The 52,382-nt window shown below is 74.3% G+C and carries 40 protein-coding genes and 1 tRNA gene; 12 read left to right on the top strand and 29 right to left on the bottom strand.

The features are described 5' to 3' along the window. Nucleotides 1-25: 25 nt before the first annotated feature. The 6 genes from ACYVM4_RS03710 to ACYVM4_RS03735 form a co-directional block, all read right to left on the bottom strand. Nucleotides 26-793 carry an ABC transporter ATP-binding protein gene (locus ACYVM4_RS03710; protein WP_368820245.1) on the bottom strand — a complete coding sequence of 256 codons (768 nt, stop codon included), beginning with the start codon at nucleotides 791-793 and terminating at the stop codon, nucleotides 26-28. A gap of 2 nt (nucleotides 794-795) precedes the next feature. Next, nucleotides 796-1,656 (bottom strand): ABC transporter permease, encoded by an 861-nt coding sequence (locus tag ACYVM4_RS03715; protein WP_368820246.1) that lies wholly within the window; start codon nucleotides 1,654-1,656, stop codon nucleotides 796-798. Continuing rightward, entirely contained in the window at nucleotides 1,656-3,659 is a 2,004-nt protein-coding gene (locus ACYVM4_RS03720) for a glycosyltransferase (protein ID WP_460667711.1), read from the bottom strand. The genes ACYVM4_RS03715 and ACYVM4_RS03720 overlap by 1 nt, the downstream gene beginning before the upstream one ends. After that, on the bottom strand, nucleotides 3,656-4,843 hold the full coding sequence (glf, locus tag ACYVM4_RS03725) for a UDP-galactopyranose mutase (protein WP_368831542.1): 1,188 nt from the start codon (nucleotides 4,841-4,843) through the stop codon (nucleotides 3,656-3,658). Before glf ends, ACYVM4_RS03720 begins: the two co-directional genes overlap by 4 nt. A 104-nt stretch (nucleotides 4,844-4,947) precedes the next feature. Next, complete coding sequence (locus ACYVM4_RS03730; protein ID WP_368820249.1) at nucleotides 4,948-6,126, bottom strand: glycosyltransferase family 4 protein; 1,179 nt, start codon at nucleotides 6,124-6,126, stop codon at nucleotides 4,948-4,950. Nucleotides 6,127-6,283: 157 nt separating this feature from the next. Then, entirely contained in the window at nucleotides 6,284-6,682 is a 399-nt protein-coding gene (locus ACYVM4_RS03735; RefSeq protein WP_460667712.1) for a hypothetical protein, read from the bottom strand. A 317-nt stretch (nucleotides 6,683-6,999) separates the two neighbouring features. Between ACYVM4_RS03735 and ACYVM4_RS03740 the strand changes: the two genes are divergently transcribed. Next, entirely contained in the window at nucleotides 7,000-7,248 is a 249-nt protein-coding gene (locus tag ACYVM4_RS03740) for a WhiB family transcriptional regulator (RefSeq protein WP_017833636.1), read from the top strand. Between the two features lie 73 nt (nucleotides 7,249-7,321). On the opposite strand, the gene ACYVM4_RS03745 is transcribed toward ACYVM4_RS03740, so the two are convergent. From ACYVM4_RS03745 to ACYVM4_RS03755, 3 genes are read right to left on the bottom strand one after another with little or no spacing between them, the layout of a single operon-like run. Continuing rightward, the gene (locus ACYVM4_RS03745) at nucleotides 7,322-8,875 is read right to left on the bottom strand and encodes a sensor histidine kinase (RefSeq protein WP_368820251.1); all 1,554 of its coding nucleotides are present in this window, start codon (nucleotides 8,873-8,875) and stop codon (nucleotides 7,322-7,324) included. Nucleotides 8,876-8,924: 49 nt separating this feature from the next. Further along, a complete protein-coding gene (locus ACYVM4_RS03750; protein ID WP_460667749.1) occupies nucleotides 8,925-10,304 on the bottom strand; it encodes an AAA family ATPase in 1,380 nt (459 codons plus the stop codon). Then, nucleotides 10,304-10,957 (bottom strand): SAF domain-containing protein, encoded by a 654-nt coding sequence (locus tag ACYVM4_RS03755; protein ID WP_460667713.1) that lies wholly within the window; start codon nucleotides 10,955-10,957, stop codon nucleotides 10,304-10,306. The genes ACYVM4_RS03750 and ACYVM4_RS03755 overlap by 1 nt, the downstream gene beginning before the upstream one ends. A 240-nt stretch (nucleotides 10,958-11,197) precedes the next feature. Between ACYVM4_RS03755 and ACYVM4_RS03760 the strand changes: the two genes are divergently transcribed. Then, a complete protein-coding gene (locus ACYVM4_RS03760) occupies nucleotides 11,198-11,413 on the top strand; it encodes a helix-turn-helix domain-containing protein (RefSeq protein ID WP_017833632.1) in 216 nt (71 codons plus the stop codon). A gap of 27 nt (nucleotides 11,414-11,440) precedes the next feature. Here the strand turns inward: ACYVM4_RS03760 and ACYVM4_RS03765 are convergent, their stop codons facing one another. Continuing rightward, on the bottom strand, nucleotides 11,441-12,004 hold the full coding sequence (locus tag ACYVM4_RS03765) for a hypothetical protein (RefSeq protein WP_460667714.1): 564 nt from the start codon (nucleotides 12,002-12,004) through the stop codon (nucleotides 11,441-11,443). A gap of 209 nt (nucleotides 12,005-12,213) precedes the next feature. Between ACYVM4_RS03765 and ACYVM4_RS03770 the strand changes: the two genes are divergently transcribed. Together ACYVM4_RS03770 and ACYVM4_RS03775 are read left to right on the top strand one after the other, a co-directional pair. Next, nucleotides 12,214-13,029 carry a LysM peptidoglycan-binding domain-containing protein gene (locus ACYVM4_RS03770; protein WP_460667715.1) on the top strand — a complete coding sequence of 272 codons (816 nt, stop codon included), beginning with the start codon at nucleotides 12,214-12,216 and terminating at the stop codon, nucleotides 13,027-13,029. Nucleotides 13,030-13,099: 70 nt separating this feature from the next. Next, nucleotides 13,100-13,621 carry an Rv3235 family protein gene (locus tag ACYVM4_RS03775; protein WP_460667716.1) on the top strand — a complete coding sequence of 174 codons (522 nt, stop codon included), beginning with the start codon at nucleotides 13,100-13,102 and terminating at the stop codon, nucleotides 13,619-13,621. An 85-nt stretch (nucleotides 13,622-13,706) separates the two neighbouring features. On the opposite strand, the gene secA is transcribed toward ACYVM4_RS03775, so the two are convergent. From secA to ACYVM4_RS03825, 10 genes are all read right to left on the bottom strand, one after another. Then, entirely contained in the window at nucleotides 13,707-16,421 is a 2,715-nt protein-coding gene (secA, locus tag ACYVM4_RS03780; RefSeq protein ID WP_368820253.1) for a preprotein translocase subunit SecA, read from the bottom strand. Nucleotides 16,422-16,613: 192 nt separating this feature from the next. Beyond that, entirely contained in the window at nucleotides 16,614-17,300 is a 687-nt protein-coding gene (gene hpf / locus ACYVM4_RS03785) for a ribosome hibernation-promoting factor, HPF/YfiA family (RefSeq protein ID WP_368820254.1), read from the bottom strand. Nucleotides 17,301-17,389: 89 nt separating this feature from the next. Next, the gene (locus tag ACYVM4_RS03790; protein WP_460667717.1) at nucleotides 17,390-18,196 is read right to left on the bottom strand and encodes a ComF family protein; all 807 of its coding nucleotides are present in this window, start codon (nucleotides 18,194-18,196) and stop codon (nucleotides 17,390-17,392) included. Nucleotides 18,197-18,277: 81 nt separating this feature from the next. Then, on the bottom strand, nucleotides 18,278-19,972 hold the full coding sequence (locus ACYVM4_RS03795; RefSeq protein ID WP_460667718.1) for an LpqB family beta-propeller domain-containing protein: 1,695 nt from the start codon (nucleotides 19,970-19,972) through the stop codon (nucleotides 18,278-18,280). Further along, nucleotides 19,969-21,726 carry an MtrAB system histidine kinase MtrB gene (gene mtrB / locus ACYVM4_RS03800; RefSeq protein WP_368820257.1) on the bottom strand — a complete coding sequence of 586 codons (1,758 nt, stop codon included), beginning with the start codon at nucleotides 21,724-21,726 and terminating at the stop codon, nucleotides 19,969-19,971. Before mtrB ends, ACYVM4_RS03795 begins: the two co-directional genes overlap by 4 nt. Then, complete coding sequence (gene mtrA / locus ACYVM4_RS03805) at nucleotides 21,723-22,406, bottom strand: MtrAB system response regulator MtrA (protein WP_368820258.1); 684 nt, start codon at nucleotides 22,404-22,406, stop codon at nucleotides 21,723-21,725. The genes mtrB and mtrA overlap by 4 nt, the downstream gene beginning before the upstream one ends. A 185-nt stretch (nucleotides 22,407-22,591) precedes the next feature. After that, complete coding sequence (locus tag ACYVM4_RS03810; RefSeq protein ID WP_368820259.1) at nucleotides 22,592-23,644, bottom strand: uroporphyrinogen decarboxylase/cobalamine-independent methonine synthase family protein; 1,053 nt, start codon at nucleotides 23,642-23,644, stop codon at nucleotides 22,592-22,594. Next, the gene (locus tag ACYVM4_RS03815) at nucleotides 23,641-24,042 is read right to left on the bottom strand and encodes a chorismate mutase (RefSeq protein WP_368820260.1); all 402 of its coding nucleotides are present in this window, start codon (nucleotides 24,040-24,042) and stop codon (nucleotides 23,641-23,643) included. The genes ACYVM4_RS03810 and ACYVM4_RS03815 overlap by 4 nt, the downstream gene beginning before the upstream one ends. Before the next feature lie 10 nt (nucleotides 24,043-24,052). Next, entirely contained in the window at nucleotides 24,053-25,249 is a 1,197-nt protein-coding gene (gene mnmA / locus ACYVM4_RS03820) for a tRNA 2-thiouridine(34) synthase MnmA (protein WP_460667719.1), read from the bottom strand. Between the two features lie 116 nt (nucleotides 25,250-25,365). Beyond that, on the bottom strand, nucleotides 25,366-26,571 hold the full coding sequence (locus ACYVM4_RS03825; RefSeq protein ID WP_368820262.1) for a cysteine desulfurase family protein: 1,206 nt from the start codon (nucleotides 26,569-26,571) through the stop codon (nucleotides 25,366-25,368). Nucleotides 26,572-26,629: 58 nt separating this feature from the next. Between ACYVM4_RS03825 and ACYVM4_RS03830 the strand changes: the two genes are divergently transcribed. Then, complete coding sequence (locus ACYVM4_RS03830) at nucleotides 26,630-27,097, top strand: tRNA (cytidine(34)-2'-O)-methyltransferase (RefSeq protein WP_017833618.1); 468 nt, start codon at nucleotides 26,630-26,632, stop codon at nucleotides 27,095-27,097. A gap of 70 nt (nucleotides 27,098-27,167) precedes the next feature. Here ACYVM4_RS03830 and ACYVM4_RS03835 read toward each other — a convergent pair whose 3' ends face one another. Continuing rightward, on the bottom strand, nucleotides 27,168-28,637 hold the full coding sequence (locus ACYVM4_RS03835) for a S1C family serine protease (protein WP_460667720.1): 1,470 nt from the start codon (nucleotides 28,635-28,637) through the stop codon (nucleotides 27,168-27,170). A 281-nt stretch (nucleotides 28,638-28,918) separates the two neighbouring features. Between ACYVM4_RS03835 and ACYVM4_RS03840 the strand changes: the two genes are divergently transcribed. Together ACYVM4_RS03840 and ACYVM4_RS03845 are read left to right on the top strand one after the other, a co-directional pair. Next, on the top strand, nucleotides 28,919-30,973 hold the full coding sequence (locus ACYVM4_RS03840; protein ID WP_460667721.1) for a TPM domain-containing protein: 2,055 nt from the start codon (nucleotides 28,919-28,921) through the stop codon (nucleotides 30,971-30,973). A 145-nt stretch (nucleotides 30,974-31,118) separates the two neighbouring features. Then, a complete protein-coding gene (locus ACYVM4_RS03845; protein WP_368820265.1) occupies nucleotides 31,119-31,862 on the top strand; it encodes a PspA/IM30 family protein in 744 nt (247 codons plus the stop codon). A gap of 119 nt (nucleotides 31,863-31,981) precedes the next feature. Here ACYVM4_RS03845 and ACYVM4_RS03850 read toward each other — a convergent pair. The 3 genes from ACYVM4_RS03850 to ACYVM4_RS03860 form a co-directional block, all read right to left on the bottom strand. Then, nucleotides 31,982-32,058, bottom strand: a tRNA-Met gene (locus ACYVM4_RS03850). 46 nt (nucleotides 32,059-32,104) lie between these two features. After that, nucleotides 32,105-35,092 (bottom strand): UPF0182 family membrane protein, encoded by a 2,988-nt coding sequence (locus ACYVM4_RS03855; protein ID WP_368820266.1) that lies wholly within the window; start codon nucleotides 35,090-35,092, stop codon nucleotides 32,105-32,107. A gap of 157 nt (nucleotides 35,093-35,249) precedes the next feature. Beyond that, the gene (locus ACYVM4_RS03860; protein ID WP_368820267.1) at nucleotides 35,250-36,329 is read right to left on the bottom strand and encodes a YlbL family protein; all 1,080 of its coding nucleotides are present in this window, start codon (nucleotides 36,327-36,329) and stop codon (nucleotides 35,250-35,252) included. 214 nt (nucleotides 36,330-36,543) lie between these two features. On the opposite strand from ACYVM4_RS03860, the gene ACYVM4_RS03865 reads away from it, so the two are divergent. Beyond that, nucleotides 36,544-38,004 carry a zinc-dependent metalloprotease gene (locus tag ACYVM4_RS03865; RefSeq protein WP_368820268.1) on the top strand — a complete coding sequence of 487 codons (1,461 nt, stop codon included), beginning with the start codon at nucleotides 36,544-36,546 and terminating at the stop codon, nucleotides 38,002-38,004. Here ACYVM4_RS03865 and ACYVM4_RS03870 read toward each other — a convergent pair. Further along, complete coding sequence (locus ACYVM4_RS03870; protein WP_368820269.1) at nucleotides 37,980-38,549, bottom strand: M48 metallopeptidase family protein; 570 nt, start codon at nucleotides 38,547-38,549, stop codon at nucleotides 37,980-37,982. The genes ACYVM4_RS03865 and ACYVM4_RS03870 overlap by 25 nt on opposite strands. Nucleotides 38,550-38,805: 256 nt before the next feature. Here ACYVM4_RS03870 and ACYVM4_RS03875 point away from each other — a divergent pair, with 256 nt between their 5' ends. Beyond that, nucleotides 38,806-39,540, top strand: a complete 735-nt coding sequence (locus tag ACYVM4_RS03875) for a hypothetical protein (RefSeq protein ID WP_368820270.1) — start codon at nucleotides 38,806-38,808, stop codon at nucleotides 39,538-39,540. Here ACYVM4_RS03875 and ACYVM4_RS03880 read toward each other — a convergent pair. Both ACYVM4_RS03880 and nudC read right to left on the bottom strand, forming a co-directional pair. Beyond that, nucleotides 39,531-41,363 carry an ATP-dependent helicase gene (locus ACYVM4_RS03880; protein ID WP_460667722.1) on the bottom strand — a complete coding sequence of 611 codons (1,833 nt, stop codon included), beginning with the start codon at nucleotides 41,361-41,363 and terminating at the stop codon, nucleotides 39,531-39,533. The two genes, ACYVM4_RS03875 and ACYVM4_RS03880, sit on opposite strands and share 10 nt — an antisense overlap. Beyond that, entirely contained in the window at nucleotides 41,357-42,442 is a 1,086-nt protein-coding gene (nudC, locus tag ACYVM4_RS03885) for an NAD(+) diphosphatase (RefSeq protein WP_368820272.1), read from the bottom strand. Before nudC ends, ACYVM4_RS03880 begins: the two co-directional genes overlap by 7 nt. 99 nt (nucleotides 42,443-42,541) lie before the next feature. Between nudC and ACYVM4_RS03890 the strand changes: the two genes are divergently transcribed. After that, on the top strand, nucleotides 42,542-43,684 hold the full coding sequence (locus tag ACYVM4_RS03890; protein ID WP_460667723.1) for a phosphotransferase: 1,143 nt from the start codon (nucleotides 42,542-42,544) through the stop codon (nucleotides 43,682-43,684). Nucleotides 43,685-43,906: 222 nt separating this feature from the next. After that, on the top strand, nucleotides 43,907-44,269 hold the full coding sequence (locus tag ACYVM4_RS03895; RefSeq protein WP_368820274.1) for a potassium channel family protein: 363 nt from the start codon (nucleotides 43,907-43,909) through the stop codon (nucleotides 44,267-44,269). A 116-nt stretch (nucleotides 44,270-44,385) separates the two neighbouring features. On the opposite strand, the gene ACYVM4_RS03900 is transcribed toward ACYVM4_RS03895, so the two are convergent. After that, entirely contained in the window at nucleotides 44,386-47,883 is a 3,498-nt protein-coding gene (locus ACYVM4_RS03900; RefSeq protein WP_460667724.1) for an ATP-dependent helicase, read from the bottom strand. 50 nt (nucleotides 47,884-47,933) lie between these two features. Next, complete coding sequence (locus ACYVM4_RS03905; protein ID WP_460667725.1) at nucleotides 47,934-51,404, bottom strand: ATP-dependent helicase; 3,471 nt, start codon at nucleotides 51,402-51,404, stop codon at nucleotides 47,934-47,936. A 91-nt stretch (nucleotides 51,405-51,495) separates the two neighbouring features. On the opposite strand from ACYVM4_RS03905, the gene ACYVM4_RS03910 reads away from it, so the two are divergent. Then, nucleotides 51,496-52,350 (top strand): 3'-5' exonuclease, encoded by an 855-nt coding sequence (locus tag ACYVM4_RS03910; protein ID WP_368820277.1) that lies wholly within the window; start codon nucleotides 51,496-51,498, stop codon nucleotides 52,348-52,350. The last annotated feature ends 32 nt before the right edge of the window (nucleotides 52,351-52,382 follow it).

The raw sequence follows: 52,382 nt of genomic DNA on the forward strand, positions 1-52,382 counted from the left end.
CCGTCGTCGTCCGGGTGGGGGACCGTCAGCCGGCGTTCTCCGCGGCGCGGAACTGCTCGATCACCTCGTCGATGGGCCCGTCGCTGCGGACCCGGCCGTGCTCGATCCACACCCCGCGGTCGCAGACCTTGCGGACCACGTCGAAGTCGTGGCTGACGACCAGCAGCGTCTTGCCCTCCGCCGAGAGCTCCTTGACCCGGCCCAGGCTCTTGCGCTGGAAGGGCTCGTCGCCCACCGAGAGGATCTCGTCGATGATGAAGATGTCCGGGTCGGTGAACACCGCCACGGCGAACGCCAGGCGCAGGTACATGCCGGACGAGTAGAACTTCACCTCGGTGTCGATGAACTGCTCGATCTCGGAGAACGCCACGATCTGGTCGAACTTCCGGTCGATGTCCTCCTTGGACATCCCGAGGATCGCGCCGTTGAGGTACACGTTGTCGCGGCCCGTGAGGTCGGGGTGGAAGCCCGCGCCCACCTCGATCAGCCCGGCCACCCGCCCGTTGACCGTCAGCGAGCCCCCGTCGGGGCTCATCACGCCGGAGACCAGCTTGAGGAACGTGGACTTCCCGGAGCCGTTGAGCCCCACGAGCGCCACGCTCTCGCCCGGCCGGATGCTGAGGCTGAGGTCCTCGAGGGCCCGGAAGCGATTGGAGATGTCCTGGCGACGTCCCCGCGCGAGCCACATCACCGTCTCCTTGAGGGAGCGGGCGTGGCGGAGCGAGAACTCCTTGGCCAGGTGCTCGGCCACCACGGCGGGCTCGGCCGGCGGGGTGGTGCGGTCGGTGCTCATCGTCACAGCTCCTGCGCGAATCGGCCCTCGAGGCGACGGAACAGCAGGTCGCCCAGGAACATGATGACCGTGACCACGAGCAGCGCCACCGGCGTCCAGAGGGAGAACAGGTGGGGCGGCACCTCGTGGGCGCCGGGGGTGGTGGTCGGCAGCCAGAACGCCGCGTGCGAGAGCTCCACGGCCACGGTCAGGGGGTTGAGCATGAACCCGGCGAACCATACCGGGCCCAGCACGTCGCGGACCATCGTCCACGCATAGAGCACCGGGGCGGACCACGTGCTGACCATGACGATCAGGTCCACGAAGTTCTCGGCGTCGCGGAAGAACACGTTCGCCGCGCCGAAGAGCATGCCCAGCCCGGCCCCCAGCAGACCCACGATCAGCAGCGCCGCGGGCACGGCCAGCAGGGAGATCCACGTGGGCGACCAGCCCACGATCAGGGCGGCCAGGAGCATGACGACCAGCTGCGGCATGAGGTGCACCCCGGCCACCCACACGGACGCCACCGGGAACATCTGCCGGGGCAGGTAGATCTTCTTGATCAGGCTCGCGTTGGCCACGATCGAGCGCGCCGCGTTGCCGAAGGACTCCGAGAAGAAGTTGATCAGGATGATCCCGGAGAACAGGTACACGGCGTAGTTCTCCATGCCCCGCTCCAGGCCCAGGAAGATGCCGAGGGCCACGTAGAAGACCACGAACTGGATCCCCGGCTTGACGTAGGACCACAGCAGCCCGAGGACGGTGCCCCGGTAGCGGATCTGCAGCTCCTTGTCGACGAGCAGCTTCAGCAGGTAGCGCTGGCGGAACACCGCCGGCAGCCCCGTCCCGGGGGACGGTCTCCGGACGACCGTGGCAGCCGGCATCAGGCGCCGATCTCCGAGTGCTCGCGGAAGGTCGCCTCCCAGGCCTCCATGGAGGTCACCTCCGGCAGCGCGGCGCGGTAGCGGCGCGACAGCTCCGGCCAGCGCAGGGCCAGCTGGGCGTGCAGCCGCAGGGACTCCGCCATCAGGGCGCGCGCCTCCCGGGGCGAGCGCTTGTACCAGGTGTAGCCGGTGCCGTCCGAGGCGGAGACCAGGGCGCTGTCGTAGCGGGCGAGCCGCCACCACCGGGCGTCCTGGTAGGGCAGGTGCACCTGCGGGTGCTGCTCGGCCTGCTCCTGCGGGCGCACGGCGAGGTGGCGCACCACGGCGGTGGTCGCGGAGGTGAGCACCTTCAGCCCGTGCGGGGCGGAGAGCCGGCGCGTCCGGACGGGCTTGGCCGACGCGACCGTGGGGTACGCGTCCAGGTCCGGCTGGTACACGGCGTCGGAGTGCTGGGTCATCATCCGGCGCACGTCCCGGATCCGCTGGGGCAGCAGCTCGTGCAGGGTCTCCGGGCCGGCCAGGACGTCCCGGAGTGCCAGGACCCGGGCCTCCTCCGCGAAGTACTGCATGGACAACAGGTGCCGCAGGTCCTTGATCCCGTTGCGCCCGAGCACCTCGCCGCCGCGGTCGAACGGGGAGTGCAGCAGGGCTGCCACGAGCTGGTTGCGCTTGTGGAAGTACGCCTGCCAGCTGATGGTGTCGTCCTTGTCGGCCCAGGCCAGGTGCCACACGGCCACGCCGGGCAGGGACACGGTGCGGTAGCCGGCCGCCTTGGCGCGGATGCCGTACTCGACGTCGTCCCACTTGATGAACACGGGCAGCGCCAGGCCGATCTCGCGGATCACCCGGGTGGGGATCAGGCACATCCACCACGCGTTGTAGTCCACCTCGATGCGGCGGTGCATCCACGCCGTGCTGCGCAGGTTGCTGCGCCGGAAGTCGTGGCCGATCTCCACGCCCTCGCCGGCGGGGCCGTACTGGAAGCTGTACGGGTCCATGGCCTCGCCGAAGTTGTGGATCTTCGTCGGGTTGAGCAGGTCGATCATGTGCCCGCCGACCAGCGTGGGCCGCTTGCAGAAGTCGGCGAAGACGCTGATCCGGCGCACGGCCTCCGGCTCGATCTCGACGTCGTCGTCCATGAGCAGCACGTAGGTGCTGTCGGCGCGGACGGCCTCGTACATGCCGCGGGCGAAGCCGCCGGCCCCGCCGAGGTTGCCCTGGTCGATGACGCGCAGGCGGTCGCCGAAGCGCGCCTGGACGTCCGCGAAACCCGGCTCGTCGACGACCTTCTGGTTGCCCTGGTCCACGATCACGACCTGCGCGACCTGCGGCAGCTGGTCGCGCTGCTCGTCCAGGAGGCGGGCGTTGGTGAGGCAGTAGGAGGGCTTGTTCATGGTCGTGATCTGGAGGGTGACGGACCCCTCCGTGGTGCCCGTGCCGTCGCCCAGCCACTGGGCGCCCAGCACCTCGAGCTCCTGGTCCCCCGCGGTGGCGTCGAACCAGTACCACCCGCCGTCGGCGAAGGCCGTCAGCGGTAGCAGGACCTCGGTCAGCCGGTCGGCGCCGGAGACCTCGTGCACCGAGACGGGCACGGACTCGCTGCGCGCGTTGGAGCTGTGCACGTTCACCGAGCCGCGGCCGGTGGTGCGCACCCGCAGCACGACCTCGCGCAGATGGGTGTTGTGCCGCCAGTAGCTGGCCGGGAACGCGTTGAAGTACGTGGCGAAGGACACGGTGCTCCGGGCCGGCACGCGCACGGACGTGCGGCCGAGGATCGCCGCGCCGCCGGCGGCGCCGGCGTCGGAGGCCACGTTGACCACGATCTGGGGCCGCTGCTCCTTCGTGTCCTCCTGCTGGGCGGCGGTGCCCGTGTCCGCCCGGGAGTCCAGGTAGAGGGGCTGGGTCGGGAAACGGTCCTTGGCCGGGAAGACGAGCTCCTGCAGCACTCGGTGGGCGGTGCCCTCGGTGCCGGTCCGTTCGGTGTCCTGGGTCGTCGCGGTCACGCGTCCACTCCCCCGCTCTCGATGGTGGCCCCGCCGGTGAAGTGGGGCGTGAGCTTGTTGTCGACCATGGACAGCGCGGCCCCGATGGCCATGTGCATGTCCAGGTACTTGTAGGTGCCGAGGCGTCCGCCGAACAGGACGTTGTCCTCGCCGCGGGCGAGGTCGCGGTACTTCAGCAGCTTCTCGCGGTCCACCGAGGTGTTGACCGGGTAGTACGGCTCGTCGCCCTTCTCCGCGAAGCGGGAGAACTCCCGCATGATCACCGTGGCGTCCGTGGTGTAGTCGCGCTGCGGGTAGAAGTGGCGGAACTCCAGGATCCGGGTGAAGGGGACGTCGGGGTCCGGGTAGTTGATCACCGGGGCGCCCTGGAAGTCCTCGATGGGCAGGACCTCCTGCTCCAGGTCGATGGTCCGCCACGAGAGGTCGCCCTCGGCGTAGTCGAAGTACCGGTCCACGGGGCCCGTGTAGACCACCGGGACCTGCCCGGCGACGGCGGAGCGGGAGTAGTCGTGGCCCTCGTCGAAGAAGTCGGTGTCCAGCCGGACGTCGATCTTGGGGTGGTCCGCCATGCGCTCGAGCCACGCCGTGTAGCCGTCCACCGGGAGTCCCTCGTACTTGTCGTTGAAGTACCGGTTGTCGTAGGTGTAGCGGACAGGGAGCCGGTTGATGATCGAGGCGGGCAGGTCCTTGGGGTCCGTCTGCCACTGCTTGCCCGTGTAGTGCTTGATGAACGCCTCGTAGAGCGGCCGGCCGATGAGCTGGATGCCCTTGTCGTTGAGGTTCTGGGGGTCCGTCCCCGCGAGCTCGCCGGCCTGCTCCTGGATCAGCGCCCGGGCCTCGGCCGGGGAGTATGCCGCGCGGAAGAACTGGTTGATGGTGCCGAGGTTGATCGGCATGGGGAAGACCTCGTCGTGGTGGCGCGTGTAGACGCGGTGCACGTAGTCCGTGAAGTCGGTGAACCGGTTCACGTAGTCCCAGACCCGCTCGTTGGAGGTGTGGAACAGGTGGGCGCCGTAGCGGTGCACCTCGATCCCGGTCTGGGGCTCGTTCTCCGTGTAGGCGTTGCCCCCGATGTGGGGCCGCCGGTCGATGATGGCCACGTCGAGGCCCAGCTCGTTGGCGGCCCTCTCGGCCACGGTCAGGCCGAACAGGCCGGACCCTACGACGACGAGATCTGCGTTCACGGGCTAACTCCTGGGGTTGGTGTCGTGGTGGGCCCGGCCGGCGTCCGGCCGGTGAGGGGGCGGCACGGGCGCACCGGGCGTGCGCTGCGTACCAAAGTACCTGATCAGTCGGGGAAGCCCTGGAGCAGCCAGTCGGCGGCGAGGCGACCGGAGGCCGCCAGAGAGGCGTTCTCGGCCGCCCACGCGGCCCGTCGGCGGCGCTCCCGGTCGTTGTCCTCGGCCAGCGCCGGGTCGAGCCGGCGGTCGAGGGCGGCGATCATGGCCTCGGCCACCGCGTCGGCGTCGTGGTCGACGGCCGCGCCCAGACCGTTGGCCTCCACGAGCTCGGCGGCGACCCCCGCCCCCGCGTAGACGACCGGCGTCCCGCACGCCGCGGCGGCGTAGATCTTGGTGGGCTTGGTGAAGTCGTAGCCGATGCCCGGGAGCACCGCCCCCAGGGCGGCGACGGCGCCCCGGGTCCACTCGGCGGTCTCGGCGGCGGGGCGCAGCCCCTCGAAGTGCACGCTCCCGGGGGCGAGCCGCTCGGCGATCTCCTGGACCCGGTCGATGTCGGAGCCGCGGCCGAAGAAGCGCAGCCGGGCGTCGGGGTGGGCCGCGAGGACGCGGGGCATGGCGCGGACGAAGACGTCGGCGCCCTGCCACTCGGACATCGACCCGGCGTAGACGAAGTAGGGGGCGCCGGGCTCGGCCACGGGTCCGTCGGGGCGGAAGACGTCGGTGTCGATGCCGTTCTCCGCCACGAGCACCTTCTCCCACGCCACGCCGGTGACGGACTGCAGCTCGCGGCCCATGGCCTCGGACACGGTGAGCACGCCCGCGGCCCGCCGGGCCGCGAGGGTCTCCATGAGGCGCATGGCCCGCTTCACCGGCGCGGACACCTGCATCTTCTCGGCGGCGGTGGTCCAGATGTCCGGGGCGTACCAGACGTAGGGCCGCCCCCGGAGGACCGAGGAGACGAGCACGGCCATCCCCGTGGTGGGGGGCGGTTCGCTGACCACGAGGTCGGCCCGGGTGGCCAGCAGCCGGAAGAGGACGGGGACGTCGAAGCTGAGGTACTGGACGATCCCGCGCACGTAGTCGAACCGGTCCCGCAGGACGGGCCACCGGCGCACCGGATAGGGCTCGGGCTCGATCACGGACCCGGCGGGCGGGCGCGTGGTGAGGACCGTGACCTGCGCCCCCGCCTCGGTCAGGCCACGGGCCAGGGCCCGCAGCCGGAACGACGCGGCGGCCGGCTCGGGGGCGAAGATGCGGCTGACGATGACGATGCGGCGGGGAGTCACGGGACCACCTGTTCGGAGCTGCTCGGCGGGAGGGAGGGGAGAGGACGGGGGCCGGGCACGACGTCGGCGGGCACGGGCGGTTCAACTGTACTGGTCCGGGCCGGCGGTCCGGGGCGGGCGCGCCCCGGGGCCGCGGCGGAGCCGGACGGGCGGTCCGCTACCGGACGGTGCGGCTCGTCCACGCGAGCACGCCCGGCCGGAAGAGCAGGACGAGCACGACGACGGCCGGCACGGCCGTCGCGAGCCCGGGCGCCCACTGCACCGACCGGAGCAGGGGGTAGGCGAGCACCAGGAGGAAGAGCTGGACCACGAGGGCGGCCGCGCGGGGCCACCGGAAGCCGCGCCAGAGTCCCTGGCCCACGCGCAGCAGCCACAGGGCGCCCCCGGCAGAGACCGCCGCGAGGAAGACGGTTCCGCCGACGGTCAGGGGCTCCTCGAACAGGAGGGACCAGACCAGCCGCAGCGCGGCCCCCGCGAGGACCAGGGCCTCGAGCAGCACCACGCCGGTCAGGACCACGACCTCGCGCGGCCGGGCGTCCCGGGACGGGGTGGGCATGGGCGTTCTCCTTCCGGCCGGGCTGCGGGCGCGGGCCCTGGCGCTCCCCGCCACCCTAGTCCGCCGGCCGCCGGTGCGGGCGCCCGCGCGGACCACGGAGCCGCCCGCCCGGGCATCCTGTGAGCAACGCCTCACCGACCCGGGTGTGACGCGCCCCCCAAAGCCCTTGTCCACACCCCCTGGGCGTGGGAAGGTGGACGTCAGTTCTTCACAAGGCCCGTGCGAATGGGCCTTTTCTCTTGTCCCGGACGCGGCCGCCGCAGGATCCTTCTGCCCTGCGCTCCGGGACCCGCCCTTGAAAGGAGCGATCGCTGACCATGGATTGGCGTAGCCGCGCAGCATGCCTGGAGAAGGATCCCGAGCTGTTCTTCCCCGTGGGCAACACCGGACCTGCTCTCCTCCAGATCGAGGAGGCCAAGGCCGTGTGCCGAAGCTGCCCGGTGATGGACACCTGCCTCCAGTGGGCCCTCGAGTCCGGCCAGGACGCGGGCGTCTGGGGCGGGATGAGCGAGGACGAGCGCCGCGCCCTCAAGCGCCGCGCCGCCCGCGCCCGCCGCGCCTCCTGAGCGCTGCGCTCGCACCGAGGACCGGGAACCCCGCGGGGTCCCGGTCCTCGCCGCTCCCCGGCCCGGCCCGGGCCTAGTCGTCGAGCCGGGCGCACACCGTCACCTCGGTGCCCCCGCCCTGCCGCGGCTCCCAGCGGATCCGGCCCCCGAGCTCGCCCGCCACGAGAGTGCGCACGATCTGCATCCCGAGCCCCTCGCCGCCGGCCGCCCGGCGGAAGGCCCCGACCCCGGACTCCTCGATGACGACGTCGCCCATCCCGGCGCCGTCGTCGCTCACCACGACCTCGAGCAGCTGACCGGGGCCGGCCTCGTCCTGCACGCGGGACGCCTCCAGCGTGACCGTGCCGGTCCGCCCGGCGAGGCCGTGCTCGACCGCGTTCGTGACGAGCTCGTTGATCACGAGCGCCAGGGGGGTGGCCAGGCGGGTGGGCAGCTCGCCGAACTCGCCGATCATCCGGGTGTGCACCGTCTGCCCGGGGGAGGCCACCTCCGCCGCGAGCCGGAACTGCCGGGCGATGAGCTCGTCGAAGTCCACGTTCTGCGTGAACCCCTGGGAGAGCGTTTCGTGCACCATCGCGATGGTCGCGACCCGGCGCATGGCCTGCTCGAGGCCGTGGCGCGCCTCGTCCGTCGTCATCCGCCGGGCCTGCAGGCGCAGCAGTGCGGAGACGGTCTGCAGGTTGTTCTTGACGCGGTGGTGGATCTCCCGCACGGTCGCGTCCTTCGAGACGAGCTCCAGGTCCCGGCGGCGCAGCTCGGTGACGTCCCGGCAGAGCAGCACCGCCCCGAGCCGGCCGGACCGGTCCCGCAGCGGGACGGAGCGGAAGTTGACGCTCACGCGCGCGCCTTCCACCTCGGTGCGCCACGCCGTCCGCCCGCTGAGCACGGGGGCGAGGGTCTCGTCGGCGTCCGCTCCGGGCCCCAGCACGGGGGGCACGAGGTCCATGAGCCGCTCCCCGAGCAGCTCGCCGTCGATCCCCAGCCGGCGCAGCGCCGACTCCGCGTTGGGCGAGACGTAGGTCACGCGGTCCTCGGCGTCGAGCCGGATCGCCCCGTCCCCGACGCGCGGCGCGCCGCGGCGCGATCCCGTCGGGGCGGAGAAGTCCGGCCACAGGCCCTCGTTGGCCATCCGCAGCAGCGCGTCGGCCGTCTCGCGGTAGACGATCTCCTGCCGGGAAACCACCTGCCCCGGAGACCGTCCGGTGTGCAGGGTCAGCAGGGCGAGCGTCCGCCCCTTGCGCACGAGCGGCACCACCTTGACGGGCCCGGAGGAGCCCGCCTCCTCCCCGGCCGCGCGCACCCGCTCGATCCGCCGGCCCACCCAGGCGGCCCGCAGGAACCCGCTCAGCTCCTCGGGCAGCAGCTCGCCCACCATGTCCTTGTGGAAGACCGTGGGACCCGTCGCGGGCCGCACGTGGGCGAGCACCCGGAACGGGCTGCCGGGGGCCGGCATGCCACGGCCGTTGCCGCTGCCCGCGGCCGGGATGTAGTCGGCGGGGAAGCTGAGGATCAGATCGCCGAAGGCGAGGTCGGAGATGAGCTGCCAGTCCCCCACGAGCAGGTGGAGCCACTCGTAGTCCCCGGGCCCGAAGTCATGGGTGTCCCTGAGCAGTTCCGTGAACGCCACATCGCCTCCGGTGGTCGCAGGTGGGGGGACCCGGACGGTGCCCCCGCGATCAGCGCCGCAGCCAGGCCCCGATCCTGCCGCCCAGCCTAGTACCGTGCACGAGCGGGTCCCCGCCCTCCCCGGCCTCCCCGGGGTCGGCGAGCACCCGGCCGGCCAGCGCCCGGAGCGCGGCCCGCACCGGGGTCCCCGCCGCGGTCTCCGCGAGGACGGCCCCCGCCAGCAGCGCCTCGTCGCAGGTCGCCGGGTCCCACGGCACGAACAGCTCGACCGCCGGGCCGGAGCCGAACCGCGCCCACGCCTCCCGGATCCCCAGCTCCGGGGAGCGTCCCGCCGCCGAGCGGCGCAGCTTGTTGACGGCGACGACGAGCCGGGCGCCGGGCGCGGCCGCGGCGACGTCCGGCAGGCCCTTGACCAGTCTCGGCACGCCGATGGTGTCCGCGGCGCCCACGGCCACCACCACGTCGGCGCGCTCCAGGACCGTGAGGGCCGCCGCGTGCCGGCGGGGAGCCATGGTGTCGACGGTGAGCTCCTCGTCGGCCTCCAGCGCGAAGCCGCAGTCCACCACCGTGGTGCCGAACTCCTGCACCGCGCGCTCGAGCACCGCCGCCACGGCGCTCGAGCGCAGCTCCGGCCAGCGGTCCTGGCGGGTCAGTCCCGTGAGCACCCGGACGGTGCGCCCGGCGACGGCCACGTCGGCCGCCGTCCGCCGCAGGGCCGCGCCGTCGAGCCGCCCCTGGTCGGCGAGCCGGCACGCCTGGGCCAGACCCGCCGCCTCGTCCAGCATCCCGAGGGCGGCGGCCACCGAGGGGCCGTAGGTGTCCGCGTCGACGAGGACCGTGTCCTGCCCGAGGAGCGCGAGCTCGGCGGCGAGGTTGACGGCCACCGTGGTCCGGCCCGGCGCCCCCGTGGGTCCCCACACCGCCACGATCCGCCCCGTGCCCCGGGGGCCCGGCGGCTCCGCGCCGCCGGGGTCCTCCCCGTCGCGCGGGTCCGCGCCGGCCGCTGAGGACGTCGCGTCCCCGGTGGCCGTCGGGTCCGCACGTCCCGCCGCGACGACGTCGGCGTACCCCACGGCGCTCGCGGCGCCCGTCGCGGCGGCGACGGCCTCCTCGACGAGGCGCGCGGCGTCCTCGGGGGTCGCGCGCTCCGGGACGACCACGGCGCCCAGGCCGGCGAGGCGGCGGTGGTCGTGGCCCTCGAGCACCAGCAGCGCCGCGCCGCCGAGCCGGATCTGCTCCAGCAGGCTCGCCGTGAGGTCCTCGGCGCCCTCCGCGACGAGGGCGGCCCGGCCCAGGCCGGAACGTGCCGCGGCCAGCAGCTCCGTGAGGTCGAGGCAGCGGCGGACCACCGTGACCGGCCCGTGCAGCCGTTCGATCCCGTCGACGAGGGGCCATGTCGAGACCCCGAGGGCCATGACCGGGAGGACCATCACCGGCCGCCCGCGGGATTCCACACGAGCGTGACGCGGGCGTCGTTGCCGAGCGCGTCCACGAGCTCCTCCATCGGGTCCTCCTCGACCAGCACGTGCACCACGGTGCCGCGGCCCGCGCCGAGGGCGGTCTGCTCCGCCTGCACCCCGGCGATCTCGGCGGCGGGAAGCAGCAGGCGGGCCGGCTCGTGGCCGCGGCCGGAGGGCTTCTGCGCGGCGACCCAGACGTCCACGCGCGTTCCCGCCCCGGCGTCCTGGGGCAGCGGGTGGTCCACCGGGACGGCGACCGGTTTGCGGTCCAGCCGGTCCGCGGTGCCCAGAGCGGTCCCCGGCAGCAGCTGGCCCGCCGGGATCCGCTGCGTCGCGACCGTGCCCGGTCCGGGCGCGGCGTCCGCCGGGACGTACAGGTCCGCCGCGTCCTGCAGCCGGACGTCGACGGCCACCACGTCCTCCCCGGTCACGTCCTGCCCGACCTCGATGTCGCGGGCGGCCGCCAGGTAGGGATCCGTCCGGTTCGTGACGGTGACCACGGCGGTCACCCCGGCGACGGAGAGCAGCACGAGCAGCAGCCCGGTGAGCAGCCTCGGGTCCCGCCATGTCGGTCTCCGGAACCGGGCCGTCGGAGCGTCCGTGCCCCTGACCGTGCCGCTCATCGGCGACCGCCTCTCTCGATGCTCGGCACGGCCGTGCGGACCGTGCTCGTCGCGCACATTCTGCCCGCGGGCACGGTCCCCGGGAACCGGTCGGTGCACAACTGGGGACAGGACGCGCGCCCCGGACCGCGCCCCCGAGCCCGCGGGACGGTCGCCTCGGCCGCATGTGGACGAGGAGCCGCTCCGCCCGTTCGGTGGCAGACTGGAACGGGAGAGCAACCACGAGCAAGGAGGCGGAGGATGGCGCAGCAGCGCTTCCTGACCTTGGCGGACGTCGCCGAGATCCTCAACATCTCGGCCACGCAGGCGAGGGCTCTCGTGCGCAGCGGGGAGCTGCCCGCCATCCAGGTGGGCGGACGGGGCCAGTGGCGCGTCGAGACCGCCAAGCTGGAGGAGTACATCGCCCGCGGGTACGAGCGGACGGCGGAAGCGGTGCGCTCGGGGGCACTCGACTGAGCCACCGGGACGGCGCCGCCGGCCGGCTCACCCCGCCGTGAGCGAGGAGACGCAGACCAGCGCGGGGAACGGCACGGCGCGCAGAGCGGTCACGCTGCTGCGTCTGCGGTAGTCGTCGTCCGGGTGCAGCGCCAGGTCGAAGAAGTCCGCGCCCACCCGGTCCACCGTCCCGTCGAGCTCGCCCAGCGGTCCTCCTCCGGTGAGGCGGATCCGCACCCCGGCCCTGGCCCGGGCCAGGGCGCGCAGCGCGTGTCCCAGGCCCAGCCGCAGCGCCACCGGGTCGTCACCGGGCGCCCACCCCCGGCCGAGGGACTCCCACCACAGGACGGCGCCCAGCGGCACCAGGTGCTCGGTCCCCCGGTCCTCGAGGGCGACCCAGCCGGCGCCCACCGTGCGCACCCGGCCCTCGACCGGCACGGACCCCGTCAGCAGGGCCCGGACGGGTTCGCCCTGCCGGAGGCGCAACCGGTCGGCCAGGCGCACCCGCGAGTACTCCGCGCGGGCCTGCTCCGCGGCCTCCTCCTCCACACCCTGCTGGTGCGCGGAGGCCAGCTGCGCCTCCAGGTCCGCGAACAGTTGCTCCCAGCGCACTGCGGGGCCTCCTCGTCCGGCTCCCGGGCCGTCCGGTCGCGCAGGGCCTCAACGTAGGCGTCCGCCCCGCACCGGTCAAGGAACGTCATGTCCACCGCGGTCCGCCGATCCCTTTACACCGGCGGCCGACAAGTGCTAATCCTGACCTGGAACGTCAAATTGAATCAAACGCTATCAAACGGTATCAAAGACCATTCTCGGGAGACGGCATGAACGGCACGACGGGATCCGCGCGCACCACCGTCACACCACCGTGGTCGGTGCTCCTGGTGCCCGCCCTGGGCGCGGCCACCGGGGCCTGCGGCACCGTCCTGGCGGGCGCGAGCGGCGGCCGCCTCACCGGGGGCTCGGGCACCGGAGCGCTGATCGGGTTGGCCGCGGCGGTGATCGGCTGCGCCGTGGTGGTGGTCTGGACCCTCGCCGCCGCCCTGGCGGTGCTCGCGGTGCTGGCCGGTCACCACCGCTGGGAGCGCCTGGCAGGGATCTGCGGGCGGTGCTCTCCCGTCCTGCTGCGCCGCGCGGCGACCGCGGCACTGGGCCTGCAGCTCCTCGCGGCCCCGGGGGCGGCCGCCGACGACCACCCCTCCCCGTTCTGGGACGCCGGTGCGTCCGCACAGGAGGCGACGCCTCCCGCTCCGCAGGAGACGCCCCCCGCTTCGCACGCGCCGGCCCCCACCCCGGAGGCACCGGGATCGGTGCGCCAACCCGGTTCCGGCGCCGGGTCCGATCCCGACCGGGACAGGGACCGGGAGCCCGCCCCCGTGGCCCCGACCGCGCCGACCCCCTGCCCCCCACGGACGGGGGCGTCGGCGGCGGAGCGCACGGTGGACGGCGCCGTCACGGTGGTGCACGGGGACACCCTGTGGTCCCTGGCCGCCGCCCATCTGGGGCCCGCGGCCTCCGACGTGGAGGTCGCCCGCGCGTGGCCCCGCTGGTACGCGCTGAACCGGCACGTTCTCGCGGACGGCCCGCACCGGCTCCTGCCGGGCCAGCGGCTCCTGGTGCCCGGCGCCGGAGACCCCTGATGTGCCCGCGTCCCGGCTCCGCAGCACCCGCCCACCGACCCACCGCAGCACCGTTCCCAGGAGGCCCGTCATGAACGCACCCGCCGCCGGTTCCGACCCGGTTGCCCGTCCGCTCGCGCCCGAGCGCGGACGCCCGACGGCCGGTCCGCCGGCACGCCGCACGCGCCCGGCGCCGCCCACGGCCCCTGGCGGCTACACGTGGGGTGCCACGCGCGTGCTGGGCCACGACGCCGAGGACGAGCTGGGCCGGGTCACGGCGCTCGCCCGGTCCATCGGACAGGCTGCCGTGGAGGTGCTCGGCGGGAGCCGGCCGGCCGCGCAGCTGAGCCGCTGGACCACCCCGGAGATCGTGGAGCGCTTCCAGCAGCGCGTCGACATGCTCCGGCTGCTGCAGGAGCAGTTCGAGGGCAAGGCCGCGCTCCAGGAGCTGCACCGCAACCCCCACGTGCGCAGGTGCCGGGTCTGCCGGGTCGACCGCGGGATCTACGAGGTGGCCCTGGTGGTGGTCGAGCCGCGGCGCAGCCGGGCCGTGGCCATGCGCGCGGAGCGCCTGGGCCGGGGCTGGAGCGTCACGCAGCTCGAGGTCGGCTGAGCGCACCGCGTCACGGCGCGCTCAACCCCCGGAGGACCCAGCCGTCGGAGCACTCAGCCCTCGGAGCACTCAGCCCTCGGAGCACTCAGCCGTCGGAGGACTCGGCGCTGCCGGCCCGGGCGCGGGCCCGGCGTCCCGCCCGGTTGGGCGAGGCCTCGCCGGCGTCCGTCTCGTCCTCCCCTCGGCCCGCCGCGGTGGGCTCCGTGCGGGTCTGCGTGCCGCCGGTCTCGGCGGGCGCGGTGTACTGCAGGAAACTGGGCTGACGGGGGATCTGCAGCTCGACGGGCCCGCCGTCGGGGCCGACGCGCTGGCGGCGGATCTCCATCCGGTACAGGGTCGAGACCGTCTCCTCGCGGATCGCGCCCATCATCTCCTGGAACATCGCGTAGCCCTCGCGCTGATACTCCACGAGCGGGTCGCGCTGGGCCATGGCGCGCAGGCCGATGCCCTCCTTGAGGTAGTCCATCTCGTAGAGGTGCTCGGGCCACTTGCGCCCGATGACCGACAGCAGCACGCGCCGCTCCAGGTTGCGCATGGCCTCCGCGCCGACCTCCTCCTCCCGCTGGTCGTAGACGAGGCGGGCGTCGGAGAGGATCTGCTCGCGCAGGAACTCCGCCGTGAGCCGCGTGCGGCCCCCGGCCTCCTCCACGACCTCGTCGACCGACAGGGTCACGGGGTAGATGGTGCGCAGGGACTCCCACAGGCCGTCCAGGTCCCAGTCCTCGGGGTGGCCGACCGCCGTGCGGTCCTGCACGGTGGAGGTGACGACCTCGTCGACGAACTGGGCGATCTGCCCCTGGAGGTCGTCGCCCTCGAGGACCCGGCGGCGGTCGCGGTAGACCGCTTCGCGCTGGCGGTTGAGGACGTCGTCGTACTTCAGGACGTTCTTGCGCTGCTCGGCATTGCGCCCCTCGACCTGGCTCTGCGCCGAGGCGATGGCGCGGGAGACGATCTTGTGCTCGAGAGCGGTGTCGTCCGGCGCCCCCGCCATGAGCCGCTGGGCGGCGCCGGCGTTGAACAGCCGCATGAGGTCGTCCGCGAGGGAGAGGTAGAAGCGGGACTCGCCCGGATCCCCCTGGCGCCCGGAGCGTCCGCGCAGCTGGTTGTCGATGCGCCGCGACTCGTGGCGCTCGGTGCCCAGGACGTAGAGACCGCCGACGGCGACCACCTCCTGGTGCTCGGCGCGGGTCTCCTCCTCGCAGGCGGCCATCACGTCCGGCCACACGCGCTCGTAGTCCTCCGCGTCCCGCTGCGGGTCCAGGCCCTTCTCCCGCATCCGGTCCACGGCGTTGAACTCTGCGTTGCCCCCGAGCATGATGTCGGTTCCGCGGCCGGCCATGTTGGTGGCCACGGTCACCGCGCCCTTGCGGCCGGCCTGCGCGACGATCGCGGCCTCCCGGGCGTGGTTCTTCGCGTTGAGCACCTCGTGGCGGACGCCGCGCTGGGCGAGCAGCTTCGAGAGGTACTCGCTCTTCTCGACCGACACGGTTCCCACGAGGACCGGCTGGCCCAGCGCGTGCCGCTCCTCGATGTCCTTGACCACCGCGGCGAACTTCGCGACCTCGTTCTTGTAGACGAGGTCGGGGCGGTCGATGCGGGCGAGGGGACGGTGCGTCTCGATGGACACGACGCCCAGCCCGTAGGTGTTCATGAACTCCGCGGCCTCGGTCTCGGCGGTTCCGGTCATGCCCGAGAGCTTCTCGTAGAGGCGGAAGTAGTTCTGCAGGGTGACCGTGGCGAGGGTCTGGTTCTCCGCCTTGATCTCCACGCCCTCCTTCGCCTCGATGGCCTGGTGCATGCCCTCGTTGTAGCGGCGGCCCGCGAGGATGCGCCCGGTGTGCTCGTCGACGATCATGACCTCGCCCTTCAGCACCACGTAGTCCTTGTTGGCGCGGAAGAGCTCCTTGGCCTTGATGGCGTTGTTCAGGAAGCCGATGAGCGGCGTGTTCTGGGCCTCGTAGAGATTGTCGATGCCGAGCCAGTCCTCGACCTTCTCGATCCCGGACTCGAGCACGCCCACGGTGCGCTTCTTCTCGTCCACCTCGTAGTCCGTGCCCGCGTCGAGCCGCTGGACGAGGCGGCCGAACTCGGTGTACCACCGGTTGGCCTCGCCGGAGGCGGGTCCGGAGATGATGAGCGGGGTGCGGGCCTCGTCGATCAGGATGGAGTCCACCTCGTCGACGATCGCGAAGTTGTGGCCCCGCTGCACGAGCTCGTCGGGGCTCCACGCCATGTTGTCGCGGAGGTAGTCGAAGCCGAACTCGTTGTTCGTGCCGTACGTGATGTCGGCGACGTACTGCTGCCGGCGGGTCGCCGGGTCCTGGTTGGCCAGCACCACGCCGGTCTCCATGCCCAGGAACCGGTAGACGCGCCCCATGAGGTTGGCCTGGTACTCGGCCAGGTAGTCGTTCACGGTGACGACGTGGACGCCGTTGCCGGAGAGGGCGTTGAGATAGGCGGGGGCCGTGGCGACGAGGGTCTTGCCCTCGCCGGTCTTCATCTCGGCGATGTTCCCGAGGTGCAGGGCGGCGCCACCCATGAGCTGGACGTCGTAGTGGCGCTGGCCGAGGGTGCGGGACGCGGCCTCCCGGACCACGGCGAAGGCCTCGGGCAGCAGCCGGTCCAGGGACTCGCCGTCGGCGACCCGGGCCCGGAACGCGTCCGTCTCGGCGCGCAGCTCCGCGTCGCTGAGCTCCCGGAAGCCGTCCTCGAGGCTGTTGATGGCGGTCGTGTAGGACCGCAGCCTCGTCAGGACCTTCTTGTCTCCGGTCCTGAGGACTTTCTCCAGGAATGACGCCACGTGCACACGCTCCTCGTGTTCGACTGCCGTGCTGGGACTGATGGGGGGGGGTATCCGGCACCGTCTCCAGTCTACGGGAGCCGGTGCCGGTCTCCGGGCGCGGACGAGCCCGGTGGCCGCAACCACCGGGCTCTTCCGGGGCGGGACCCGGCCGGCACCCAGCCGGACGGGCCTGCCGTCACGGGGGTGCGGTCAGCGGGCGGGCTCGGGCTGGTAGGCCCGGACGCTCTCCTCGGACTCCTCGCCGTCCTCGCTGAGGCTGATCACGCCGTAGCTCCAGCCCTTGCGGCGGTAGACCGCGGAGGGCTCGCCGGTGTCCTTGTCGACGAAGAGGTAGAAGTCGTGGCCGACGAGCTCCATGTGGTCGACGGCTTCGTCGACGCTCAGTTCGGAGGCCGGGAACCGCTTGCGCCGGATCTCGACGGGGGTGACCGCGTCGGTGAGGCTGACGCTCTGGTCGAACGCCTCCTGCTCGGCGGTCGCGAGCTCGGCGGCGGTGGTGTAGATGGGTCCGGAACTCGGGACCACGGGCAGGGCGCCGGTGGCCTCGTGAACGGCCGTGGGACGGTGGGCGCCGCGGTGCACCTTGCGGCGGTCGCGCGCCCGGCGCAGGCGTTCGAGCAGCTTGCTGTAGGCCTCGTCGAAGGCGGCGAACTTGTCGTCGCCGCGGGCCTCGGCCCGCAGGACGGGGCCGCGGCCGGAGACCGTGATCTCCACGCCCATGCCCTGGTGCCCGGGCAGCGCGTGGTCCTTGGTGACCTTGACATCAATGCGCTGGACCTTCTCGCCCAGCTCCTCGAACTTGACGACCTTCTCGGCGGCGTACTCCTTGAACCGCTCCGGTACGGCGACGTTGCGCCCCATGACGTTCAGTTCCATGATGCCCTCCAAATCTCGGGGGTGACGTGGGCGGATGGCGCCGCCCACCCGGGAGGATTGTTGCGTCCCGTGACTCAACGTTAGTTGAATCACACGGGATGTACACCCGGCCCCGGCCGCGCCGGACCTGAATCAGCGGTGAGCGGAACCGCCGGAGGGCGCACGGCTGCGAGCACCACCGCACCGACCACCTCGGCCCCACCGGCCCGCAGCGCGCGGGCCGCCTCCCCGAGGGTCGCGCCCGTGGTCAGCACGTCGTCGACGACGACGCAGCGGGCGCCGGGGGCCGCGGCGCACCGCATGGACCCGGCAGGACGGGCCCGCCGGCCCGCGGTGCCCAGTCGCTTCTGCGCCGGCCCGGTCGGGAGGGCCCCGGTCCTGCGGTGCCGCAGCCCGCGGCCCACGACCGCCTCGGCGGGGAGCACACCGCGGCGCGCGCAGTCCTCGAGCAGCAGCCGCACCGGGTCGAACCAGCGGCGCCGCAGGGCCGCGGGGCTCGTGGGCACCGGGACGAGCAGAACGGGCCCGGGCGGCCAGCCGGGTGCGGCCGCGTGCAGGGCCGTGGCCAGGCAGGCGGCGAGCACGGGGACCAGGTCCGTGCGCCCGGTGCTCTTGAGCGCGAGCAGGCACGTGGCGAGTCCGTGGGCATAGCGCCCGGCCGCGACGACCGCCAGCGGCGGGTCGAGCAGCGGCGCGGCCGAGGACGCCTCGAAGGGACGGGCGCAGGACCGGCGCAGCACCAGCCGGCAGGCACGGCACAGGGAGACCCCTGGGGCACGGCACACGGCGCACTCCACGGGCAGGAGCACCTCGGCGGCCTCGGCCAGCCGGTCGAGGACCCGGACGGCCGCCCGGTCGAGGGCGCGGGTGGTGGACGAGGTCGAGGTCGAGGTCATGTTCCCATCCTGGCCCGTGCCCGCAGACGTGGTCGGGGCACGGCTCCGGTCCGGACTGCCGGGCCTGTGGACGGCGGGTCGTCAGCCGGCGAACGCCGTGTCCAGCACGTCCTCGCTCTGCGGCGCCCAGGCGTTTCCGGTGAGCATGTGCAGGGTGCCGCCGGCCACGGCGTAGACGGCGGACGTGCCGTTGCCGCCGCTGAGCCCGGTGAGACCCACGACGCCGGGCAGTTCGCGGAAGCGCCCGGACACGTCGTAGACGCGGGGCCGGACGGAGCCGGTCCCGCCGAGCGGTGCCGCGACGAACTCCCGGTCGCTGAGCCACAGCGCCGCGTCCGCGTCGACGTCCGCGGCCACCCGGAACGGCTCGTTGAGCCGGCGCGGCGTGCCGTCGGGCTCGCGCACCACGCCGGTCAGCCAGATCTGGGAGACCCCGTCGTCCTCGGTGACGACGAGCGCGCGCGTGCCCCCGCGCGAGATCCGCAGGGAGGTCACGGTCCGAGCCGCGAGCCAGGAGGCCTCGACGCGGACCGGGTCCCCGGCGCTCGAGCCGGTGCGCACGGCCCGGACGGTCCCGGCGGAGTCCCCGGTCCACACCCACCCGTGCTCGTCGAAGCTCGGCCGGGTCAGGCCGGTCCCGCTGAGTCGCTCCACGGGCTCCTCCTCCCGGGCCACGGTCACCAGCGAGCCCGTGCCCGTGTCCACGAACGCGAAGTGCTCGGCGGCGGCGTCCATCGCGGGGCTGGACGGGTGGTGGCCGTCCAGCGGCGGGATCCCGTCCACGTTCTCGGTCTGACCACCCTGGTAGAACACCAGCGCCCCGTCGCGCAGCCCCACCTGGCGGGACGGGACGGTGACGTCCTGCACGGGCGCGGAGTCCGTCCACCCCGCGCCCAGCTCCACCGGTGCCCCCTCGACGAGCAGCTCCACGTCGTTCACCGCGGTGAGGGACCGGAGGCTCAACGAGAGCTGGTCGTGCATCCGGCGGTTGATCTCGATGTTCGCCGGGTCGAACTCGGGCACGCTGAGCTCCACCGTGGCGGTGCCGTCCCGCACGGGCACCGCCGAGCGCGCGAGCGTGGTCCCCGGGGGGAACGCCGAGGTCACCGCTCCTCGGAGGTAGGGCGCGGGGCCGCCGAGCAGGGCCCGCACGATCGACGTCGACACCGGCACCCGGTCCGGGAACCACCGGGGGTCGACCACCACGTTGGACAGGTCCTCGTCCGCGAAGTAGAGGTGGTGGGGCTCGAAGATGTCCTCGAAGTCGTCCGGGGTGAGCGCCGTCGCGTCGGGGGCGTCGGCGATCCGCCACTGGCCGTCCACCTGGACCACGTCGAAGTCGAGCACCTCGGTGGCGCCCGCCGGCTTGCGCTCGATCACGCCGTTGCCGTCGACCACGCTGTCCACCTCGAGGTTCACCCGGTACTCGTTCTCCTCGAGCCGGGGCACGGGCACGGCGTCCCCGCGGTGCACGAGGGTGCGCGCGTCGGGGTGCCAGGTGCCCGCGAGCTCCGGGGTGAGGTACTCGCGGGCCACGGAGTAGTCGTCGGCCACGCCGGTCCCGGCCGCGAGGAAGCCCCGCACGATCTGCTCCGGCGTCGCCCCCTCGCGGGGGCCGGCCGGCTCGACGTCGTAGGAGGGCTGGACGGCGGACCGGGTGGGCTCGGCGTGCCGGTGCACGGGTCCCGTCCGGGGAATGGCGCCGCAGCCGCCGAGCGCCACGGCCGCGGCCAGGGCCAGCGCGGCCGTGCGCGTTGGCCGCCGGGTCCCGCTCATGACCGGTCCTCCTCGACGCCGGACGACTGCGCCGCGGAGGCGGAGGGCGCCTGCCCCGCGGCGGCAGGGGGCGCCAGGGCCAGGGTCCCCGTCCTCGTGACCACCGCCGTCTCCGGGTACGCGTCGGCGTCGGGCGGGAGGCCGAGCGGGCTCTCGTCGTCGGGCCCGAGCCGCCGTGCGCGGGTCCGGGGCAGGGTGAGCCGGAAGCACGCGCCCTCCCCCGGGGCGCCCCAGACGTCGAGCCGGCCGCCGTGCAGCCGGGTGTCCTCGGTGGCGATCGCGAGGCCCAGCCCCGTCCCCCCGGTCGTGCGGGCCCGGGCGGGGTCCGCACGCCAGAAGCGGTTGAACGCCTTGGCGGCCTCCTCCTCGGTCATCCCGATGCCGTGGTCGCGCACGGCCACCGCCGCGGCCACCTCGGAGGCCCCGACGACGACGTCGATGGGCCGGCCCTCCCCGTGCTCGAGGGCGTTGACCACGAGGTTGCGCAGGATCCGCTCGATCCGTCGCTGGTCCCCCTGGACGGTGCAGCGGGACAGCTCCGAGCGCACCCGCACCGTGGAGCCGGAGGAGACGGCGAGCGGGGCGGCGGCCTCCACGACGTCGTGCACGACCGAGAACAGCTCCACGCTGGCCACCTCGAGCCGGGCCGCGCCCGCGTCGAAGCGGGAGATCTCCAGCAGGTCGGCCAGCAGGGAGTCGAAGCGGTCCACCTGGTGGTAGAGCAGCTCGGCGGAGCGCCGGTTGACGGGGTCGAAGTCCTCGCGGGCGTTGAAGAGGACCTCGGCCGCCATCCGCACCGTGGTCAGCGGGGTGCGCAGCTCGTGGGAGACGTCCGAGACGAAGGTCTGCTGCATCGAGGAGAGCTGCTCGAGCTGGGTGATCTGCTCCTGCAGGCTGTCCGCCATGCGGTTGAAGGACCGGGCGAGACGGGCGACCTCGTGGGAGCCGCTGACGGGCATCCGCACGCCCAGGTCGCCGTCCGCGAGCTGCTCGGCCACGCGGGCGGTGCTGGACACGGGACGGACGACCTCGCGGGTGACGTACCAGACGATCGCGCCCACGAGCAGGAGCAGGACGACCACCGACAGGAGCAGCACCGCGTGCATCGCGTCGAGGGTGCGCTGCGGCTCGGAGAAGTCGTAGACGAGGTAGAGGCCGTAGCGGCTGTTCTGGTAGAGGTCCACCACGGTGCCGACGACGATGACGGGGGCCTCCTCCCCGTTCTCCGTCACCCTGACCGAGGCGGGCTGCCAGAACACGCCGTCCTGCTCCGCGAGCCGCTCCTGCAGCTCCGGCGGCACCGTGCTCGAGGTCATCCAGGGGTTCTGGCTCTGCGCCGGGATGAGGGTCTGCCCGCTCGTGAAGTCCATCGGGAGCAGGATCCAGCGCTCCGTCTCCGCACCGTCGACCGAGAGCGAACCGAGGGTCGAGGCCACGAGCGCCTGCAGCTCGTCGCGGTCGGAGGCGTCCGAGGCGTCGAAGCTGGCCTGCACCTGCTCGAAGTCCGCGGTGGCCGAGGCGAGGACCTGGTCCAGCCGTTCGTTGAACAGCCGGTCCGCGATCTGGTGCGAGAGGAAGCTGCCCGTGACGAAGAACGCCAGCGCGGTCAGGGACAGGGACACGGCGATGGCCCGGAACTGCAGGGACTGCCGCCACCGGCGGGCCAGCAGGAGCCGCCCCAGCCGCAGCCGCCGGGACGCGGCACCGGCCGGCCCACGGCGCCGGGGGGAGACGGCGGCGTCCGGCGGGGTCATCGGGCGGACGTGCCCGCCTTGTAGCCGACGCCGCGCACGGTGACCACGATCTCGGGGCTCTCCGGGTCACGCTCGATCTTGGAGCGCAGCCGCTGCACGTGGACGTTGACGAGCCGCGTGTCGGCGGCGTGCTGGTAGCCCCAGACGTCGCGGAGCAGCATCTCCCGCGAGAACACCTGGTGCGGTGCGCGCGCCAGGGCGGTGAGCAGGTCGAACTCGAGGGGCGTGAGGCCGATCTCGTGGTCCCCGCGGTGCACGCTGTGCCCGCTCACGTCGATGGTCAGGTCGCCGATCCGCAGCTCCTGCGAGTTGGCGCGCTCGACGGGGCGCAACCGGGCCCTGACCCGGGCCACGAGCTCGGCGGGCTTGAACGGCTTGGGCACGTAGTCGTCGGCCCCGGCCTCCAGGCCGCGGACCACGTCGACGGTGTCCGACTTGGCGGTGAGCATGACGACCGGGACGTCGGAGATCGTGCGGATCTCGCGGCACACCTGGATGCCGTCCTTGCCCGGGAGCATGAGGTCGAGCAGCAGCAGGTCCGGGCGCACGGCCCGGAAGGTGTCCACGGCGGTGGCACCGTCGTAGCAGAAGACGGGCTCGAAGCCCTCTGCGGTCAGGACGATCCCGATCATCTCCGACAGGGCGGCGTCGTCGTCGACGACCAGTATTCGCGCGTTCATCGCCTCTCCGGTGGTGTGGGGCGGACCCGCCGGGGCGGGGGCCGCCGTGACCCGGGGCGTCCGGGGCGTCGTGGCCCGGGGTGTCCTGGGCGTGGTGGTGGACCGGGGTCCACCTGCATTGTGGCGGATTGCGGCCCGGCCCGCACCTCGGCACGGAGTGTGTCGGTCCACGAGGTGGGACGGGCTCAGTCCTCGGCGGCGGTCCGGGCCAGCGCCGAGGCGGTCCCGGTGACCCGAGCGAGGACCTCGCGCAGCGCGGCGGGGCCCAGGGCGTCGAGCTCCTCGCGCGGTGTGATCCGGACCTGGTCGAGGGCGGTGGCCGGCAGGCCCAGGTCCCGCCAGACGGACCACACGCCCGAGGCGAGGGCGCGGGCCGATCCGGGGTGCACGGGAACGAGGCCGAGCCACAGCTGCATGCCGTCCTCTACGAGCGCGGCGAGCGGCTCCCAGTCGTGGACGGAGCCGGTGGGGGCCGGCACCTGCACGGCGTCCGCACCGGTCTCCCGGGCGAGCCGGGGATCGACCTCGGGCGGCAGCCGCAGGGCGACGGCGGCGGCGCCGGCCGCCCGGCAGGCGTCGACGACGGCTCGGAGCGACCGCCGTGCCTCCGCGAGGGGGACCGCGCGCAGGGTCCGGTAGCCGCTCATCGTGGGCAGGCCGCCCGCGAGCACCCGGCCGAGCTCGGGCTCGTCCAGCTGGACGATGACGTCGCGCCCGGGCGCCGCGGCGCGCACGGCCCGGACGTGCTCGAGGACGCCGGAGGCCAAGGAGTCCGCGATGTCGCGGCGGGCGCCGTGGTCCTTGAGCGCCCGCTCCCCCGCGTGCAGGTGGAGCCGGGCGGCCAGGCTGAGCGGGCCGAGCAGCTGGGTCTTGACCGGCGCGTCGTCGGGACCGCTCTCGGCGCCGATCACGTCGGCGAGCACGTTGACGTCGCCGGCCAGCAGCGCCCGGGCGGACCGGGAGTCCTTGCCCGGCACTCCGGACACGCGCAGCCCGTGGGGCTGCTGGTCCGCGTACAGCTCGTCGAGCACCGCCGCCGTGCGGGCGACGGGGTCGGCGGCCGCACCGCGGCCCGGAAGGACGGGCAGGAACGAGATGTGCGGGGCGCCGAGCTCACCCCGCAGCAGCGTGACGGACTCGACGACGTCGGTGCCCGGCATCGCGCCGAGGGCCGTGCCCAGGACGCCGGGGACGTCGGGGTCGGTGCGCCGGGGACCGGTCGGGACGCTGCGGGTCACGACGGGTCGTCGTCCTGCCGCCGGTGGTCCTCGGAGAGGGCCACGTGGTGGCGGATGACCTCGCTGATGATGAAGTTCAGGAACTTCTCCGCGAACTCGGGGTCGAGCTGTGCGGAGGCGGCGAGCGCCCGGAGGCGGCCGATCTGGGCGGCCTCGCGGTCCGGGTCTCCGGCGGGCAGGCCGTGCGTGGCCTTGAGGACGCCGACGCGCTGGGTGGCCTTGAAACGCTCGGCGAGCAGGTGCACCAGGGCCGCGTCGATGTTGTCGATGGTGCCGCGGATGGACTGCAGCTCGGCGAGCACGCGGGGGTCGGCCTGCTCCTGCAGCGAGGACGCGGTGGCGTCGAAGTCCTGGTGGGCCCGGACGTCGGCGGAGGCGTGGGGGTGCGGTGCGCTCATGCCGGCCAGTCTATCGGGCGGGGTCGGGCCGGCCGGCGACGTCGGGGCGGGCCAGCGAGTGGGCGCGGTCGACCGTGGCCTGGCCGAGGACCCGGGTGCCCTGGTAGAGCACGACCGACTGGCCGGGGGCCACGCCGCGCATCGGCTCCTCGAGGCGGACCACGAGCTCGGGCACCGGGTCGCCGTCGGGCCCCCCGACGAGCTCGAGGTGCGCCCGGGCGGGAACGGGGTCCCCGTGCGCCCGGACCTGGGCGAGGACGGGGAACGGGGCCGACGCCGTTCCGGCCGCGGCCCCGCGCCGCAGGAGCGGTGCCGCCTCCGGCACGGGCGACCCGGCCCAGGAGGGGCGGATCCCGCGCAGCTCGTCGACCGCGAGCATCTCCTGCGGTCCCACCACGACCTCGTTGGTCTTCGGCCGGATCTCCAGGACGAAGCGCGGCTTGCCGTCGGGGGCGGGGGTGCCGATGCGCAGGCCCTTGCGCTGGCCCACGGTGAACGCGTTGGCGCCGGGGTGGGTGCCGACCACGGTGCCCTCGACGTCCTTGATCTCGCCCTCGGTCATCTCGATGCGCTCGGCGAGCCAGCCGCGGGTGTCGCCGTCGGGGATGAAGCAGATGTCGTGGGAGTCGGGCTTGCTCGCCACGGACAGCCCGCGGCGCGCCGCCTCGGCCCGCACCTCGGCCTTGGACGGGGTCTCGGCCAGCGGGAGCAGCACGTGCTCGAGCTGCTCGGCGGTGAGCACGCCGAGGACGTAGGACTGGTCCTTCGCCCAGTCGGCGGCCCGGTGCAGCTCCCGCCGGCCGTCGGCGTCCTCGACGACCTTGGCGTAGTGGCCGGTGCACACGGCGTCGAAGCCCAGGGCGAGGGCCTTCTCGAGCAGGGCGGCGAACTTGATCTTCTCGTTGCAGCGCAGGCACGGGTTGGGGGTGCGCCCCGCGGCGTACTCCGCCACGAAGTCGTCCACGACGTCGGCCTGGAAGCGCTCGGAGAAGTCCCACACGTAGTACGGGATGCCGAGGACGTCGGCGGCGCGCCAGGCGTCCCGGGAGTCCTCGATCGTGCAGCAGCCCCGGGAGCCGGTGCGCAGGGTGCCGGGGGTGCGCGAGAGCGCGAGGTGGACGCCCGTCACGTCGTGGCCGGCGTCGACGGCGCGGGCCGCCGCCACGGCCGAGTCGACGCCGCCGCTCATGGCTGCCAGTACTCGCACGGTGAGATCGTCTCCAGGGGTCGGGGGTTCGTGGTCCGTGTCGTCAACAGGGCGCGGCGGGCCGGTATTCCCCCGGCGTGGCGGGGGGCCTTGCGCGGGCCCGGACCGGCGCGGGCTCAGACCGGCGCCGCGCCGGAGAGCCCGGCGCGCAGCGCCCGACGGTGGACCTCGGGCAGCGCGGCGAGGAGGGCGTCGACGTCGGCGCCGGTGCTGGTGCGGCCCAGGCTGAACCGCTGCGCGCCGCGGGCGGTGGCCTCGTCCAGGCCCATGGCCAGCAGCACGGAGGACGCCCGGGGCACCCCGGCGTGGCAGGCCGAGCCGGTGGAGGAGGCGATCCTCGCGCCGTCCAGCAGGAAAAGCAGGGAGTCCCCCTCGCACCCGGGGAAGGTGAAGTGGGCGTTGCCGGGCAGCCGGGCGCCCGCGTGCGCCCGGTCCTCGGGTCCGCGCAGGACGGCGTCCGGCACGATCCGGCGCACGCCCTCCACCAGCCGGTCGCGCAGCCGGGCGAGCCGCTCCGCCTCGGCCTCGCGCTCCGCGGCTGCCTCCCGCGCCGCCACGCCGAATCCGGCGAGCGCGGCGGCGTCGAGCGTGCCCGAGCGCACCGTGCGCTCCTGCCCGCCGCCGTGCTGGACGGGCGCCAGTCCCACGGTCCGACCGGCCACGAGGGCCCCGGCGCCCACCGGGCCGCCCACCTTGTGGGCCGAGACCGCCAGCGTGGTGAGCCCTGGCAGGTGCGCGTCGACGGGCAGTGAGCCGAAGGCCTGCACGGCGTCGCAGTGGAAGGGGACCCCGAACTCCTCAGCGAGCGCGGCGAGCTCCGCGACGGGCTGGACGGTGCCCACCTCGTTGTTCGCCCACATGACGGTCAGCAGCGCGGTGGCGCCCGGGTCCCGGGCCAGTTCCTCCCGGACGGCTGCCGGGTCCACCCGGCCGGCCGCGTCGACGGGCAGCCAGACGGCCTCGGCGCCCTCGTGGGCGGCAAGCCACTCGACGGTGTCGGCCACCGCGGCGTGCTCCACCGCGGAGACGAGGACGCGCCGGCGGCGCGGGTCCTGCTCGCGCCGGTGCCGGTACAGGCCCTGGACGGCCAGGTTGTCGGCCTCGGTGCCCCCGGAGGTGAAGACCACCTCGACGGGCTCCGCGCCCAGCGCCGCCGCCACCTCGTCGCGGGCCTGCTCGACGACGGCGCGCGCCGCGCGGCCGGGCCGGTGCAGCGAGGACGGGTTGCCGCCGCGGGCCAGCTGCTCGGTGACCGCGGCGAGCGCGGAGGGCCGGAGGGGCGCGGTGGCGGCGTGGTCGAGGTAGACGGGCTCGTGCGGCACGGACGCCAGTCTAGGGGCCCGGCCTGGGCGCGCGCCCGGCGTCCGTAGACTGGCGGTCATGCTCCGCATCCTCTTCCACACCCCCGAGATCCCGGGCAACACCGGCAACGCGATCCGTCTCGCCGCGGTCACCGGGGCCGAGCTGCACCTGGTGGAGCCCCTGGGCTTCGACTTCGGCTCCGCGCACCTGCGCCGGGCCGGCCTCGACTACCACGACCTCGCGGTGCTGACCGTCCACCCGGACCTGGACGCGGCCTGGGCCGCCCTGGCCCCGGAGCGGGTCTGGGCGTTCACCACCGACGGCGAGGTCTCGCACACGGACGTGGCCTACCGCCCCGGGGACGTGCTGCTGTTCGGGCCCGAGTCGGTGGGCCTGCCCGCCGCGGTGAAGGCGGACCCGCACGTCACCGCACGGGTCCGCATTCCCATGCTCCCGGCCCGCCGGTCGCTGAACCTCGCGAACTCGGCGTCCATCGCCGTCTACGAGGCCTGGCGCCAGCTGGGCTTCGCGGGCGCCGGGAGCTGACGCCGGGCAGGAGGCCCGGCCGCTCTCCGCGGCTCACTGCTGCCCGCTGCTGCTCGCTGGGGCCCGCTGCTCACTGCTGGTCGGCGGCGTCGCCGACCGTCACCTCCACGGAGCGCTCCTCGCCGTCCCGCACGAACGTCATCGTCCCGGTGCCACCGGCGGGCAGCTCGCGCACGGCCGCCGTGAGCGAGTTCGCGTCCTGGATCCGGTGGCCGTTGAACTCCGTGATCACGTCGTCCACCTCCAGTCCGGCGTCGTCGGCCGGCGAGCCGGGCACGACCTCCTGCACCGCGGCGCCGTCGGAGAAGGCCCGGCTCCGGCCGTCCCCGCCGGGAGCGGCGCTCACGCTCGTGCCGAGGTAGCCGTGCGTGGCCCGGCCGTTCTCGATGATCTCCTCGGCCACCCGCTTCGCCGTGTCGACCGGGATCGAGAAGCCCACGCCGATGTTGCCGGCCTCCGTGCCGGAGCCGGCCGAGGCGATGGCCACGTTGATCCCGATCACCTCGCCGTCCGTGTCGATCAGCGGCCCGCCCGAGTTGCCGGGGTTGATGGCGGCGTCGGTCTGGATCACGTTGAGGAACACCGAGGACGAGGAGCCCTGCGAGCGGCCGCCGGAGCCGCCGTCCTCGTCGGGGAAGTTGAAGAAGAAGTCGTTGCCGTTGCCCTGCTCGCCGCTCTCGCCCTCCGACGGCGTGCCCGGCGCGGCGGAGGAGGCCACCGTGATGGTGCGGTTGAGGGTGGAGACGATCCCGTCCGTCACGGTGCCCGCGAGGCCCAGCGGCGCGCCGATCGCGATGGCCGTGTCGCCCACGTTCACGTCCTCCAGGGAGCCCAGGGTGGCGGGGGTCAGGCCCTGGGCGTCGACCTTGAGCACCGCGAGGTCGGACAGCGGGTCGGTGCCGACCACCTCGGCCGGGAGCACCCTGCCGTCGTCGAGCTGCACCTCGAGGTTGGGGCTGCTCGTGGTCCCGTCGAGGGTGACCACGTGCGTGTTGGTGAGGATGTGGCCCTCGTCGTCGATGATCACCCCCGAGCCGGAGCCGTTCTGGCCGCCGCCGGACGCGGAGATCGTCACCACGGACGGGGACGCCTTCACGGCCGCCGCGGTGACCGCGTTCACCTCGTCCTGGTCGTTGACGATGACCGAGCTGGACGTCGGCCCGCCCGCCGCCGGTGCCGCGCCGCCGCCGTCCAGCAGGGCGTCCGTCCCCACGGCCGCGCCCGCCCCGACCAGTGCGGCCAGGACCATGCCCGTCACGAGCGATCCCCCCGAGAAGCGCCGCCGCTCCCGGCGGCCTCCGGTGCCGCTCCCGGCGCCGCTCCCCCACGGGTGCTGGACGGCGGGGTCTCCGCCGCCCCGCCACGCGCCGGGGTACGGACCCGTGTCATGATCGCCGCCCTGCCGCGCCCCGTAGACGGGGCGCGGGTCCTGCTCACCACCGGCCGCCCACGAGTCGTGGGCCGGACGGCCGCTGACCGGCGGGAGCGGCTGCGTGAGCTGCGGATCGGCACCGTCACGGGGGTCGCGGGGCTCGGACATGGGGGTCTCCTCCTGGAAACGGACGGGCCCGGCACGCCCCCGGGGAGGCGGGGTGGCGCGGGCGGCTCTGCCCACAAGTATCCACATCAGCACTGAGACGACGCTGAGAGCCCTGGCCGTGGCCGGGGTGCCGCCCGGACGGCGGCCGTGGGCCCGCCGGGTGCTCACCGTCAGGTCATCAGCCGCCTTGGGGTTTCGCCCTGCGCGTAGGCTCGGCGCCGATCGCCACGCCGCGGGGCCCCCGCCCTAGAATCGGGAGCACCGACCATGTGAGGGAGATCATGCACTGGCGCCCCATTGCCCGCCGGACCGCCGCCGGCTGCGGTCTGACGCTCGCCCTGTTCGTACCCACGGGGGCGGCTGTCGCCCAGCCGCCCGTCGACGTGCCCCCGGGCGAGCGGATCGTCGACGAGTCCGGGGTCCTGGACGACCCCTCGGCCCTGGCCGCCGACGTGCGCGAGCTCGCCACCCAGGAGGGCATCACCCTCACCGCGGTCTTCGTCGACTCCTTCACCGACCCGTCCGATCCCGACGCGTGGCTGCAGGAGTTCGCCGCGATCAACGGTCTCGGCAGCTCGGACGCGGTGCTGGTCGTCGCCACGGAGGACCGGCAGCAGCGCTTCTCCGCGTACTCCGAGGGGCCCCTCAGCGCCGAGCAGCAGGAGCGCATCAACCGGCAGTACATCACGCCGGCGCTCGCGGCCGACGACTGGGACGGCGCGGTCGCAGGCGCCGTCGAGGGCATCGAGGCCGAGCTCTCCGGCGCCCCCGCCGGGACCCAGGACGGCTCCGACGGGGGTGGCGCGGGGTTCGGGCTGCTCGGTCTCGGGGCGCTGGGCCTGGGCGGGCTCGCCGTCTACGGCATGGCCTCCCGCAACAAGAAGCGCCGGCAGCAGGGACCTGCGCCGCAGGGCGGGCCCGGCGGCCCGGGCGGTCCGCAGGGCCCCGGCAGCCCCTACCAGGACGTCCCGGTGCCGGAGCTGCGCAAGCGGGCCGGGGAGCTGCTCGTCTCCACCGACAACGCCATCCAGCACTCCGAGCAGGAGCTCGCCTTCGCGCAGCTGCAGTACGGGGACGAGCAGGTCGAGCCGTTCCGCCGCGCGATCCAGGACGCCAAGAAGCACATGCAGGCCTCCTTCTCCCTCCAGCAGCAGCTCGAGGACCACATCCCCGACACGGAGCAGCAGCAGCGGGCCTGGCTCGGCGAGATCATCGCCCGCTCCCAGGACGCCCAGCGCCCGCTGCAGGAGCACCAGGAGGCCTTCAGCGCGCTGCGCCGGCTGGAGTCCCGGGCCCCGCAGGCCCTCGAGGACGTCCAGCGCCACGCCGAGGCCGTGCGCCCCCGCTTCGCCACGGCCGACACCCGGCTGCGGCAGCTGACCACCCGCTACAACGAGACCGCGCTCGCCCCCGTCAAGGACAACATCGACCAGGCCCGGGACCGGCTCGACTTCGTGGACACCGCCGTGCAGGAGGCCCGCACCGACCTCGCCGCCGGGCGCACGAGCGACGCGGTGCTGGACATCCGCGCGGCCGAGGAAGGGGTGGGGCAGGCCGGGGGCCTGCTCGACGCGGTGGAGCACGCGGCCACCGAGCTCGCCCAGGCCGAGGAGTCCCTCAAGGACGCCGTGACCATCGCCCAGCGGGACGTCGCCGAGGCGGACGCCCTCGTCCGGCGCGGCTCCAACCCGGAGCTCGCCGGGGCGGTCGCCGGCGTCGGCGCCGTCCTGCGCACCGTCGAGGAGCAGATGGGCGCGGGCCGGATCGATCCGCTCGGGCTGAGCCGGCGCCTGGCCGTGGCCAAGGACGAGCTCGACAAGGGGCTCGCGTCGGTGCGCTCGCAGAACGACCGGGACCGCTCCGCGCGGGAGACCCTCGCCCACACCCTCGTCTCCGCGCAGGCACAGCTGAGCTCGGCGAGCGAGTACATCTGGGCCCGCCGCGGCGGTGTCGGCCCGGAGGCGCGCACCCGCCTCGCGGAGGCCGAGCGCTGCCTCGAGGCCGCCCAGCAGGCCCGGAGGTCGGACCCCTCCGAGGCACTGACCTACGCCAACGAGGCCGTCCGCCTCGCCGGTGAGGCCCAGTACATCGCGCAGCAGGACGTCGACTCCTTCTCCTACGGCGGCTTCGGCACGCCCGTGGGGATGGGCGGCCACCACGGCCGCTCCAACAGCGGTCTGGGCGGCGCGATGCTCGGCGGCATCCTCCTCGGATCGATCCTCAACGGAGGCGGCGGATTCGGCGGCGGAGGAGGCGGCGGGTTCGGCGGCAGCTTCGGTGGCGGGTTCGGCGGCGGGGGCGGCGGCTTCGGCGGCGGCATCGGGGGCAGCTTCTGAGCCCGGGCGGCCGCCGGCCCCTGCCGGACGGCCCCCGACCAACCACCGACCCGTCCGCCCCGTGATCCCTGTCCACCCCACGATCCCCGACCGACCCGCGATCCCGGGAGGCCCTCCCGGGACGCACCAGAGGAGAGAAGGAACCATGATCAAGCAGTCCATCTTCGGCCGCATCGCCCAGCTCGCGAAGGCCAACATCAACGCCATGATCGACGCCGCCGAGGACCCGCAGCTCATGCTGGACCAGATGGTGCGCGACTACACCGAGAACATCCGCGAGGCCGAGGCCGCGGTCGCGCAGACCATCGGCAGCCTGCGCCTGCTCGAGCAGGACCACGCGGAGGACGTGCGCGAGTCGCAGGAGTGGGGCAACAAGGCTCTCGCGGCCTCGAACAAGGCCGAGGAGTACCGGGGAGCGGGCAAGGCCTCGGAGGCCGACAAGTTCGACAACCTGGCCAAGGTCGCCCTCCAGCGCCAGATCCAGTACGAGACGGAGGCGCGGGGCGCCGAGCCGCAGATCCAGTCCCAGACCGAGGTCGTGGACAAGCTCAAGGACGGGCTCAACAAGATGCGGGGCAAGCTCCAGGAGCTGTCCAACAAGCGGGACGAGCTCAACGCCCGGCAGAAGACCGCGCAGGCGCAGGCGCAGGTGCAGGACGCGCTGAAGGCCTTCGACGTGCTCGACCCGACGAGCGAGGTGTCCCGCTTCGAGGACAAGATCCGCCGTGAGGAGGCGCGCGTGCTGGGCCAGCAGGAGCTCGCCGCGTCCTCCCTCGACGCTCAGTTCGAGTCCCTCGAGTCCCTGGGACAGCAGTCGGAGATCGAGGCGCGGCTCGCCGCCCTGAAGTCCAGGAACGCCGAGAGGATCGTCTCCTCCGAAGAGGTCTGACCCGGTCGCCCCGGAGACCGGAGGAGCCCCCACGGCCGCAGCCGTGGGGGCTCCTCTCCGCCCGGGAGTTCCCGGGCACGGCGAAGGCCCCCGGACCGTGACGGTCCGGGGGCCTTCCGTGGTTGCGGGGGCAAGATTTGAACTTGCGACCTCTGGGTTATGAGCCCAGCGAGCTACCGAACTGCTCCACCCCGCGGCGACATGTACGACTATACGTGCCGCGGGGTGGGCCCGCAAATCGGCTACGGGGCGGGCTGCTCGGCCGGCTCCTCGGGGGCCAGGGCGCCCTCCGCCTCGGGGGCGACGACGCCGTCCGCCTCGAGCGCCCGCTCGATGGCGTCCTGCAACCGCTGCTGGGCCTCGCCGTAGGAGGTCCAGTCGCCCTCCTGGAGTGCCGTCTCGGACTCCTGGATCGCCTGGTTGGCGTCGCGCAGGGCGTCCTCGAGGCTGGCGCCGCCGGCCGGGGCCTCCGCCCCGTCCTCGCCGGCCCCGTCCGGGGAGCCGGCCTCGGCGTCGTCGACGCCCGCGCCGGACGACGTCTGGGCGCCGGAGTCGCCCTGGAAGACCTCGTCGAGGGCCTCCTCGAGGGTGGGCGCGAAGCCCACCTCCTCGCCGAATCCGACGAGCACGCGCCGCAGCGTCGGGTACGCGGCGTCGCCCGAGGACTGGACGTAGACGGGCTGGACGTAGAGCATGCCGCCGCCCGCGGGCAGGGTGAGGAGGTTGCCGTTGATGACCTCGGAGGCGCCCTGGCGGAGCAGGTTCAGCTCCGTGGAGACGTCGGTGTCCGAGTTGAACAGGTTCTGCGCCTGGCCGGGGCCGGGCACCACGGAGGAGCGCGGCAGCTCGAGGAGGCGCAGCGTCCCGTACTCGTCGCTCTTCACGCCGTCCTCACCGGTGCCGGCGTCGGAGTTGGCGGAGAGGTACCCGTACATCACGTTGCGGGTGTTGCCCGTCTCGGACTGCTGCGGGATGAAGGAGGTGGTGAGGGAGAAGTTGGCCTCCTCCTCGCCGGGCATCCGCATCGACAGGTAGTACGGGGGCAGCGCCACGTCGGAGTCCTGCGTCGGGTCGTTGGGCACGGACCACACGTCGTCGTTCTGGTAGAAGCTGCCCGAGTCCGTGACGTGGTAGCGGTTGAGCAGCTCGCGCTGGACCTTGAACATGTCCTGCGGGTAGCGCACGTGCGCCATGAGCTCCGCCGACATCTCGGAGTACGGCTTCAGCGTGTTCGGGAAGACGTTCTGCCACGCCTTCAGCACCGGGTCCTGGTCGTCCCACGCGTACAGGTTCACGGTGCCGTCATAGGCGTTGACCGTGGCCTTGACCGAGTTGCGGATGTAGTTGACCCGCTCGGGCGGGAGGGCCGCGGCGGCGCCCTGGGCGGTCTGCGTGTCCTGCGTCGCCTCCTGGAGCACCGACGGCGTCGAGTACGGGAAGGCGTCCGAGGTGGTGTAGGCGTCCACGATCCACTGCACCTGGCCGTCGATGATGGCCGGGTACGGGGCGCCGTCGACCGTCAGGTACGGGGCCACCTTCTCGATGCGCTCGCGCGGGTCCCGGTCGTAGAGGATCTGCGACTCCGGGCGCACGGCGTCCGAGAGCAGCATGTCCGAGGACTGGAACTTGATGCCGTAGGCGAGACGGTTGAAGAAGTTGCCGATGCTCGGCCCGCCGTTGCCGGCGAACGTCGTCTTGGCGTCGCCCGCCTCGTCGCCGGCCGTCTGCGGGCGGTCCAGCTCGAGGGGCTCGTCGCCCTCCGCGCCGCCGACGATCGAGTACATCGGGGAGTTCTCCCCGAAGTAGATGCGCGGCTCGTAGTCGTCCGAGATCACGCCCCGGGACGGGATCCCGGACTGCATGAACTGCGGCTTGCCGTCCACCTCGACCCGGTTGCCGTAGGCGGCGACCACGCCGTAGCCGTGCGTGTAGACCACGTGCTGGTTGAACCACCCCTGGTTCTGGTCCGGGTTCAGCTCACGGGTCGCGATGACGGTGTCCTGGACCTCGCCGTCGATCTCGTAGCGGTCCACGTTGAGGGTGTCCGGGAACTGGTAGTAGGGGCGGAACTGCTGCAGCTGCGAGAACGCGGCGGAGACCACGTTGGGGTCCAGCAGGCGGATGTTCGACGTCGTCTCGGTGTCCTGGCGCAGCGCGCCCTGCTCGGTCTCCGTGGTGGCGTCGTACGGCATGACCTCGGCCGCGTCCAGCCCGTAGGCCGAGCGCGTGAGGTCGATGTTGCGCTGGATGTACTGGCTCTCCAGGGCCTGCTCGGTGGGCGTGACCTGGAAGCGCTGGACGATCCACGGGTAGATCCCGCCGGCCACCACGGCGACCACGAGCAGCATGGCGGTGCCGATGATCGGAAGCCGCCAGCGGCCGATGAAGGACGCGACGACGAACAGGACCGCGACGATCAGGGCGGCCGCTGCGAGGATCGCCTTGGTGGGGATCACGGCGTTGACGTCGGTGTACAGGGCGCCCGTCCACGTCCCGGACGTGGACTGCAGCGTGGAGTACCGGTCCAGCCAGAAGTTCGCGGCCTGGAGCAGCAGGAACAGCGCGGCCAGCACCCCCAGGTGCACGCGCGACGCGCGGGAGGTGCTGAGCCCCCGCTCGGTGATCCGGATGCCGCCGTAGACGTAGTGCATCAGGATCCCCGCCACGCCGGCCAGCAGGATCGCCGAGACGAGGAAGCCGATGAGGAAGCGCAGGAAGGGGAGGGTGAAGACGTAGAAGCCGAGGTCGAGACCGAACTGCGGGTCCTCCTGACCGAACGGCTCCTGGTTGAGGAACAGCAGCACGGTGTCCCACTGGGTCATCGCCGTGCTCGCCGCGAAGAGACCGAAGAGCACGGGTACGACCACCATGACGATCTTGCGGACCGGCTCCAGGGCCTCCTGGTAGCGGCGCAGGTTGTCGTCCACGATGGACTCGGCCGTGATCGGCCGGTTCCGGTAGGCGAGGAAGAGGCTGGCGAACATCAGTGCCGCCACGAGCACGGCGGCGACCACGAAGATCACGATCTTCGTGACGTTCTCGGTGACGAACACGCTGAGGTAGCCCAGCTGGTCGTACCACAGGACGTCCGTGTAGAGCTGCGTCAGTCCCACGAAGGCGGCCACGAGGACCAGGACGACCACGACCGTCGGCCACAGCGCACCCCGTTTCCGCCGCTGTCCTGCTGGCTGCTGTCTCGGTGGTCGGGGGGCTGTGGGTCCGGCGGTCACTGGTTACCTCTGCAATCGGGGTCGTTCGTCAGGTGTGGTGCGTGAAGTCGTGGGGGGCGGCCCGCGTCGGGGAGGGGCGCCGCCGGCGGGTCGCCGGGACACCCCGTCCATTCTGCCCGCGGGCTTCTCGGGGGTGCAATCGAGCACACGGCGCCCGTCATCGGGCGGCGCACCCCGGCAGCGCCGAGAGGTCCCCGCCGTCCCCGGCCGCCTCGGCGGCGGCCACGGCGTCGTCGAGGGTGCGCACGGACACGACCGTCAGCCCCTCGGGGACGTGCCCCTGCGCCTCGGCGCAGTTGCCCTCCGGGGCGAGGAAGACCTCGGCCCCGGCCGCTGCGGCGCCCTCGAGCTTCTGCCGGATGCCGCCGATGGGCCCCACCTCGCCCTCCGGGGTGATGGTGCCGGTGCCGGCCACGTGCCGGTCGCCGGCGATCGATCCCGGCGTCAGCTCGTCGACGATCCCCAGCGCGAACATCAGTCCCGCGCTGGGCCCGCCGACCTCGTCGAGCTCGAAGGCCACGTCGATCGGGAAGTCGTAGGCGGCCAGCAGGAACACGCCGAGCTGCCAGTTCCCCGACGCCTCGTCGCGCACGGTGTCCACCTCGACGTCGCGCGGCGTCCCGGCGCGCTCGACCTGCAGGGTGACGCCCCCCTCCCCCGCGGCGTCCAGAGCCGACTTGAGGGACGGCAGCGACCGGACGGGCTCGCCGTCCACGCCGCGCAGGACGTCGCCGTGCTCGAGCACCCCCTCCGCGGGGCCGCCCGGGACGGTCTCCTGCACCGAGAGGCGCGTGGCGAAGTCCTGGCCCAGGTGCGTCAGCGCCGCGGCGACGGAGTCCTCCTGCGAGGTGCTCATGGCGGCCATGCTGTGCTGGGCGGCCTCCTCGTCGGAGACGTCCCGGGGGTAGAGGGTGTCGGCCGGCACGACGGAGGCGGACGGGTCCAGCCAGGAGCCGAGGACGGTGAGCACGGTGACGTTCTTGTTGGGTCCCCCGGTGACGTAGACCGTGGTCAGGTCCAGGACGGACTCGCTCGGGTAGGTCGGGGCGCCGGAGACCCCCAGCAGCTGCCGTCCCTCGTGCTCCCCCACCGTGTTGAACGTGGGCCCGGGCGCCTCGATCACGAACGGCGCGGGCAGCACCGTCCCGGCCAGCAGCAGCCCGGCGGAGCCCAGCAGCGCCCAGGACTCGAGGCCGCGGCGGCGCAGGGCACGGCGCGGGCGGGGGGGTGCGGTCACGGGCGGTCCTCGGCGTCGTCGTCGGGAGGACCGGGGGCCGCGGGGCCGCCCGGTCCGGACGGTCCAGCTTATCGTGCGGACCCCGTCCTGAGCTTCCAGCGAACTGGGAGTTGGCTCATGGTCGGCCCCGTCCGGTGCTCGCTACGCTGGGAGCAGAGACGTCGGGCGCGCCCGTGCCGCCCGATCCCCGACCCGACCGAAGAACGGTGGACCCATGACTCCCCAGCCTCCCAACGACCGCCCCGGGAACAACCCCGGGGACGACTCCGGCGACGGTCCCAAGGACCCCTTCCAGGAGATGCTCGAACGCCTCATGGGGCAGAGCGGGATGAGCCCCGAGGACTTCCAGCGCGCCGGCGTGCCGGTGGATCCCCAGGCGATGTCCATGATGTTCCAGCAGATCCAGTCCATGATGGGCGCCGGGGCGTCCGAGGGACCGGTCAACTGGAAGCTCGCCCACGACCACGCCCGGCAGATCGCCGCCGCCGACGGCGACCCGTCCGTGACCCCCGCCCAGCGCGGCGCGGTCGAGGACGCGATGCGCCTCGCCGAGCTGTGGCTGGCCGACCACACCGAGTTCGACCAGACCGCGATCCGGCCCCAGGCGTGGTCCCGGGCGGAGTGGATCGAGGCCACCCAGGAGACCTGGAAGGACATGACGGGCCCGGTCGCGGAGTCCGTGACGAAGGCGCTGACCGACGCCCTCACCCAGCAGCTGCCCCCCGAGCTGTCCGCCATGATGGGCGGGGCCTCGGGCATGCTCGCCGGCGCGGGCGGGATGCTGTTCGGGATCCAGCTCGGCCAGGCCATCGGCGGGCTGTCCCGCGAGGTGCTGTGCTCCACCGACATCGGCCTCCCGCTCGCGGAGGGCCGCTCCGGGCTGCTGCCCGCCAGCATCAAGGCGTTCGGCGAGGGCCTGGACATCCCGGCGCAGGAGATCATGCTGTACGTCGCCGTGCGCGAGGCGGCCCACGTCCGCCTGTTCGCGGCGAACCCGTGGCTGCGTCAGCACATCCTGGACCTCGTCAAGCGCTTCTCCGCGGGGATCCACATCGACATGTCCCGCATCGAGGAGGCCGCCCGGGACATCGACCCGATGGACCCGTCGAGCATGCAGGAGGCCCTGTCCTCCGGCATCTTCGCCCCGCAGCAGACCCCGGACCAGGAGGTCACCCTCAAGCGGCTCGAGACGGTGCTCGCCCTCGTGGAGGGCTGGGTGCACGTGGTGACCGTCGCCTCGACCGTCAACCTGCCCTCCGCGGAGGCCCTGTCCGAGACCGTCCGGCGGCGCCGCGCCTCCGGCGGGCCCGCCGAGCACGCGTTCGGCGCCCTCGTGGGGCTGGAGCTGCGCCCGCGCCGGCTGCGGGAGGCCGCGCAGTTCTGGCACTACGTCGGCGAGCGCCGCGGCGTGCAGGACCGGGACGGACTGTGGGACGCCGCGGAGCTGCTGCCCACCGACGAGGACCTGGACGACCCCGCGGGCTTCTCCGAGCGCCGCGGGCTGCTCACCGCGTCGGAGGACGAGGTCGACGCCGCGCTCCAGCGGCTGCTCGCGGGCGGCTACGAGGGGCCCGGCGCGGACGGCGGCGCCGGGACGGACGGCCGTCCCGGGACGGACGGCGGTTCCGGCCGGCCGGAGGGCGACGGGCCTCAGGACGGGGACGGCTCGCGCTGATCCGCTGCGGCGCGTCCCGCGTGCCCGTGCGCCCACGCGGCGCCGTCGAGGAACGCCCGGGCCTTCTCGGCGAGGGGGTACCGGGCCTCGAGCTCCCGGAACCGGGGGCTGTGGTCGGCCTCGAGCAGGTGCGCGAGCTCGTGGACCAGCACGAAGTCGAGCACCCACTCCGGGGCCTCCTGGAGCTGCGCCGAGATCCTGATGACGCCGGTGGCGGGCGTCGCGGAGCCCCAGCGGGTGTGCTGCCGGCCGGACCACCGCACGTCCGAGGGTCGGGCGCGGCCGTCGAGGTGGCGCCGCGACAGCTCCTGGGCGCGCCACAGGAGGCGGTCGTCGGAGCGCCGGTCGGCGCCCTTCGCCGCCTCGCGGCGCCGGCGCTCCACGACCCGGGGCACGAGCTCCCGGGTCCAGTGCTCGATCTCCCGCCGGGTGGCCGTCTGGGGGACCGAGAGCACCACCGTGTCCTCGCTCCAGTGGGCGGACACGGTCTTGCGCCGGCGGGCGGAGCGGCGCACGACGACCTCGGGCTGCGACGGTACGGGCATGGGGCCATTGAACACGCCGCGGGCGTGAGCCGCGAAACGCCCGCCCGCGCCCGTGTGCACCGTCCTCCGACGTGCACTGTGGACGACCCCCCGGAGGACGCGCCGCGGGCACGGTCCGGGCGAGAGTGACGGCGTCCCGCCCGCGCGTCCCGGAAGGCGTCCCGTGCCCACCACCCCGCTCCCCGGCCCTCGTCCGGGTCCCCGCCCCGGTCCGGACCTGCGTCCGGTCTGTCTCGAACGCCCCCGCCCGGACGAGGTGCACGTCCTGCTCCTGGGACTGGACGGTCTCGCGGCGGCGCTCGCCGTGCGCCTGCTGCGCTGCGGCGTGCTCGGGCTCAACGTCAGCGACGCCGCCCCCGTGACGACCGCCGACCTCGGGACCGGCGCGTACCGGCCCGCGGACGCCGGCCGGAGCCGGGAGGCGGCCCTGCGCCGGAGGCTGCGCGAGCTCGACCCCCGGTGCGCCCCGGTCAGCGCGCCGGAGCTGTTCCCCGGTGCGCTGCTGCCGGGCACCGTCGTGGTGCGCAGCGTCGGGCAGCCGGCCCCGGGCGGCAGGCTCCCGCCCGGGGCGGCGGAACCGGAGGCGTGGGCGGGGATCGATCCCCGGCACCCGCTGGTGTCGCTGCACCACGCCGACGGTGTCCTGCTGCGCTGGCCCACCGTGGCCTGGGCGCACCGGCCCTGCCCGGACTGCGTGCGGGCGACGCTCGAGGGCAGGCAGCCCGGCTCGGCGCCGCACGGCCCCGCCGCCGTCCTGGAGGCGTGGGCGGCCGCGGCCCACGCGGAGGCCGTCGCGGTCCGCCTGGCCGTCGAGGTGCTCGCGGTGGCCCTGGACACGCTGTGCCGCGCCGACGGCCGGGGACTGGGGCCCGCGGTCCGGGAGCAGCGCGGTGCCCGGCACGCCGTCCTCTTCGCCCCGCCGTGGCCGGACGCGGTGTCCTGGCCGGAGCTCGACCGGAGCCGGTGCCTGTGCGGGCTCGATCAGGAGTGAGCGCGGGCGCCCCGCGGGCGGGACCGGTGCTGGGGCGGGCGGGGCCCGTCCGCCTCGCGCAGCGCGTCGAGGAACCGTGAGGGCTTGCGCGTGGGCCTGCCGCCCGGGGTGCGGGAGAGGGTCCAGGAGAGCACCAGGTGCTCCCGGGCCCGGGTGATGCCCACGTAGAGCAGCCGGCGCTCCTCGTCGATCTCGTCCGGGGTCTCGGCGAAGCCGATCGGCATCAGCCCCTCGCTGAGGCCCGCCAGGAACACGGCGTCCCACTCGAGGCCCTTGGCCGAGTGCAGGGACGCCAGGGTCACCCCGTTCATCACGGGAGCGTCCTGCTGGGCCATGCGCCGCTCGAGCTCCGCGGCGAGGTCGGGGAGGACGAACTGCTCCTCGCGGGCCGCCGCCTCCGCCGCCATCCGGTCCGCGAGGGAGACCAGCGCGGCCAGCGACTCCCACCGCTCCCGCACCGCGCCCGTCGAGCGCGGCGCCCGGTCCGAGTAGCCCAGGGAGGAGAGGATGTCGCGCACCAGGCGCGTGGGCTCGTCCGTGGCCTCCGCCGCCCGCGCCGCCGTGCGCAGCTGCACCACGGCCTGCTTGACCTCGGGCCGGTTGAAGAACCGTTCCGTGCCGCGCAGCTGGAAGCCGATGCCCGCCTGCGCGAGCGCGGTCTCGAAGGCCTGCGACTGCCCGTTGGTGCGGAAGAGCACGGCGATCTCGGCCGCGGGAACGCCGTCGTCGATCAGGTCCTGGATGCGCGCCGCCGTTCCCGCCGCCTCGGCCTCGTCGTCCGCGTACTCGTTCCAGGACGGGGGCGGCCCGTCCGGGCGCTGCGCCACGAGGCGTAGCGGAGTGGCCCAGGCGCCGGGGGTCGAGCCCCGTGCCGGCCGGCGGGCGGCGAGCAGGCGGTTGGCCGTCTCCACGACCTGCGGGGTGGAGCGGTAGTCGCGCACGAGCTCGATCACCCGCGCCTGCGGGTGCCGGGCCGGGAACTCGAGCAGGTGCCGGGAGGTGGCACCGGTGAAGGAGTAGATCGTCTGGGAGGCGTCGCCCACCACGCAGAAGTCGTCCCGGCCCCCGAGCCAGGCGTCGAGGAGGCGCTGCTGGAGCGGGGACACGTCCTGGTACTCGTCGACCACGAAGTGCCGGTACTGCTCGCGCACGGTCGCGGCGACCCGCTCGTCCTCCTCGAGCACGGCCACCGTGAGCAGCAGGACGTCCTCGAAGTCGATGAGGTGCCGGTCGGTCTTGAGCTCTTCGTAGGACTGGTACAGGCGCTGGACCGTGCGCACGTCGTAGTTCAGCGGCATCTCGCGCCCGGCGGCCCGGGCCGGGTAGGTGTCGGGGGTGAGCATCGAGACCTTGGCCCACTCGATCTCGGCGGCGAGGTCCCGCACGGCCGCGCGGTCCGTGGACAGGCGCATGTTCTGCGCGGCCTCGGTGATGAGCCGTGCCTTGTGCTCCACGAGCCCGGGCAGGGGCCCGCCGACGGCCTGGGGCCAGAAGTACTGCAGCTGGCGCAGCGCCGCGGCGTGGAACGTGCGCGTCTGCACCCCGGCGGCCCCGAGGCCGCGCAGCCGGTTGCGCATCTCGTTGGCGGCCCGGGCCGTGAACGTCAGGGCCAGGACCTTCTGCGGGGTGTAGACGCCCGTGGCGATGCCGTAGGCGATCCGGTGGGTGATGGCCCGGGTCTTGCCCGTGCCGGCGCCCGCGAGCACGCACACGGGTCCGCGCAGCGTGGTCGCGACCTCCCGCTGCTCGGGGTCCAGACCGGCGAGGATGCGCTCCTCGAGGGTCGACTCCACGTCCGTGGCGGCCTCGCCCCCGGTCACCACGCGGTCTCCGGGAGGTCCTCGCCGAGCCAGTGCGCGATGAGCGCGTGCGCGATGGAGACCCGTCCGGGGAGGATCACCGACCCGGTGCGTGCCGCCTCCCGCAGCTGCGCCCGCGTGAACCAGCGCAGCTCCAGGATCTCCTGGCCGTCCGGGACGGCCGCGCCGGACCGCACCACGGCCCGGCAGCCGAGCATCAGGGAGCGCGGGAACGGCCAAGGCTGGGACCCCAGGTACTGCACGTCCCCCACGGTCAGGCCGGCCTCCTCGGCGACCTCGCGGACCACGGCCTGCTCCAGGGACTCCCCCGGCTCCACGAACCCGGCGAGGGTCGAGAACCGGTTGCCCTTCCAGAGCGCGGAGCGGCCCAGCAGCAGCCGCTCCCGGGCGGGATCGGGGTGGCCGTCGCTGACCGCCACGATGATCGCGGGGTCGGTGCGCGGGAAGTGCAGGGAGTCGTCGTTGGGGCACTGCCGGGCCCACCCGGAGCGGATCACCTCGGTGGGCTCCCCGCACTGCGGGCACCGGGGGTGGTCCCGGTGCCACAGGCCCACGGACTGGGCGGTGACGAGCAGCGCGGTGTCACCGGTCGAGAGCACCGGGCCGAGCTCCCGCAGCCCGGCCCAGCGCAGATCCTCCCGGCCCCGGGCGGCGGCGAACGCGGTGACCGCCGCCCCGAGGGGCTCGGGCACCGCGAAGGGCTCCGCCGCGGCGTCCTCGCCCCCGGGCTCGGGGGCGGCGACGGCGCGCAGGAGGACCCGGGGTCCGCGGCCTCCGTCGACGCCGGGCAGCCGGCCCAGGTACACTTCCGGCCGGCGCGGGTCGTACGGCAGGGCCGGGAGTCCGGCCGCGGGCACCAGGACCAGGGCGTCGCCGGACACGGGGGCGAGACCGCCTGCGAGCACGAGCACGAGCGTGGTGGGGTCCTCCGCGGCGAGCACGCGCACGTCCTGGAGCTCGCGGTCGACGGCGTCGCGGTCGAAGGCGGTCGCCGCGAACGGCATGCGGGTCGGCGAGAGACGCTCGGGGGCGGGCACGGGGCGGGAGCCGGGGACGGGCTCGGAAGGGGTGGAGGCGGGCACGTCCCCCACTGTAGCGACCCGGGCGGATCACCGGCCCGGGAGTTCCGGGACGGGGGACGGCTGCCGTGCCCCCGCCTGGCCTCTTGTAGGGTGGACGCCGTGAGCACGTCCCTCGAGCACCTGGCCGCCGTCGCCGCCGCAGGCGTCCCCGGACTCGCGCCCGTGGCCGTGGGCCCCTCCCCCGACGACGACGCCGACTTCCGCTCCGCTGTCGTCCTCGACGCCTCCGGCCGGCGCTGGCGCGTGCGTTCCCCGCTGAGCCCCGAGGCGAGCGTGCGCCTGGAGACCGAGCACCTCGTGCTGCGCTCCTTCACTCCCGCCGTCCGGTCCCGGCTCCCGTTCCTGGTCCCCACCGCCGCGGGCTCCGTGGCGGACGGTGACCTGCACGCCTTCGTGCACTCCCACATCGAGGGCGCCCCGCTGGACATCGACGCGCTCGCCCGCATGGCCGCCGACCCGGACCCCGAGCACCACCGGCACGTGCCGAGCGCCGATCCGCCGCCCACACTCACCGTGCAGCTCGGGCGGCTGCTGGCCGCGATCCACGCGCTGCCGACGGCGCTGGTCCTGGACGCCGACCTGCCCGGCTACACCGCCGAGCAGTGCCGGCAGCGGCACCTCGCGGAGCTGCGCCGGGCCGCCGACACGCAGCGCGTGCCGGCCGCGCTGCTGCGCCGGTGGGAGCGGGTCCTGGAGGACCGTGCCGTGTGGCGGTTCCAGCCGCGCGTGGTGCACGGCGACCTGCAGGAGGACGACCTCCTGATCTCCCGCGGACGGGTGCGCGGGGTGACCGGGTGGACCGATCTGCACGTGGGCGATCCCGCCGAGGACTTCGCGTGGCTCTTCGCGGCGCGAGACGCCCGCCTCGCCGAAGGGGTGCTCGAGGCCTACGCCGCGGCCTGCCGCCGCACGTCCTTCCAGGCACCCGACCGCGAACCGGACCCGCACCTGCTGGAACGAGCCCGGCTGGACGCCGAGCTCGCCCTCGCGCAGTGGCTCGTGCGCGGCGTCGACCGCGGCGCGCAGGACCTGGTGGCCGACGCGGAGCAGATGCTCGCCACGCTCGAGCAGGACGTCGCCCGGCGCCCCGACCCGGCACCGGGCGCCGCCGCCCCGGAGGGCGCGCCGGAGACCCCCGTGCGGGACGGCATCCCCGCGGCCACCGCCCCGGACCCCGCGCCCCAGGACCCCGACCAGGCCGGAGCAGAGTCCGGGCGTCGCGGCGGCACCGCCGACCAGTAGCACTCGATGACGTCGGCACGGTGCCCTGGCACCGGGCCGGCGCCCCTCTCGCGCGGCGATCGGCTGGTCCCGGGCACTCCGTCCAGATCCGGTGGGGCCCACCCCGGCCGGCGTCTTCGACAGCAGGAGCTGCCCGGGGACCGGTCTCCGGACGGCCTCACCGGGAGGGTCGTACGGTCGAAACGGTACTGCCACCGCGGTGGGTTGCGCAGGGTGGCGCCCATGATCGGACTGCTGCTGCAGGTGCTGCGGCTGTTCAAGGCGCTGGCGCACATCGTGGAAGAACCGGAGGGCCGGGCCCTGCTGATCCTGGCGATGATCCAGCTGCTCGCGGGCACCGTCTTCTACGCGTTGGCCGAGGGCTGGCGCTGGCTCGACGCCCTGTACTTCTGCGTCACCGCGCTGTCGACCGTCGGGTACGGGGATCTGTCCCCGAGCACGGACCTGGACAAGATCTTCACCGTGTTCTACATCCTCACCGGCGTCGGAGTGCTGGTGGGATCCGTCAATCTGGTGGCCCAGCACTCCCTCTCCCCGCGAGCCCGCAACGGCGACGCGTCCGACGGGCGGCCCGACCGGCCGTGAGCCGCTGTCGGGGCCGGACACCGCCCGGGACACCGGAACGTCGGTGCCCGGCCGGGCCGGCACTGCCGTGAACCGGTCCCGGTCCGGGGGCACGTCCTCGGACCCGCCGGGCCCGCCTAGGGGCGCAGCACCACGTCGTAGGCCTCCCGGACCACCGCCTCGAGCTCCTCGGGCCCGGACAGGTCGTGCGGGCGGACCACCCGGTCCTCGGCCACGTAGTAGAAGGCGGCGGTGACCTCCTCGAGTGGGACGACCCGCAGCCGGGACCACGCGAGCCGGTACACGGCCAGCTGCGCTGAGCGCTCCTGCAGCTCCCGGCCGGACGGGACCCGTCCCGTCTTCCAGTCGACCAGCTCCCACGTGCCGTCACCGTTGCGGAAGACGGCGTCCACCCGGCCGCGGACCGTGATCCCGGCGATCGGGGTCTCGAGGGGGAACTCCACGGCGTACGGCTGGCGGTCGGCCCACGGACCCGACCGGAACGTCGCCGCGAGTTCGGGGAGGTCGTGGGCCGCGTCGACGTAGTCGTCGGCGGTCCCGGGCAGCTCCCCGACGTCGAAGATCGCGGAGCTGCCGTAGTACTGCTCGATCCAGGCGTGGAACGTGCTGCCTCGCCGTGCCGCGGTGCCGGGCCGGCGCGGCATCGGCCGGCGCAGACCCGACACGACCTCGAGCGGATCGCGCGCGAGCGCCACGAGGGTCGAGGCCGAGACGTGGGACGGCATGGGCACGGTCCGCTCGGTCCGGCCGTCCTCGTGCCGGGCCAGCAGGATCTTCGCCTCCTCGGACCACCGGCGCGGGTCGGGAGCGAGCCCGTCCCGCTCCGCGACGCCGAGCAGGTCCTCGACGTCGAGGTCCGCGGTGTCCACGAACCCGCGCTCCCGGACCGCGCGGGCGGCCCGTTCGAGCACGGCCCGGCGGCCGAGGTGCGGGGGCGGGCTCACGCGCACGGAGCTCTGCCCGCGCTCGTCCGTCACGGTCTCGGTGACCTCGGGGCCCTCCAGCGGGTCGTAGGGCCACGGTGCGCTCAGCACCGTGGCCGCGGCCGGGTTGCGCGCCCCCTCCGGCACCTGGGCCCAGGGGCCGGGGCGGACGGGCGGCTCGGGGCCCTCGGTCAGCGGCGCCAGCTCCGCGACGAACACGGAGGGCTCCTGACCCTTGGCGGCCGTGCCCCGGAACACGGTGCAGGACAGCTCCAGGACCTCCCGCGCCCGGGTCACGGCCACGTAGGCGAGGCGGCGCTCCTCGTCCTCGGCGTGCTGGGCTGCGAGCTCCAGGTACTCCGTGTGGGACTCCTCGAGGGCCTTGAGGTCGGTCGTGTCCACGGCCCACTGCGGCAGGAACCGGGCGTCACCGCGCAGCGGCCAGGCCAGGGTGCCGGTGTCGAGGGTCCAGCGGGAGGGCTTGTCGGTCGGGAAGTTCCCGGCGTTGAGGCCCGGCACGTAGACGTGATCCCACTCGAGACCCTTGGAGGCATGGACCGTGACGAGCTGCACGGCGTCGTGCCGCGTGCGGTCGGGACCGGGCTCGAGCCCGTTCTCCTCCGCCAGCGTGACGTCGAGCCACGCGAGGAAGGCCGAGACGTCGCTGGTCGCGGAGAACGCGGTGAAGGACTGCGCGGCCTCGTGGAAGGCGTCCAGGTTGCGCCGCGCCTGGTGGACGGGACGGTGGGGGTGCGCGGCGACCTCGATGTCGAGCCCGAGGACCGTCTCCACCTCGTGCAGCAGGCTCGGCAGGTCGTCGGAGAGGAAGGAGCGCAGGTGGTCCAGCTCCGCCCGCAGCCTGGTCAGGCGCTCCCGCGCGGTCTCGGACAGCGTCCGGGAGTGCGCGGAGGTCCAGCCCGGCCACGGGAGGGTCTCCAGGGCCTCGATCAGTGACGCGTGGTCGGAGAGGTCGGGCTCGACGAGGGCGTCCTCCTGGGCCTCCTCCGCGGTCACCGGGCTCTCGAGGTCCTCGGCCCGGCCGGCCTGCGCGGCCTCCGTGCGGCGACGTTCCAGGTGCGACGCCCAGTCGGCGAGGGCCATGAGGTCCCGGGTCCCGATGCGCCAGCGGGCGCCCGCCAGCAGCCGCACGAGGGCGTCCGAGCGGCCGGGGTCGTCCAGCACCCGGAGGGTCGCGACGACGTCCGATACCTCCGGCGTGCTGAGCAGCCCGCCCAGGCCCACGACCTCGTAGGGGATGCCCCGGGCGGCGAGCTCCCGGCGCACGGGCTCGATCTGGGAGCGCTTGCGGCAGAGCACCGCCATGGTGGGCATCTGCTCCTCCGGGTCGCCGCGGTGCTGCTCCCGGCGGGCCCGGACGCGCTCCGCGAGCGCGACGGCCTCCTCGACGTCGGTCGCGTACCGGCTGATCCGCACCCGGCCGGTGCCCGCGCCGGGCCGCGGGGTGAGCTCGGGGACGGCGAGGGAGGACGTGCTGCGGGCCCACGCCGGCAGGGTCCGCAGGGGGACGGCGATGGTGTTGGCGACGTCGAGGATGCTCGCGTCGTTGCGCCAGGCCGTGGTGAGGAAGCTGGGTTCCCCGTCCTGACCGGGCGCGACGGGGAAGACGTCGTAGAAGCCGAACAGCTGCCCGGACGAGGCTCCGCGGAAGCCGTAGATCGACTGCTGGGGGTCGCCCACCGCCATCACGGAGTGCCCGTGCCCGAAGAGGGCGGCGAAGAGCCGCAGCTGGGCGTGCGAGGTGTCCTGGAACTCGTCCAGCAGCACCACCCGGTGCCGTTCCCGTTCGGTCCGGCGCGCGGCCGGGTCCTGCTCCGCCAGCCGGGCGGCGGCCGAGAGCAGGTCGCCGAAGTCCATGGCCTGGGCCTCGTGCTTGCGCCGGGAGAAGTCGGCCACGAGCTCGGCGAGGACCCACGCGGTGCGCTGGTTGTCCTCGACCTTCTTCAGCTGGGCGCCCAGGGTCTTCTTCCGGCGCCCCGGCGGTGTCGTGGCCAGCGCGCCGAGCAGCCGGGCCGCGAAGCGCTCCACGTCCGCCGGGTCCACGAGGTGCTCCGCGCACGCCGACGCGAGGTCGAGGACCGCGGCGACCATGGTCGACTTCGCGGGCATGGTCTCGAGCAGCTCCCCGGTCCAGGCCTCCACGGTCTGCGCGGCGATCTGCCACGTGCGGGCCTGGCCCAGCAACGTGGTGTCCGGCTCGATCCCGATCCGCAGCCCGTAGTTGCGCACGAGCGTGTTGGCGTAGGAGTGGTAGGTGCTGACCGTGGGGTCCTGGGGGGCGGCGGGGAGGTCGTCCTCCTCGGGGCCGTCGGGCGCGACGAGCCCCTGGGCGCGCAGCCGGGCGAGCCGGGAGCGCATCCGCTCCCCCAGTTCGCCGGCGGCCTTGCGGGTGAAGGTGACGCCGAGGACCTGGTCCGGGGCGACGACGCCGTTGGCCACGAGCCACACCACCCGGTCGACCATGGTCGCGGTCTTGCCCGAGCCGGCGCCCGCGACGACCAGCCGCGGGGTGAGCGGGGCGGAGATCACCGCGGACTGCTGAGCCGTGGGGCGGTTGCCGCCGAGCAGCTCGGCGAGCTCCTCGGGGCTGTACCGGGGCTCGACGCCGCCGTAGGGGTGCTCGCCGGCGTCGAGCCGGGTGCCGTCGTCGGGGGTGCCGAGGGCGTCGGTCATGGGCGCTGTCGTCTCCTCCTGTCCGGGTGGGACGGGTCCGGGGGTCGTCCTCACGGCTCGCTCACCTGCCGCCCCTCGGCGCACAGCGGGCAGATCTGCGGCAGCTTGCACCCGTGCCCGTTGAACGCGCCCTCGGCCTGGTCGTGGCGGGCGGTGAACCGTTCCCCGGCCACGAGCTCCGCGGCCCGGGTGATCAGCTCCCGCGCCCACGTGGCGTCCGGGTCGAGGGGGTCCTGCTGCTGCACGGCGGGGGACTTGGCCCGGGTGCCGAGCTGAACGAGCAGGGCGCCGCCGGAGAGCTCCGTCACGGTGCCGCCCGGCAGCTCGAGGACGGCCTCGTCCTCGCCGGCGACCATGGCAGTGCCCGCCCCTGCCGTGAGCGCGACCTGGTAGGCCGCGAGCTGCGGGTGCTCGGCGATCTTCGCCCCGGCCGGCTGGTTCCGGCCGGTCTTGAGGTCGACGACGACGTAGCGGCCCTCCTCGTCGAGCTCCAGGCGGTCCACGCGGCCTCGGAGCAGGGCGTCTCGCGCCCGCCCCTGGACGAGCACGCTGAACGCGCCCTCCACGGAGGCCAAACGGCGGCCGTGCTTGCTGCGGGCGTCCAGGACGTACTGGGCGAACTTGCGCAGCATCTGCCGGGCGCGCTCGAGCTGGACCGCGGACTCCCAGGTGTCCGGCAGCCCCAGCGTGGGCCAGCGGCGCTCGAGCTCGGCGACGAGCTCGGAGCCCGACGCCTCCGGCAGCTCCTCGGCGATGGCGTGCACGAGCGAGCCGAGGCTGCGGCTGACGTCGGTCGCGGCCTCGGCCCGCGAGGCGGCCACGAACCAGTCGAGGGGGGAGCGGTGGATGGTCTCGATCCGGGACGGGGAGACGGGCACGGGCACCCCGTCGTCGAACACGGGCGCCGTGCTGGAGAGCTCCGCCGCGCCCCACCAGGTGTCGGGGTGGGCGCCGGGCACCGGGCGCGGGGAGGAGCAGATGCGGTGGAGCAGTCGGGCGGCGGCCTCCGAGCGCACGGGGTCCTCCTCGTGCAGCTGGACCCACTGCCGCAGCTCGGCCACGAGGGCGCGCAGCGTGATGGGACGGGGGGCGTCCACCACGGCCCGGGCGCCGTCCCCGGGTCGGGTCCCCGGGGGGTCGACGAGGTCCAGGAACTCCGAGGGCTGCTCGTCCTCGCCGGAGGCCGCGGTGACCACGAGCGTGCCGCAGCTGCGGGAGATCGCGGCGGAGAAGGAGCGCAGCTCGTCGTGGCGGACCTCCCGCATCCGGGTCACCGGGGTGACCCGCGCGGCCTGGTCGACGCCGAGGTCGAGCGCGTCCGTGAGCAGGTCGGCGCCGAGCAGCTGCCCGCGCAGGCGGGTGTTGGGCCACACGCCCTCCTGCACGCCGGCGACGAAGACCACCGGCCACTGCCGGCCCGCGGCGGTGGCGGGCGTCATGATCTCCACCGTCTCGTCGGTCGGGGCCCGGGCGGCCAGGGTGTCCATGGGCAGGTCCTGGTTCTCGATGTAGTCCTGGAACTGGGCGGGGCCTGCCCCGGGGAGGTGGTCCACGTAGCGCTCGGCCGACTCGAACAGGCCCACCACGGCGTCGAGGTCACGGTCGGCCCGCTCCCCCGCCGGGCCGCCCTCCAGCGCGCGGCGCCGCCAGGACTCGGCGACCCCTGCCGCCTCCCACAGCGCCCACAGGACGGTCTCCGCGGTGGCGCCCTCCTCCCGGAGGGCACGGGTCCCGGCGGCGAGCATCCGGGCGACCCTGCGGGCGGGCACGGAGCGCACTCCGGCGGCGTCGAGCGCCCCGGGGGCCACGAGGGCCTCCACGAGCAGGTCGTCGCTGGTGCGCAGCCCTCCCCCGGCGAGCTCCTCCGCCCGGAGCCGCTGGCGGAGCCGGCGGACGTCCATCGGGGAGGCGCCGCCGATCCGCGAGGACAGGAGGTCGACGGCCGCCTGGACGGTGAGGGCGCCGAAGTGCGCGTCCTCCTCGCGGTCCGCGGCCGCCGCGGCCGCCGCGGTCACGATGCGCAGGGCGCCCAGCAGCGGGCGCACCGCCGGCTCGTCCCGCACCGGCGTCTCCGCGGCGGAGGTGCTGACGGGCACGCCGAGGGCGGAGAGCTGGCGCTCGAGGCCCTCCAGGTAGCGGCCGTTGCGCACGACCACGGCCATGTCCGCCAGCGGGACGTCGTGCACCAGGTGGCGCTCCAGGACCTGGTGCGCGATCCAGCGGGCCTCGTGCAGCGGCGACGAGAGCACCACGGTGAGGACCTCTCCCTGCGCCGCGCCGTCTCCGGTGCTGTCCTCCGGGACGTCCTCCTGCCCGGTCGAGGGGTCCGCCGCGATCCCCGTGTCCTCAGAGTCCTCAGTGCCCTCAGTGCCCTCAGTGCCTTCGAGGTTCTCGGTGCCCTCGGCGGGCCGGAGGCCGCGGGGGTGCCGGGCCCCGGCGACGGCGGGGATCCGCTCGGCCACGCGCTGCCACACCTCGGCCACGGCCCCGGGCATCCGCCGGCTCGTGTCCAGCGGGTGCCGCCGGAGGGGGCGTGCCGGTTCGGCGAGCCGGTCCTCGAGGGTCCGCAGCAGGTCGGGCCGGGCCCCGCGGAACCCCTGGACCACCGTGTCCGTGCAGGCGGTCATCACGGTGTCCCGTCCCCGGCACAGCACGGCCAGCAGCCGGTGGATCGAGGGCGTCGCCTCGTGCAGGTCGTCCACGAGCACGAGGTCCAGACGCTCCTGCTCGGCCCGCAGGAACTGCGGCTGCTCCTCGAGGACCCGCGCGGCCTCGGTCACCAGGGCCGCCGGGTCGTAGGACTCCGGCATCCGCAGCCGGCGCACGGCCTGGTACTCGGCCCGCATCGTGGCGGCCGCCGCCCAGTCCGGACGCTCCAGGCGCCGGGCGAGGCCGCGGAGGTCGTCGGGGGCGAGGTCGTACTCGGACATGCGGTCGAAGAGCTCGCGCACCTCCTGGCGGAAGCCGCGGGTGCCGAGGGCCTCCCGGAGGTCCGCGGGCCACACGACGGGGGCCCCGAGACCCGCGGCGTGCCCGGCCATGAGCTCGCCGATGAGCACGTCCTGCTCCGGGCCGGACAGCAGCTTGGGGCCGTGCGCGACGCCCGGGAGTAGCCCCTCGTTCTGGGTCCGCCGGAGCAGGTCGAAGGCGTAGGACTGCCAGGCCCGCACGGGCGGGGAGCTCATGGTGGCCGAGACCGCGGCCGTGAGGTCGTCCCGCAGCCGGGCGGCCGAGAGCCGGGACGGCGTGAGCACGAGCAGCCGGTCCGGGTCGAGGCCGTGGCCGATCCGGCGCGCCGCCAGCTCGACGAGCACCCGGGTCCGCCCGGTCCCGGGGCCGCCCAGCACGAGCCGGGGGCCGCACCCGGGCGGGAGTCCGGCGATCTCCTCCTGCTCGGCGCTCGGCCGCCACGGGGCGCGCTCCGGGGCGGAGCCGTGCGGGGGCACCAGGTTCCAGCGCACCGGTCCCGCCACGGGCACGGCGGAGCTCGTCGCGTGGGTGCTGTCCTCGGAGTGCCGCATGGGTCTCATCACATCACGGGACACCGACGGTCTAAGCACGCCGCGTGCGGGCGTCCGTGGCGGGTCGGAGGGGGCCGGTACGGTGGGAGCCATGTCCTCGCCCTCAGGCCCCGCCGGCCCCACCGACCAGCTGCCCCTGTTCGACGCCGCCCCGCTGCGCGCGCCGAGGCCCGCTCCCCCCGCGCCGGACGACGCCGCGGAGCAGGACGTGCTCTTCGACCTCGACGGGTCCTCGGGTGCCCGGGACGCGGGCCCCGCGTGGACAGAGGGACCGCGGGCCTCCTTCGACCTGGAGACGACCGGCCGCGACCCGCACACGGCCCGCATCGTCACGGCGTCCGTGGTGTGCACCGACGCCGCGGGCGCGGTGACGGTCGAGTGGGAGTGGCTGGCCGACCCCGGGGTGGAGATCCCCGAGGAGGCGGCCGCCGTGCACGGGGTGAGCACCGAGCGGGCCCGCGCCGAGGGACGGCCCGCCGCGGAGGTGGTCGCGGAGATCGCCGGGGTCCTGGACGGACTCTTCGCCGCGGGCACGCCCGTGCTGGTGTTCAACGCCTCCTACGACTTCACGGTCCTCGCCCACGAGGGGCGGCGCCACGGGGTCGAGGTCCCGCAGCCCTTCCCGGTGCTGGACCCCTACGTCCTCAACAAGCAGGTGCACCGGTACCGGCGCGGCAAGCGCACCCTCGGGGCGCTGTGCGAGGAGTACGGGGTCGAGCTCACCGCGGCGCACACGTCGGCGGCGGACTCGCTCGCCACGGAGCGGCTCGCGGTGCTGATGGCGCGCCGCTTCCCCGAGCTGGTGCGTCCCGCGGCTGCGCTGCACGCCGACCAGGTCGGGTGGGCGGCCGAGCAGGCGGCGAGTCTGCAGGAGTACTTCCGCCGGACCCGCCCGGACGCGGTGGTCGACGGCGCGTGGCCGCTGCGCCGCCCCGAGGACGCCTGAGCGCTCCCCGGGACGGCGACCGGGTCAGGCGG

This window comes from Kocuria himachalensis, from assembly GCF_054784195.1.

What these genes read in the sequence shown, in the direction of transcription:
- mtrA (WP_368820258.1), bottom strand. Translation starts at nt 22,406, where the DNA reads ATGAACGCGCGAATACTGGTCGTCGACGACGACGCCGCCCTGTCGGAG.
- ACYVM4_RS03775 (WP_460667716.1), top strand. Translation starts at nt 13,100, where the DNA reads ATGAACGCACCCGCCGCCGGTTCCGACCCGGTTGCCCGTCCGCTCGCG.
- ACYVM4_RS03740 (WP_017833636.1), top strand. Translation starts at nt 7,000, where the DNA reads ATGGATTGGCGTAGCCGCGCAGCATGCCTGGAGAAGGATCCCGAGCTG.
- ACYVM4_RS03870 (WP_368820269.1), bottom strand. Translation starts at nt 38,549, where the DNA reads ATGCCCGTACCGTCGCAGCCCGAGGTCGTCGTGCGCCGCTCCGCCCGC.
- ACYVM4_RS03895 (WP_368820274.1), top strand. Translation starts at nt 43,907, where the DNA reads ATGATCGGACTGCTGCTGCAGGTGCTGCGGCTGTTCAAGGCGCTGGCG.
- ACYVM4_RS03815 (WP_368820260.1), bottom strand. Translation starts at nt 24,042, where the DNA reads ATGAGCGCACCGCACCCCCACGCCTCCGCCGACGTCCGGGCCCACCAG.
- ACYVM4_RS03735 (WP_460667712.1), bottom strand. Translation starts at nt 6,682, where the DNA reads ATGCCCACCCCGTCCCGGGACGCCCGGCCGCGCGAGGTCGTGGTCCTG.
- hpf (WP_368820254.1), bottom strand. Translation starts at nt 17,300, where the DNA reads ATGGAACTGAACGTCATGGGGCGCAACGTCGCCGTACCGGAGCGGTTC.
- ACYVM4_RS03845 (WP_368820265.1), top strand. Translation starts at nt 31,119, where the DNA reads ATGATCAAGCAGTCCATCTTCGGCCGCATCGCCCAGCTCGCGAAGGCC.
- ACYVM4_RS03830 (WP_017833618.1), top strand. Translation starts at nt 26,630, where the DNA reads ATGCTCCGCATCCTCTTCCACACCCCCGAGATCCCGGGCAACACCGGC.
- ACYVM4_RS03755 (WP_460667713.1), bottom strand. Translation starts at nt 10,957, where the DNA reads ATGAGCGGCACGGTCAGGGGCACGGACGCTCCGACGGCCCGGTTCCGG.
- ACYVM4_RS03840 (WP_460667721.1), top strand. Translation starts at nt 28,919, where the DNA reads ATGCACTGGCGCCCCATTGCCCGCCGGACCGCCGCCGGCTGCGGTCTG.
- ACYVM4_RS03910 (WP_368820277.1), top strand. Translation starts at nt 51,496, where the DNA reads ATGTCCTCGCCCTCAGGCCCCGCCGGCCCCACCGACCAGCTGCCCCTG.
- ACYVM4_RS03750 (WP_460667749.1), bottom strand. Translation starts at nt 10,304, where the DNA reads ATGGTCCTCCCGGTCATGGCCCTCGGGGTCTCGACATGGCCCCTCGTC.
- ACYVM4_RS03760 (WP_017833632.1), top strand. Translation starts at nt 11,198, where the DNA reads ATGGCGCAGCAGCGCTTCCTGACCTTGGCGGACGTCGCCGAGATCCTC.
- ACYVM4_RS03715 (WP_368820246.1), bottom strand. Translation starts at nt 1,656, where the DNA reads ATGCCGGCTGCCACGGTCGTCCGGAGACCGTCCCCCGGGACGGGGCTG.
- ACYVM4_RS03710 (WP_368820245.1), bottom strand. Translation starts at nt 793, where the DNA reads ATGAGCACCGACCGCACCACCCCGCCGGCCGAGCCCGCCGTGGTGGCC.
- ACYVM4_RS03770 (WP_460667715.1), top strand. Translation starts at nt 12,214, where the DNA reads ATGAACGGCACGACGGGATCCGCGCGCACCACCGTCACACCACCGTGG.
- mtrB (WP_368820257.1), bottom strand. Translation starts at nt 21,726, where the DNA reads ATGACCCCGCCGGACGCCGCCGTCTCCCCCCGGCGCCGTGGGCCGGCC.
- ACYVM4_RS03790 (WP_460667717.1), bottom strand. Translation starts at nt 18,196, where the DNA reads ATGACCTCGACCTCGACCTCGTCCACCACCCGCGCCCTCGACCGGGCG.
- ACYVM4_RS03905 (WP_460667725.1), bottom strand. Translation starts at nt 51,404, where the DNA reads ATGCGGCACTCCGAGGACAGCACCCACGCGACGAGCTCCGCCGTGCCC.
- ACYVM4_RS03835 (WP_460667720.1), bottom strand. Translation starts at nt 28,637, where the DNA reads ATGTCCGAGCCCCGCGACCCCCGTGACGGTGCCGATCCGCAGCTCACG.
- ACYVM4_RS03795 (WP_460667718.1), bottom strand. Translation starts at nt 19,972, where the DNA reads ATGAGCGGGACCCGGCGGCCAACGCGCACGGCCGCGCTGGCCCTGGCC.
- ACYVM4_RS03865 (WP_368820268.1), top strand. Translation starts at nt 36,544, where the DNA reads ATGACTCCCCAGCCTCCCAACGACCGCCCCGGGAACAACCCCGGGGAC.
- ACYVM4_RS03900 (WP_460667724.1), bottom strand. Translation starts at nt 47,883, where the DNA reads ATGACCGACGCCCTCGGCACCCCCGACGACGGCACCCGGCTCGACGCC.